Annotated in this window: 47 protein-coding genes and 2 pseudogenes (2 of these 49 running past the window's edge); 19 read left to right on the top strand and 30 right to left on the bottom strand. The window is 74.0% G+C overall.

Features of this window, described 5'->3' with window-relative positions:
- The 3 genes from ACIO5E_RS32625 to ACIO5E_RS32615 all read right to left on the bottom strand — a co-directional run.
- On the bottom strand, window positions 1–295 hold the 5' portion of the coding sequence (locus ACIO5E_RS32625; RefSeq protein ID WP_400674842.1) for a hypothetical protein. It extends 545 nt beyond the left edge of the window; only the first 295 of its 840 coding nucleotides appear in the window; it begins with the start codon at window positions 293–295; its stop codon lies beyond the left edge, outside the window.
- Entirely contained in the window at window positions 282–809 is a 528-nt protein-coding gene (locus ACIO5E_RS32620; RefSeq protein ID WP_400674840.1) for a SigE family RNA polymerase sigma factor, read from the bottom strand. The genes ACIO5E_RS32625 and ACIO5E_RS32620 overlap by 14 nt, the downstream gene beginning before the upstream one ends.
- Before the next feature lie 349 nt (window positions 810–1,158).
- Window positions 1,159–2,679, bottom strand: a complete 1,521-nt coding sequence (locus ACIO5E_RS32615) for a M1 family metallopeptidase (protein ID WP_400674837.1) — start codon at window positions 2,677–2,679, stop codon at window positions 1,159–1,161.
- A 392-nt stretch (window positions 2,680–3,071) separates the two neighbouring features.
- Between ACIO5E_RS32615 and ACIO5E_RS32610 the strand changes: the two genes are divergently transcribed.
- Window positions 3,072–3,962, top strand: a complete 891-nt coding sequence (locus ACIO5E_RS32610) for a carbohydrate kinase (protein ID WP_400674835.1) — start codon at window positions 3,072–3,074, stop codon at window positions 3,960–3,962.
- 18 nt (window positions 3,963–3,980) lie between these two features.
- Here the strand turns inward: ACIO5E_RS32610 and ACIO5E_RS32605 are convergent, their stop codons facing one another.
- Entirely contained in the window at window positions 3,981–4,502 is a 522-nt protein-coding gene (locus tag ACIO5E_RS32605) for a GNAT family N-acetyltransferase (RefSeq protein ID WP_400674832.1), read from the bottom strand.
- A 238-nt stretch (window positions 4,503–4,740) separates the two neighbouring features.
- Between ACIO5E_RS32605 and ACIO5E_RS32600 the strand changes: the two genes are divergently transcribed.
- The gene (locus tag ACIO5E_RS32600; RefSeq protein WP_400674830.1) at window positions 4,741–5,685 is read left to right on the top strand and encodes a polysaccharide deacetylase family protein; all 945 of its coding nucleotides are present in this window, start codon (window positions 4,741–4,743) and stop codon (window positions 5,683–5,685) included.
- Window positions 5,686–5,712: 27 nt separating this feature from the next.
- Here ACIO5E_RS32600 and ACIO5E_RS32595 read toward each other — a convergent pair whose 3' ends face one another.
- From ACIO5E_RS32595 to ACIO5E_RS32580, 4 genes and pseudogenes are all read right to left on the bottom strand, one after another.
- A complete protein-coding gene (locus ACIO5E_RS32595) occupies window positions 5,713–6,147 on the bottom strand; it encodes a YchJ family protein (protein ID WP_400674827.1) in 435 nt (144 codons plus the stop codon).
- Between the two features lie 177 nt (window positions 6,148–6,324).
- A complete protein-coding gene (locus ACIO5E_RS32590) occupies window positions 6,325–7,878 on the bottom strand; it encodes an FAD-dependent monooxygenase (protein ID WP_400674824.1) in 1,554 nt (517 codons plus the stop codon).
- Between the two features lie 133 nt (window positions 7,879–8,011).
- Window positions 8,012–9,020: pseudogene (locus ACIO5E_RS32585) on the bottom strand (polyprenyl synthetase family protein).
- A 68-nt stretch (window positions 9,021–9,088) separates the two neighbouring features.
- On the bottom strand, window positions 9,089–9,502 hold the full coding sequence (locus ACIO5E_RS32580) for a hypothetical protein (RefSeq protein ID WP_400674822.1): 414 nt from the start codon (window positions 9,500–9,502) through the stop codon (window positions 9,089–9,091).
- 263 nt (window positions 9,503–9,765) lie between these two features.
- Between ACIO5E_RS32580 and ACIO5E_RS32575 the strand changes: the two genes are divergently transcribed.
- Window positions 9,766–10,164 (top strand): cytochrome C oxidase subunit I, encoded by a 399-nt coding sequence (locus tag ACIO5E_RS32575; RefSeq protein ID WP_400674819.1) that lies wholly within the window; start codon window positions 9,766–9,768, stop codon window positions 10,162–10,164.
- 84 nt (window positions 10,165–10,248) lie between these two features.
- Here ACIO5E_RS32575 and ACIO5E_RS32570 read toward each other — a convergent pair whose 3' ends face one another.
- On the bottom strand, window positions 10,249–11,871 hold the full coding sequence (locus ACIO5E_RS32570; protein WP_400674980.1) for a cytochrome bc complex cytochrome b subunit: 1,623 nt from the start codon (window positions 11,869–11,871) through the stop codon (window positions 10,249–10,251).
- Window positions 11,872–12,268: 397 nt separating this feature from the next.
- Between ACIO5E_RS32570 and ACIO5E_RS32565 the strand changes: the two genes are divergently transcribed.
- The 3 genes from ACIO5E_RS32565 (at window position 12,269) to efeB (ending at window position 16,233) form a co-directional block, all read left to right on the top strand.
- Window positions 12,269–12,592, top strand: a complete 324-nt coding sequence (locus tag ACIO5E_RS32565; RefSeq protein ID WP_400674817.1) for a hypothetical protein — start codon at window positions 12,269–12,271, stop codon at window positions 12,590–12,592.
- A 237-nt stretch (window positions 12,593–12,829) separates the two neighbouring features.
- Window positions 12,830–14,905, top strand: coding sequence for an iron uptake transporter permease EfeU (gene efeU / locus ACIO5E_RS32560; protein ID WP_400674815.1), 2,076 nt, complete (start codon window positions 12,830–12,832; stop codon window positions 14,903–14,905).
- A complete protein-coding gene (gene efeB, locus ACIO5E_RS32555) occupies window positions 14,905–16,233 on the top strand; it encodes an iron uptake transporter deferrochelatase/peroxidase subunit (protein ID WP_400674813.1) in 1,329 nt (442 codons plus the stop codon). The genes efeU and efeB overlap by 1 nt, the downstream gene beginning before the upstream one ends.
- Window positions 16,234–16,310: 77 nt before the next feature.
- Here the strand turns inward: efeB and ACIO5E_RS32550 are convergent, their stop codons facing one another.
- Window positions 16,311–17,714, bottom strand: a complete 1,404-nt coding sequence (locus ACIO5E_RS32550; RefSeq protein ID WP_400674810.1) for an ATP-binding protein — start codon at window positions 17,712–17,714, stop codon at window positions 16,311–16,313.
- On the bottom strand, window positions 17,711–18,391 hold the full coding sequence (locus ACIO5E_RS32545; protein WP_400674808.1) for a response regulator transcription factor: 681 nt from the start codon (window positions 18,389–18,391) through the stop codon (window positions 17,711–17,713). Before ACIO5E_RS32545 ends, ACIO5E_RS32550 begins: the two co-directional genes overlap by 4 nt.
- Before the next feature lie 369 nt (window positions 18,392–18,760).
- Between ACIO5E_RS32545 and ACIO5E_RS32540 the strand changes: the two genes are divergently transcribed.
- Window positions 18,761–20,230 carry a glutamate synthase subunit beta gene (locus ACIO5E_RS32540; RefSeq protein WP_400674806.1) on the top strand — a complete coding sequence of 490 codons (1,470 nt, stop codon included), beginning with the start codon at window positions 18,761–18,763 and terminating at the stop codon, window positions 20,228–20,230.
- Window positions 20,231–20,414: 184 nt separating this feature from the next.
- On the opposite strand, the gene ACIO5E_RS32535 is transcribed toward ACIO5E_RS32540, so the two are convergent.
- Window positions 20,415–21,854 carry a TolB family protein gene (locus ACIO5E_RS32535; RefSeq protein WP_400674804.1) on the bottom strand — a complete coding sequence of 480 codons (1,440 nt, stop codon included), beginning with the start codon at window positions 21,852–21,854 and terminating at the stop codon, window positions 20,415–20,417.
- Between the two features lie 335 nt (window positions 21,855–22,189).
- Here ACIO5E_RS32535 and ACIO5E_RS32530 point away from each other — a divergent pair, with 335 nt between their 5' ends.
- Window positions 22,190–22,714, top strand: a complete 525-nt coding sequence (locus ACIO5E_RS32530) for a YcxB family protein (RefSeq protein WP_400674802.1) — start codon at window positions 22,190–22,192, stop codon at window positions 22,712–22,714.
- A 39-nt stretch (window positions 22,715–22,753) separates the two neighbouring features.
- Here ACIO5E_RS32530 and ACIO5E_RS32525 read toward each other — a convergent pair whose 3' ends face one another.
- From ACIO5E_RS32525 to ACIO5E_RS32515, 3 genes are all read right to left on the bottom strand, one after another.
- Entirely contained in the window at window positions 22,754–24,007 is a 1,254-nt protein-coding gene (locus tag ACIO5E_RS32525; protein WP_400674800.1) for an MFS transporter, read from the bottom strand.
- Between the two features lie 297 nt (window positions 24,008–24,304).
- Window positions 24,305–24,985 (bottom strand): DUF6445 family protein, encoded by a 681-nt coding sequence (locus ACIO5E_RS32520; protein WP_400674797.1) that lies wholly within the window; start codon window positions 24,983–24,985, stop codon window positions 24,305–24,307.
- 97 nt (window positions 24,986–25,082) lie between these two features.
- Complete coding sequence (locus tag ACIO5E_RS32515; RefSeq protein WP_400674795.1) at window positions 25,083–25,823, bottom strand: TetR/AcrR family transcriptional regulator; 741 nt, start codon at window positions 25,821–25,823, stop codon at window positions 25,083–25,085.
- 134 nt (window positions 25,824–25,957) lie between these two features.
- Between ACIO5E_RS32515 and ACIO5E_RS32510 the strand changes: the two genes are divergently transcribed.
- On the top strand, window positions 25,958–26,770 hold the full coding sequence (locus ACIO5E_RS32510; RefSeq protein WP_400674978.1) for an MFS transporter: 813 nt from the start codon (window positions 25,958–25,960) through the stop codon (window positions 26,768–26,770).
- A gap of 52 nt (window positions 26,771–26,822) precedes the next feature.
- A complete protein-coding gene (gene mca / locus ACIO5E_RS32505; RefSeq protein ID WP_400674792.1) occupies window positions 26,823–27,713 on the top strand; it encodes a mycothiol conjugate amidase Mca in 891 nt (296 codons plus the stop codon).
- Between the two features lie 23 nt (window positions 27,714–27,736).
- Here the strand turns inward: mca and ACIO5E_RS32500 are convergent, their stop codons facing one another.
- A complete protein-coding gene (locus tag ACIO5E_RS32500) occupies window positions 27,737–29,179 on the bottom strand; it encodes a PHB depolymerase family esterase (protein ID WP_400674790.1) in 1,443 nt (480 codons plus the stop codon).
- Window positions 29,180–29,380: 201 nt separating this feature from the next.
- Here ACIO5E_RS32500 and ACIO5E_RS32495 point away from each other — a divergent pair, with 201 nt between their 5' ends.
- Window positions 29,381–29,929 (top strand): PaaI family thioesterase, encoded by a 549-nt coding sequence (locus ACIO5E_RS32495; protein WP_400674788.1) that lies wholly within the window; start codon window positions 29,381–29,383, stop codon window positions 29,927–29,929.
- 153 nt (window positions 29,930–30,082) lie between these two features.
- On the opposite strand, the gene ACIO5E_RS32490 is transcribed toward ACIO5E_RS32495, so the two are convergent.
- The 3 genes from ACIO5E_RS32490 to ACIO5E_RS32480 all read right to left on the bottom strand — a co-directional run bounded on the left by ACIO5E_RS32490 (window position 30,083) and on the right by ACIO5E_RS32480 (window position 32,940).
- Window positions 30,083–31,081 carry a YdcF family protein gene (locus ACIO5E_RS32490; RefSeq protein ID WP_400674786.1) on the bottom strand — a complete coding sequence of 333 codons (999 nt, stop codon included), beginning with the start codon at window positions 31,079–31,081 and terminating at the stop codon, window positions 30,083–30,085.
- Between the two features lie 62 nt (window positions 31,082–31,143).
- Window positions 31,144–32,097: a prolyl aminopeptidase gene (gene pip, locus ACIO5E_RS32485; protein ID WP_400674784.1), complete on the bottom strand. Its 954-nt coding sequence runs from the start codon at window positions 32,095–32,097 to the stop codon at window positions 31,144–31,146.
- A 165-nt stretch (window positions 32,098–32,262) separates the two neighbouring features.
- Entirely contained in the window at window positions 32,263–32,940 is a 678-nt protein-coding gene (locus ACIO5E_RS32480) for a TetR/AcrR family transcriptional regulator (protein ID WP_400674782.1), read from the bottom strand.
- A 124-nt stretch (window positions 32,941–33,064) separates the two neighbouring features.
- Between ACIO5E_RS32480 and ACIO5E_RS32475 the strand changes: the two genes are divergently transcribed.
- A complete protein-coding gene (locus tag ACIO5E_RS32475) occupies window positions 33,065–34,678 on the top strand; it encodes an MFS transporter (RefSeq protein ID WP_400674781.1) in 1,614 nt (537 codons plus the stop codon).
- Between the two features lie 78 nt (window positions 34,679–34,756).
- Here the strand turns inward: ACIO5E_RS32475 and ACIO5E_RS32470 are convergent, their stop codons facing one another.
- From ACIO5E_RS32470 to ACIO5E_RS32430, 9 genes are all read right to left on the bottom strand, one after another.
- Entirely contained in the window at window positions 34,757–35,578 is an 822-nt protein-coding gene (locus ACIO5E_RS32470; RefSeq protein ID WP_400674779.1) for a lysophospholipid acyltransferase family protein, read from the bottom strand.
- Complete coding sequence (locus ACIO5E_RS32465; protein WP_400674777.1) at window positions 35,575–36,414, bottom strand: GNAT family N-acetyltransferase; 840 nt, start codon at window positions 36,412–36,414, stop codon at window positions 35,575–35,577. Before ACIO5E_RS32465 ends, ACIO5E_RS32470 begins: the two co-directional genes overlap by 4 nt.
- 304 nt (window positions 36,415–36,718) lie before the next feature.
- The gene (locus ACIO5E_RS32460) at window positions 36,719–38,098 is read right to left on the bottom strand and encodes a serine hydrolase domain-containing protein (RefSeq protein ID WP_400674775.1); all 1,380 of its coding nucleotides are present in this window, start codon (window positions 38,096–38,098) and stop codon (window positions 36,719–36,721) included.
- A gap of 194 nt (window positions 38,099–38,292) precedes the next feature.
- Entirely contained in the window at window positions 38,293–39,672 is a 1,380-nt protein-coding gene (locus ACIO5E_RS32455; RefSeq protein WP_400674773.1) for a M1 family metallopeptidase, read from the bottom strand.
- Window positions 39,654–43,541 (bottom strand): Pls/PosA family non-ribosomal peptide synthetase, encoded by a 3,888-nt coding sequence (locus tag ACIO5E_RS32450; protein ID WP_400674772.1) that lies wholly within the window; start codon window positions 43,539–43,541, stop codon window positions 39,654–39,656. The genes ACIO5E_RS32455 and ACIO5E_RS32450 overlap by 19 nt, the downstream gene beginning before the upstream one ends.
- A gap of 405 nt (window positions 43,542–43,946) precedes the next feature.
- On the bottom strand, window positions 43,947–44,801 hold the full coding sequence (locus ACIO5E_RS32445; protein WP_400674771.1) for an NmrA family NAD(P)-binding protein: 855 nt from the start codon (window positions 44,799–44,801) through the stop codon (window positions 43,947–43,949).
- Window positions 44,802–44,809: 8 nt separating this feature from the next.
- Complete coding sequence (locus ACIO5E_RS32440; protein ID WP_400674770.1) at window positions 44,810–45,292, bottom strand: hypothetical protein; 483 nt, start codon at window positions 45,290–45,292, stop codon at window positions 44,810–44,812.
- A 165-nt stretch (window positions 45,293–45,457) separates the two neighbouring features.
- Window positions 45,458–45,979 carry a MarR family winged helix-turn-helix transcriptional regulator gene (locus ACIO5E_RS32435; protein ID WP_400674769.1) on the bottom strand — a complete coding sequence of 174 codons (522 nt, stop codon included), beginning with the start codon at window positions 45,977–45,979 and terminating at the stop codon, window positions 45,458–45,460.
- Window positions 45,980–46,110: 131 nt separating this feature from the next.
- Window positions 46,111–47,286, bottom strand: a complete 1,176-nt coding sequence (locus ACIO5E_RS32430) for an FAD-dependent monooxygenase (protein WP_400674768.1) — start codon at window positions 47,284–47,286, stop codon at window positions 46,111–46,113.
- Between the two features lie 136 nt (window positions 47,287–47,422).
- Between ACIO5E_RS32430 and ACIO5E_RS32425 the strand changes: the two genes are divergently transcribed.
- Together ACIO5E_RS32425 and ACIO5E_RS32420 are read left to right on the top strand one after the other, a co-directional pair.
- Complete coding sequence (locus ACIO5E_RS32425; protein WP_400674767.1) at window positions 47,423–48,037, top strand: TetR/AcrR family transcriptional regulator; 615 nt, start codon at window positions 47,423–47,425, stop codon at window positions 48,035–48,037.
- 152 nt (window positions 48,038–48,189) lie between these two features.
- Window positions 48,190–48,939: an IS4 family transposase gene (locus ACIO5E_RS32420; RefSeq protein ID WP_400674766.1), complete on the top strand. Its 750-nt coding sequence runs from the start codon at window positions 48,190–48,192 to the stop codon at window positions 48,937–48,939.
- 172 nt (window positions 48,940–49,111) lie between these two features.
- On the opposite strand, the pseudogene ACIO5E_RS32415 reads toward ACIO5E_RS32420, so the two are convergent.
- A pseudogene (locus ACIO5E_RS32415) lies at window positions 49,112–49,344 on the bottom strand (IS1380 family transposase); the annotation flags it as partial.
- A 123-nt stretch (window positions 49,345–49,467) separates the two neighbouring features.
- Between ACIO5E_RS32415 and ACIO5E_RS32410 the strand changes: the two are divergent.
- The 4 genes from ACIO5E_RS32410 (at window position 49,468) to ACIO5E_RS32395 (ending at window position 53,814) form a co-directional block, all read left to right on the top strand.
- Window positions 49,468–50,349, top strand: a complete 882-nt coding sequence (locus ACIO5E_RS32410; protein WP_400674764.1) for a phenylalanine 4-monooxygenase — start codon at window positions 49,468–49,470, stop codon at window positions 50,347–50,349.
- A 640-nt stretch (window positions 50,350–50,989) separates the two neighbouring features.
- The gene (locus tag ACIO5E_RS32405) at window positions 50,990–52,612 is read left to right on the top strand and encodes an alpha/beta hydrolase (RefSeq protein ID WP_400674763.1); all 1,623 of its coding nucleotides are present in this window, start codon (window positions 50,990–50,992) and stop codon (window positions 52,610–52,612) included.
- A 396-nt stretch (window positions 52,613–53,008) separates the two neighbouring features.
- Window positions 53,009–53,374: a hypothetical protein gene (locus ACIO5E_RS32400; protein ID WP_400674762.1), complete on the top strand. Its 366-nt coding sequence runs from the start codon at window positions 53,009–53,011 to the stop codon at window positions 53,372–53,374.
- Between the two features lie 164 nt (window positions 53,375–53,538).
- Entirely contained in the window at window positions 53,539–53,814 is a 276-nt protein-coding gene (locus ACIO5E_RS32395; protein WP_400674761.1) for a hypothetical protein, read from the top strand.
- Between the two features lie 114 nt (window positions 53,815–53,928).
- On the opposite strand, the gene ACIO5E_RS32390 is transcribed toward ACIO5E_RS32395, so the two are convergent.
- Complete coding sequence (locus ACIO5E_RS32390; protein WP_400674760.1) at window positions 53,929–54,657, bottom strand: ABC transporter ATP-binding protein; 729 nt, start codon at window positions 54,655–54,657, stop codon at window positions 53,929–53,931.
- 389 nt (window positions 54,658–55,046) lie between these two features.
- Between ACIO5E_RS32390 and ACIO5E_RS32385 the strand changes: the two genes are divergently transcribed.
- Window positions 55,047–55,980, top strand: partial view of an FtsX-like permease family protein gene (locus ACIO5E_RS32385; RefSeq protein ID WP_400674757.1) — the 5' portion only. The gene runs 2,405 nt beyond the window's last position; only the first 934 of its 3,339 coding nucleotides appear in the window; its start codon is at window positions 55,047–55,049; its stop codon lies beyond the right edge, outside the window.

Below are 55,980 nucleotides of genomic sequence, written 5' to 3'. Positions count from 1 at the left end.
CCGGAACCGACGCGGCAGGCGCCGTGCCCCCCGTCGCCCCCCGCTCCGGCCCGGGGGCGATCGCGGGCGCGGCGGCCAGCGCCGCGGCGACCAGCCCGGCGGTCAGGCCGGCCCCGAGCCCGCCCGCCCGCCGCCGTCGCCGGGTGCGGGCGGCGCGGGCGCGGACCTGGGCCATCCGGTCCTCGGGCTCGGCCAGCACCGGTACGGCCTCGTGGAGCAGGATCCGTAGCTCCTCCTCGCCCTCGACGCCGTCCGGCCCCCGGTCGTCGGGGCCCAGCAGGTCAGTACCGATCACGGTGTCCCCCGTCCAGCATCAGTTCCCGGGCCGGCAAGTGGCCGCGCAGCGCGGCGATCGCGCGGTGCGTCTGGCTCTTGACCGTGCCGGTGCTGCAGCGCAGCACCTCGGCGGTCTCCTCGACGCTGAGGTCCTCGAAGAAGCGCAACACCACGACGGCCCGTTGGCGCGGTGGCAGCGCACGGACGGCCTGGGCGACCACCTGCCCGAGCACCACCTCCTCGTACGGGTCCGCGTTCGCCGCCGGCGGCGGCTCCGGCAGTTCGCCGTGCGGCAGTTCCCCGGTCCAGCGGCGGCGCCACCAGGAGACGTGGCAGTTCACCATCGTCTTGCGCAGGTAGGCCTCGGGCCGGTCGATGGAGATCCGCTCCCATTTGGGCCAGACCTTGGCGAGCGCGGTCTGCAGCAGGTCCTCGGCCTGGTGCGGGTCGCCGGTCAGCAGCCAGGCCACGCGCAGCATCTTCGGGCCGCAGGCGGAGACGAACTCCTCGAAGTCCGGTGTACCGTCGTTCATCCCGCCGTCCCCGCCATGGTGTCCGTGCCGTTCTCGTCAGCCGTGTCGGCCTGGTCGGCCGTGGTCGTGGTGTCCTTCTCACGGCAGCTGAACGCGCTGGACGGTGCTCCGGGTTGCGTGCCGGACGCGGGAATTCCGACGGACCGGCACGGAGACGTTGGACGGCCCGCGAGCCGGCCGGGACTCGGCCGGGCGGCGGGCGGGCCGTGCGCACCACGATGGCGCCCTCGGGCCCGCCCGGCCAGAGGCGCTCACGGGGCGTCCGGGCGCACGGTGCGGCGCGCCCGGGGCGTACGGAGAAGGCCCGGACGGGCGGTGCGCCGGGGACCGGCCCGGACCGGCGAGCGGGTCAGAGCGTCCCGGAGCCGTGCGGCGGCTCGGCGGGGACGCCGCGCGCGGCCGCCGCCGGGGTGGAGCCCACCGGGGCGACCGTCCAGTCCGGGTGACCCGGCATCGGCGGGGTGCGCAGCCCGTACAGCCACTCGGTGAGGAAGCCGCTGAGGTCCTGGCCGGAGACCTCGGAGGCGGTGCGCAGGTAGTCCCGGGTGCTGGCGGTGCCGTGGCGGTGTTCGCGCAGGAAGGTCCGCTCGATCCGGTCGAAGGCGTCGGCGCCGACCCGCTCGCGCAGTGCGAACAGCACCAGCGCGCCACCGGTGTAGCGCTGGCCGTCGAAGAGCGTGGCCGCGGTGGGGGCGGCGACAGGCCCGGCGTCGTGCCGCCACTGGTCGCCGAGGCCGTAGACGGAGCGCATCCGGTCGACCAGGGTGGTGGAGCCCTGGGCGTCCGGCCAGCCGCGTTCGTAGCGGTACGTCAGGGCGTAGAAGTCGGCGTGCCCCTCGTTGAGCCACAGGTCCGCCCAGGTCGCGGGGGAGACGCTGTCGCCGAACCAGGAGTGCACCAGCTCGTGCATCATGTGCGAGCCGATCGCGGGCTCGGGTTGGCGGAGGAAGTTCGGCTTGTAGAGGGTGAGGGTCTGGGTCTCCAGGCCGGTGAAGGCGAAGGCGTCCGGGTCGTCGGTGTCGGCGGGCAGGAGGCCGTAGGTCTCGAAGGGGAACGGCCCGAGGTGCTGTTCGGCCCAGGTCAGCTGGTCGGCCGTGAGTGCCAGGGCGGGTTCGAGCTCGGCGGCCCGGGCGGTCGGGACGACGTCGCGCAGTGGCAGGCCGTGCGGGCCGGTGCGCTCGCGCACGGTGTAGTCGCCGACCGAGACCTGCACGAGTTCGGTGGCCATCGGCTCGCGGGAGACGTAGCGCCGGGTGGTCCGGCCGTCGCCGATCCGCTCGGTCTCCGTCAACTCCCCGTTGGCGACGCCCTGGAGAGCGTCGGGCGCGGTGACGGCGATGGTGAAGCGGGCCTTGTCGCTCGGGTGGTCGTTGCACGGGAAGACGGTGTGCGCGGCGTCCGGCTGGCCGGCCACCGCGAAGCCGTCCGGGGTCGGCACCCAGCCGGTGTGCGGGAGCCTGGCGTGCGGGTCGGCGGTGTACTCGACCGTCAGTTGTGCGGTGGTGCCGCGGTGCAGCGGCCGGGCCGGGGTGATGCTCAGTTTCTCGTCGTGGGCGGCGAACTCCGCCGAGCGCCCGTCGACCCGGACGGCGCGCACGGTCAGGCCGAGCGCGTCCAGCTCCAGGCGCGCCAGCGTGCGGGACGGCCGGGCGGTGATCACCGCGGTCGCGTCGACCGTGCGGGTGTCGGGCCGGTAGTCGAAGGACAGGTCGTAGGCGAGCGCGTCGTACCCGGTGTTGCCGAGTGAGGGGAAGACCGGATCGCCGAGGCCTGCCGCGGCGGTCGCGACCGGGGCGCTGGCGGACAGCAGCGCCGTGCTGAGCGCGAGCGGGAGGGCGAGTCCGGCACGGGGCCTGAGCAGGGTGATCACCGCACTTCGGGAGTCGTGCCTGGGGCGTCGTGCTTGGGGCGTCGGGCTTGGGGCGTCGGGCTTGGGGGATCGGGCTTCGGGAGCCGGGCCGAGGAGCGGGGCCCGGCGGCAGCACGTGTGTGACGCACCGAGCAGGGATGCTAGTGGACCGGGGGCGGCGGCCGGGCGGCGTCTCCGGCAACGGCGCCGACACCCGGCCGTCCCCCGGACGGACCACACTGCTGGCGGGGCCGACGTGCGCTGACTAACGTTCGAAGTGCTTCGCCCCCTGACGGACGAGGCCACGGCCGTCGGAGAACCTGGCCAGGTCCGGCGGCCGTCCCTCATGCCCGCGTGCACCCCGTAGGCTGGCGGCCGAGACGACGCCCGCGTACCGGATGCCAGGAGCCGCCGTGACCAGCCCCGATTCGCACGTTCTGGTGATCGGCGAGTGCGTTGCCGACATCGTCCGCACGGATGGTGCCCCGGACACGGTCCACCCCGGTGGCAGCCCCGCGAACGTCGCGTACGGCCTGGCCCGGCTGGGGCGGCCGGCCACCTTGCTCACCCAACTCGGGGACGACGCCAACGGCCGACTGATCCGGGCGCACCTGGAGTCGGCGGGGGTGGTGGTCCGGGCCGCCGAGGTCGAACGGACGCCCTCGGCCGTGGTGCGACTCGACGGGCAGGGGCGGGCGCGGTACACCTTCGACATCGGCTGGACACTGCCGCCGACCGAGCTGCGCGCGGCGCCGGCCGCGATCCACCTCGGCTCGATCGCGGCCGTCACCGACCCGGGCGCGGCGGCGGTGCTCGACCTGGTCGAGCGCTGGCGCGGCCGGGCGCAGGTCAGCTACGACCCGAACGTGCGCCCCGCGCTGATGGGCGAGCGCGCGCAGGCCGTGCGGCGCGTCGAGCGTTGCGTGGCGCTGAGCGACGTGGTCAAGGCCAGCGACGAGGATCTGGCCTGGCTCTACCCCGGCGAGAGCGCGGAGGCGGTCGCGCGCCGCTGGCTCGCCCTCGGGCCGGCCGTGGTCGCGGTCACCCTGGGCGCCGACGGCGCGTTCGCGCTCACCGCCGAGGGCGTACGGGCGCGGGCCGAGGCGGTCCGGGTGCCGGTGGCCGACACCGTCGGTGCCGGGGACTCCTTCACGGCCGCCTTCCTGCACGCCCGTGCGGCCGGCGCCGGCCTCCCCGGCTGCCTGACCCAGGCCGTGACGGCCGCCGCGCTGACCGTCTCCCGCCCCGGCTCCAACCCGCCCTCGGCGGCGGAACTCACCGCCGCGCTGGCGCCGGCGGGTTAGCGCGCCGACGGGCGCTAGCTAGCGGCCGAGCTCCTTGCCGTACCAGATCTGGGCGTACGGGCGGCTGCTGTAGGCCGGGATCTCGCGGTAGCCGTGGCGGGTGTAGAGCGCGCGGGCCTCGACCAGGTCGAGGCGGGTGTCGAGGACGATCCGGTGGGCGCCGAGCGAGCGGGTGGCCTCGTCGACGGCGGCGAGCAGGCGGGAGCCGCCGCCGGTGCCGCGCAGGCCGGGGCGGACGAAGACCCGGGTCAGCTCGACGGTGTCGGCGTCGTGCCGCCGCAGGCCGGCACAGGACTGGGCCGCGCCGTCGTAGCGGCCGATCAGGAACAGGCCGTCCGGCTCGGCGAGGTCGTCGCTGGGGGAGTCGGCCAGGCCCGACTCCAGTTCCTCGGGGGTGCCCTCGCGGCCGAGGTGCAGGCGGTAGTAGCGGTTGGCCACGTCGTAGTAGTAGTCGCGCAGCAGCGCCAGGGCCTCGGGTGTGGTCACGTCGGCCGTGGTGACGGACCAGAGGTCGGAGGTGCGGGGCGCGGTGATCGTCATGCGCGCATGATCGGTGGTCGTGCGCTCCGGCCGCAATCGAGTTTTCGTGGCCGTGCCCGGTCAGCGGTCGGCTCGGGCGTCGGTTCAGCCGTCGGTTCGGGCGTCGGCTCGGCAAAGGAGGGGCAAGGCGCCCGGCGCGTCGTTGCACCGCGCGGGTGATGAGGGGATTGGCGGAGGTGCGCTGCAGGGGAGCAGTGCGGGTATGAACAGATCATCAAATGGTCGGATTAATGGTGGTTTGAGGGAGCGTCGGCAGGGCGGGGCCGGCCTGGGCGCGGGTGTGCGGACCGGCCTGCTGACCACCGTCTGCCTCTCCGTCGTCGCCGGCTGCGCCGGGTCGGCCGGCTCCCCCCGGCCGGATGCCGTCCCCAACAAGGTGAACGCCGCGCCCGCCGTGGCCCAGGCGCTGCCGGGCCTGGCCCGCAACGAGGAGGAGGGCCGCACCGAGGCGGTGGCCCGCCAGGAGGCGGCCGCCCTGGCGGCGGTGGAGACCGCGCGCCGTTGGGGGTTGGAGCGCCCGCCGCTGAAGACCCCGCCGCGCCCGGCGACCAGGTCGGTGCTGACCCAGTCCCAGGGTGTGAAGCTCAAGGACGGGAGGCCGCCGGTGGTGTACCGGGTGCCGACCGAAGCGAAGGTGGTCTTCCTGACCGTCGACGACGGCGACGAGAAGGACCCCGAGTTCTCCCGGATGGCCGCCGAACTCGGCATCCCGCTCAGCACCTACGTCTCCGACTACCTGGCCCGCTCGAACTACGGCTACTTCCGCGACCTGCACGACCAGGGCGTCGAGATCAACAACCACACCATCAACCACCGCAACCTGAAGGTCCTCGACTACGACACCCAGCACGACGAGATCTGCCGCCAGCAGGACCAGTTGGAGAAGGAGATCGGCGTCCGCCCCCGGCTCTTCCGGCCCCCGTACGGCGAGTACAACGACGACACGCTGCGCGCGGCGGCGTCCTGCGGCGTCGAGGCGGTGCCGTTGTGGAACGAGGAGGCCTTCCCGGACCACATGGAGTGGCGCTACGAGGACCGGAAGCTCCACCCGGGCGACATCATCCTGACCCACTTCCGGGGCACCGGCATCTGGAAGGCCTCGATGCCGGAGCTGCTCCGCAAGGTCGTCAACGACGTCACGGCGCAGGGCTTCTCCTTCGGTCGCCTGGACGACTACCTGTAGGAGACCCTCGGGGTCTCCCGAGGGGGGTCAGCCGAGCGAGAGGGCGTCGAGGTACACCCAAGCGCCCTCGTACCGGACGAACCGGCTGTGCTCGGTGAGCACGCCCTCCTCGCGGCCCTCGGTCCAGTGCGCCCGGAAGGCGACCGTGCCCTCCGCGTGGAAGGCGCCGCCCTCGGTGGTGGCGACCACCTCCAGGCCGGTCCAGCGCAGCGCCGGGTCGAAGTCCACCTCGGTGGGCCGGGTGTCCGGGTGCCAGGTGCGCAGCAGGTACGCCTCGTCCTGGGCGACGAAGGCGCTGAACCGCGAGCGCATCAGGGCCTCCGCGGTGCCGGCCGCCCCCTGGCCGCGGTGCAGCCGCCCGCAGCAGTCGCCGTAGGCGGCGGGCAGGCCGCACGGGCAGGGGGAGGAGGGCAGCAGCCGGGGCGCGGCGGCGGGGCGGGGCGTGGGGCGACGTCGGGACATGCCGTCCATTCTCCCTCCTCCACGCCGGCCGCCCCGACCGGGGCCGCCGGCCCGGCCCGGGCGAGCGCCTTCCGGCCGTCCGTCGGACGCCCCCGGAGCGCGCTCCTCGCCGGGCAAGCGGGCCCCGACCGCTGGTGATCCGGCGTCAGCTGGCGGACGTCGTCCGGGGGCGGGTGTTCAGAGGCGGTCGGATGCGGGTTCGCCGAACCAGGTGCGCAGCGCGCGCAGCAGGCCGTCCGGATCCGCCTCGCCGGGCGCGGCGGCCCAGGCGACGTAGCCGTCCGGGCGCAGCAGCAGCGCGCCGGCGGGCGGTTGCGGGCAGCCGGCCGCGAGGACGTCGACCCGGTCCTTCCAGCCGGCCGCGAGCTCGGCGAACCGCGTCGGGCCCTCCGAGAGGTCGAGCAGCAGGGCGCGGCCGCTGCGGGCGGCCTCGGCGAGCCGGGTGGGCCCGGCGGTGGTGGTGAGCGGGAGGTCCGGCACGAAGCCGCCGGCGAGCGGGTGCGGGCAGTCGGTGTCGTACCGGACGTCGCTGCCCGCCATGAGCGCGGCGATCCGGCCGAGGTTGTCCTGGTGGGACAGCAGCTCGCCGAACAGGGCACGCAGGGCGGTGACGGCCGGGCCCGGGGACATCAGGGCCATCTGGGCCTGCGAGTGCATGAAGACCCGTTCGCCGATCGGGTACCGCTCGCGGTGGTAGCTGTCCAGCAGACCGGGCGGCGCCCAGCCCTGGAGTTCGGCGGCCAGCTTCCAGCCGAGGTTGGCGGCGTCCTGGAGGCCCAGGTTGAGGCCCGGGCCGCCGGTGGCGGCGTGCACGTGCGCGGCGTCGCCGACCAGCAGGACCCGGCCCTCGCGGTAACGCTCGGCGAGCCGGGTGTTGTGGCCGACCTGGCGGCGCGGGGTGTGCGCGCCGGGCGTGCTCGCCGGGGCGAGCGCCAGGTCGGCGCCGGTCACCCGCCGGACGCTGGCGCGCAGTTCGTCCACGGTGGGCGGCACGGACTCGTCGACGGGCGGTCCGCTCCACTCCAGCGTGGCCATCATGACGAGCTCCGGGCCCATCGGGGCGAGGACGAAGACGCCGTGGTCGGTGCGGGTGTGGGTGTACGGGAGGAAGGGCGTGGGACAGCCGGGCAGCAGCACCTCGCCGGTGTCGAGGACGCGCAGCTCCGCGGGCGGGAGCACGTGCGCGATCCGCGCGACCGGGTCGGGCGAGGTGACCCCGGGGAAGCCGATCCCGGCCAGCTTGCGGACGGTGCTGCGGCCGCCGTCGGCGCCGACCAGGTAGTGGGCGCGCAACTGCTCAGCCCCGCTCGGGCCGTCGACGTCGACGGTCACCCCGGTGTCGTCCCGGGTCAGGCCGGTGACCTCGAAGCCGCGGCGTACGGTGACGCCGAGTTCGCGGGCCCGCTCCTCCAGCGCCTCCTCGATCCGGTGCTGCGGAACGGGCAGGGCGTGCAGCGGATTGCCGTCGAGCTGCCGGAGGTCGAGCGGGAAGGCGCCGAACACGAAGCGGGGTACCGGCTCCGGCGCGCCCGGGGCGCCCGTGAGCCGCTGGTACAGGCCGCGGTGGTCCAGCAGCCGGATCACCTGGCCGACCAGCCCGTTGGCCTTCTGCTCCGCGGAGCGTTCGGCCAGCCGGTCCAGCACCACCGGCCGTACTCCGGCCAGCGCGAGTTCGCAGGCCAGCATCAGCCCGTTCGGGCCGGCGCCGGTGATGATGACATCGTTGGTCATGGTAAATCCCCCTGTGCGATGGTGAGTTCACGAAGACGATGGGTCGGGCAACCCGGCCGCACTCCTCCCAGAAACCTGCGTGCCGCGCAAGGGTGCGTGGCACGCAGCTTTCCTCGGGCGTGCCCGCCGGGCGTCAGCGCCCCCGCGCGACCACGAAGCCGGGCAGCGCGAACAGGAACTCCCGTGCCTCGTCGGCCTCCTGGCCCCGGCCTTGGCCCCCGACCGGCTCCGCCCCGAGTACCTGGTCGATCTCCCGCTCGGCGGCCGCCACCAGTCCGGCCGCCGCCTGCCGTGCGCTCTCCACGCAGTCGTACGCCGCCATCCGGTCGAGCAGCCAGCGCACCTCCTCGGCGCCGCCGGGGCCTCGCTGCGCCCGGGTCGCGCTCAGGTATCCGAGCACGCGGGCGCGTTCGGCGGGCGTGCAGCGCTCGATCAGGTGGATCAGGAGCAGCGTGCGCTTGCCCTCCCAGAGGTCCCCGGCGATCTCCTTGCCGTACTCCTCCTCGGCGCCGACCAGGTTGAGCACGTCGTCCTGGATCTGGAACGCCGCGCCCAGGTACCAGCCGAACCGGTCCAGCCGGGTGGCCTCGGCGTCGGCGCCCTCGGCGACCAGCAGCGGTGCGGCACGGGTAGAGGAAGGTGTACCAGGAGGTCTTCTTGAGGCACATCCGGTAGTAGTCGCCGGGGGTCAGGCCGCAGGCGTTGTCGCGGATCCAGGCGATCTCCAGCGCCTGCCCCTCCAGCGACTGGCGGCACATCAGCTCGGTCTCCTCGAACATCCGCCAGGCCAGTTCGCCGCCCAGCTCCCGGCGGTTGGCCATCAGCCGCTGGAGGGCGAGCAGGTTGGTGGCGTTGCCGACGTTCAGTGCCACCTCGGCGCCGTAGCGGGCCGGCAGGGTCGGCTCGCCCCGGCGCAGTTCGCTGCCGTCCTGGATGTCGTCGTGGATCAGGAAGGCGTTGTGGAACAGCTCGACCGTGACGGCCGGGTTGAGCGCGCGCACCGGGTCGCCGCCGAAGGCCGCGCAGGTGGCCAGGCAGAGCGCGGCGCGCAGCCCCTTGCAGGGCCGGGCCGGGTAGTCGGCGGCCAGTTCGTAGAGGTACGGCGGGCTCTGCTGCGGGATGTGGCCCAGCAGGGCGGCCACCGTCCGCTCCCGGTAGCGGGCCAGCACCCGCTCGACCAGCGGGGCGTCGCCGGTGAGCCGTGGCGGTGTCACCCCTCCTGCCGGCCGTCGGGCTCCTGGGTGGAGGTGTGCTGCGGCCCGAAGGCGTTGGCCAGCCCCTGGTTGGCGAGGCCGGGGGCGAGGCTGCCGAGGCTGAGCAGCAGGTTGACGATGTCGTGCGCGTCGGCGGTGAGCTTCTGGGTCTGCTCGGCGGCGTCGCCGGTGGTGCTGCCGAGCACCCGGGCGCTCACCGCGTCGATCAGCTGGTGGGTGTTCTCGGAGACCCGCTGCACCAGCTTGTCGAACTCCTCCTGGTCGACCCGGTGTTCGCCGGTCACCCGCGCTCCGGCCGTCTTGGCGTCGGCGAGCCCGGCGGCGATTTCGCGCTCCAGGACGGCGGCCGCCTCCATGACCGCGCGCGAGCCCTGCTCGCCCAACTCGCTGAACCGACCGGCATCGGGCATGGCCGACCTCCAGGTTCGTGCCCCGGGCGGGCCGGGGAACAACGTCGCAATGACGACCGATGGTACAGGTCCGTGCGCGGAGCGTGTCCGGCGGGCGGGGTTGTGATGAGTCGCCGGGAGGCTCGGCGAGTCGCCCCGCGCCCCCGGTTGGTCACTGATAGTAGTGGCCTGGTCGCGGAGCGATCTCCCGCGCGCCGGTTCGGTGGGACGGCTCGACACGGGCGTCCCGACCGCACACCTCGACAGGACATTGAGGAGTGGTCATGGGTGGCAGACAGCGTCCGCCGAGAGTTCGGACCCCTCGGCAGGGCAGGGCCGCCGGCGGCGGCCGGGTGAACGCCCGGGTGGAGATCGCCCGACTGGAGGGCTATCTGGCCTGGGAGGCCGAGGTGTCGGCGGCCGAACGGGACGCTCGGGCCTTCGCCGAGCAGTTCCCGTGGCTACCCGCCGCCGAGCGGGAGAGCCTCGAACAGGCCTACGCCGCCGATCGGCTGCGCTACGCGGAGGAGGTCGTCGACCGCGCCGTCGAGCGCTGCCGCCGGCTGGCTGCCCGCTACCGCAGCGAGTGCCGCCGGATCTGCACCCGTTGGGCCGCGCTGTGCCTGTCCGTCACGCTGGCGGCGGCGCTGTTCGCCGTCGTCCCGGCGGCCCTGCGGGGCTAGTGCCGGGCCCGCGACGCCGGGCGCAACCGCGAGGGCCCGCTACGCCGGTGGCGGCGCAGCGGGCCCTCGCGGTGTCCGCAGGGGTCAGTGGTGGCCGTGGCCGCTGCTGATCTCCTGGTGCTCCTCGGCGGTGGGCTTGGCGATCTGGCTGCCCTCGCCGTAGAAGCCGCGGGACAGCTTGGCCCTGGCCCGGGTGAACAGTCCGGCCTTGCGGGCCACTCCGTTCTCGTCCACCTCGGGCGCGAGTTCCACCTGTTGCGGTTGGTCATGCGCCGTGAGGGTGTACATCCGGCCCGGCGGGAGCGGGGCGTGCACCTCGACGTACTCGCCGTGCTGGAGCCGGTTGATGACGCCGGTCTCCCGGCCGTGCAGCACCTTCTCCTTGTCGCGCCGCTGCAGGCCCAGGCACCACCGCTTGGTGATCACGAAGACGATCACCGGCAGGGCGAAGAAGCCGGTGCGCACCGCGTAGGTGATCGCGTTGATCGACAGGTGGAAGTGGGTGGCGAGCAGGTCGTTGCCGCCGCCGGCCAGCAGGATCAGGTAGAGGCTGATCCAGGCCGCGCCGAAGGCCGTGCGCACCGGCGCGTTGCGCGGGCGCTGGGCGATGTGGTGCTCGCCGCGGTCCCCGGTGACCCAGGCCTCCAGGAACGGGTAGCACCAGATGACCAGCAGCACGGTCGGGAAGACCATCAGCGGGATGAACACCCCGAGGTTCAGGGTGTGGCCGCCCCAGACGCTGATCTCCCAGCCGGGCATCACGCGGATCAGTCCCTCGGAGAAGCCCATGTACCAGTCCGGCTGGGCGTCGGTGGACACCTGGTCGGGCCGGTAGGGGCCGTACAGCCAGATCGGGTTGACGGTGGCGATCGCCGACATGAACGCGACCACGCCGAAGACCAGGAAGAAGAAGCCGCCCGCCTTGGCCGTGTAGACCGGCAGCAGCGGCATGCCGACCACGTTCTCGTTGGTCCGGCCGGGCCCCGCGAAGTGGGTGTGCTTGTGGTAGAAGACCAGGATCAGGTGCGCCGCGAGCAGGCCCAGCATGACCCCAGGGATCAGCAGGATGTGCACGGTGAACAGCCGCGGAATGATGTCCGTGCCGGGGAACTCCCCGCCGAAGATGAAGAATTGCAGGTACGTGCCGACGATCGGCACGGCCAGCACCGCGCCCTCCATGAACCGGATGCCGGTGCCGGAGAGCAGGTCGTCCGGCAGCGAGTAGCCCATGAAGCCGTCGAACATGCCGAGGAAGAGCAGCAGCGCGCCGAAGATCCAGTTGATCTCGCGGGGCTTGCGGAACGCGCCGGTGAAGAAGACGCGCATCATGTGCGTGAGCATCGCGGCGATGAAGACGATCGCCGCCCAGTGGTGGATCTGGCGCATCAGCAGGCCGCCGCGGACGTCGAAGCTGATGTTGATCGTGGAGGCGTAGGCCTGCGACATCTGGATGCCCTTGAGGGGGACGTACGCGCCGTCGTAGACGACCTCGCCCATGCTCGGATTGAAGAACAGGGTCAGCCAGACGCCGGTCAGGATGATGATGACGAAGGTGTAGAGCGCGATCTCGCCCAGCATGAAGGACCAGTGGTCCGGGAAGATCTTGCGCAGGTTGGCCTTGGCCAGGGAATAGATGCCGAGGCGGCCGTCGGCCCAGTCGGCCAGGGCCTCGGCCTTGTTCGCGGGCTTGGCGCGTGAGCTGGTCACCGGTCCCGGCTGCGACTGCTGGTCGGTTCTCACGACGGGCTCCCCGGCGTTCTCGGCGTGCCGTGCTGGAGGCCCGCCGGCGGAAACGCCGGCCGGCGAAGTGTTGTGATCATGGGACCTCTCGATACGGGCCCGCCGGCTGGACCGGCACGCGGAGGCGGTGACCCGCTGGACCCGTTGCTCAGGGTGATGGGGCGCTTACTCTGTCATGCTGTCGGCAGGGGGCCGACTGTGCACGTCCATCGGCCCGTCCGGCCGCTCGTGTCGAGCCGGACGGGGGGTTCTGACGTCCGTTCGGCCGCCCGGACGGGCGGTGGTGCTGCGGCCGGGTGCCGCTGAATCGTTTCGGCGCGCGCCGCGTCCGGAGGTCGCGTGACCCCGGCCCTACGCTGCGCCAATGGTGGATCACCCTGAACTCTTCGAGGACGTCACCGCGGCCCTCGCCCGCGCCGGGTTCGACACCGCACCGGGCCCGTCCCGACTGCGGATCGGCCGTCGCCGGGAGGGGGTGGCGGTCGGCTGGGCACCGGGGGAGGGGTCGGACGGGCCGCCCTCCCGGGGAGCGCGAGAGGCGGTCAGCGGCGCGGCCGCCGTCGTGCTGCGCGAGTGCGGCTATCGGGTCGCCGAGACGGACGACGGCGAGCTGCTGGTGACGCCCGCCGCCGAACCGGTGGCGGTGGCGGCGGAGCCGGGGGTGGCGCCCGAGCAGTGGTGGGGGTAGCTCCTTCCCCGCGGCGGAGGACCGCCGGGCCGGCGGGCCGCTTGGCAACCCTCATACCGAACCCTTACCTGAACGGGGGGTGCAGTTGACCACGGCGGCTCTAAGGTTTGCCTAAGCTAAGCCGAAGCGCCCTGGGCCACCGTGTCCGGGGCGTTCGGCTGTGCCGCTCCGCCGTCACCCGCGGCGGGCCGCAGAGACCAGGTACGACCCGGGGTGACCGGGGGAGGAGCCCGCTGCATGTGGGATGAGGCGTTTCCCAGCTTTCTGATCGGGCTACGCGAAGGCCTGGAAGCCGGACTGATCGTGTCGATCCTGGTCGCCACGCTCGTCCGGTTCGGCCAGAAGGCCCGGTTGCCGCAGGTGTGGACCGGCGTCGCGGCGGCCATCGCGCTCAGCCTGAGCTTCGGCGCGGTGCTCACCTTCACCGCCGCCAACCTCTCCGGCCACGCCCAGGAGGCGTTCGGCGGGGTGCTGAGCCTGATCGCGGTCGGCTTCGTCACCGCGATGGTGTTCTGGATGCGGCGCTCGGCGCGCACCCTCTCCGCCGAGCTGAAGGAGAAGGTCCAGGCCTCGCTGGCGATGGGCGCCGGGGCGCTGGTGCTCACCAGCTTCCTCGCCGTCGGCCGCGAAGGCCTGGAGACCTCCCTCTTCCTGTGGACCAACGTGCGCACCGCCGGGGAGTCCACCGGGCCGCTGATCGGCGCGGCCGTCGGGCTGGTGCTCTCGGTCGGACTCTGCTGGGGCCTGTACCGGCGCGCGCTGAAGATGAACCTCACCCGGTTCTTCACCATCACCGGCGCCGGCCTGATCGTGGTCGCGGCGGGTGTGCTCGGCTACGGCCTGCGCGACCTGCAGGAGTCCGGACTGGTCGGCGGCGCCGGCTCGTACGCCGTCGACCTGAGCGCCCATCTGGACGCCTCCTCCTGGTACGCCACGCTGGTGCAGGGCACTCTCAACCTGACCGTCACCATGACGGTCCTGCAGGTCGTCGGCTACCTCGTCTACCTGTGCATCGTGATGACGCTGTTCGTCGAGGGCGTCCGCGGCGGCAAGGCCGCTCCGGCCGCCGGGAAGACGGCGACGGCGGCGAAGGCGGCGACGGCGGCGACGGCGGAGCAGGCCGAGCCGGGCGGGCCGGCCGAGCCGGTCCGCTCCGGGCGGCCGCGCTGGGTCCTGCCGACCGCGCTGGTCGCGGTGCCGGTCGTGGTGGCCGGGGCCGTGATCGCGGTCAGCGGCGGCAAGCAGGACAGCGCGGCCACCGTCTCCGTCTCCGAGCAGGAGTGCGGCAAGGGCTTCAGCACCCCGGTGCCCGGCCAGCAGGTGTTCCAGATGCACAACACCGGCGACAAGGTCTCCGAGGTCTACCTGGTCAACCCGGCCAGCGGCGCCGTCTACGGCGAGATCGAGGGCCTGGCCCCCGGCACCACCCGCGCGCTGACCGCGACCATAGGCTCCGGCGACTACGCCTGGCGCTGCGTGCCCACCGGCGGCAAGTCCGTCACCTCGGCCTCCGTGCACGTCACCGGCGGCGGCGAGGTCAAGGCCGTCAAGCCGGTCGCCGAGGACGACCTCAAGGGCCCGCTCGACACCTACAAGGACTACGTCAACAAGGGCCTGGCGAACCTGCTGACCCAGACCCAGAAGCTCCAGGCCGACGTCCACGGCGGCGACCTCGCCACCGCCAGGGCCGACTGGCTCACCGCCCACCTCCAGTACGCCTCGCTCGGCGCCGCCTACGGCACCTTCGCCGACCTCGACGGCAAGATCGACGGCCGCCCCGACGGGCTCGCCGACAAGGTCCAGGACAAGGACTTCACCGGCTTCCTGCGCCTGGAGTACGGCCTCTGGCACGGCCAGTCCGCCGCCGACCTGATGCCCGTCGCCGACCAGCTGACCGCCGACGTCGCCAAGCTGGGGCAGGACTTCCCCGGCCAGGACTTCGACCCCGGCGACCTCCCGCTGCGCGCCCACGAGATCCTGGAGAACACCCTCCAGTTCGAGCTGACCGGCGACACCGACCAGGGCAGCGGCACCAACCTGGCCACCACCCAGGCCAACCTGGCCGGCACCCAGGAACTGCTGACCGTCCTGCAGCCGCTGCTCGACGAGCGTGATCCGCAGCTGCTCACCCGGGTCAACGCCGGGATGAAGCGGGTCGGCGACCTGGTCGCCGCCGCCCACGGGCCCGCGGGCTGGACCCCGCTGGAGCAGCTCCCCGCCGATGCCCGCCGCCAGCTCGACGGCGCCACCGGCGAACTGCTCGAAGACCTCGCCCCCGTCCCCGCCCTGCTCGAGATCCGGAAGGCCGCCTGATGACCGACCACACCGCTGCCACCGGAGGCTCCTGCCCGTTCCCGCACGCCGCGGCGCCCGCCCCGGCCGCCGCCGAGGGCGGCTGCCCGGCCGGCCCGGCCCGCCGCAGCTTCGTCCGGGCCGCGCTCGGCGCCGGCGCCGGTGCCGCCGTGATCGCCGGCGGGGCCTTCACCCTGGCCGCCGACCCGGCCGCCGCGGGGGACGACCACCAGGCGAAGAGCGGGGCCGTCCCGTTCCACGGTGACCACCAGGCCGGCGTCACCACCCCGGCCCCGGGCTACGCGGCCTTCATCTCCTGTCAGGTGATCGCCCAGGACCGCAAGGGGCTGGAGGACCTCCTCCGGACCCTGACCGAGCGCATCCGCTTCCTCACCGCCGGCGGCACCCCGCCCGACCTCGGCGTCGGCGCCCCGCCCGCCGACAGCGGCATCCTCGGCCCCACCGTGCCCACCGACAACCTGACCGTCACGGTCGGCGTCGGCGCCTCGCTGTTCGACGACCGGTACGGGCTGGCCAAGGCCAAGCCGACCAAGCTGGCCCCGATGAAGACCTTCCCCAACGACAACCTGCAGGCCGCCGAACTCCACGGCGACCTCTCGCTGCAGATATGCGCCGACCGGCAGGACACCGTGCTGCACGCGCTGCGCGACATCACCCGGCACACCCGCGGTGCGATGCAGATCCTCTGGCGGATCGACGGCTTCCAGAACCAGTCCCGCCCGGACGGCGCCCAGCGCAACCTGCTCGGCTTCAAGGACGGCATCGTCAATCCGGACACCACCTCCGCCCGCGAGATGGACCGGCTGATCTGGGTCACCGACGGGATCGGCGAGCCCGCCTGGGCCACCGGCGGCAGCTACCAGGTGATCCGGATCATCCGGATGCTGATCGAGTTCTGGGACCGCGTCACTCTCGCCGAGCAGGAGAAGATGTTCGGCCGCCGCCGCGACACCGGCGCCCCGCTGGACGGCCACCAGGAGACCGACGCGCCGGACTACGGCAAGGACCCGGACGGCAAGGCGATCCCGCTCAAGGCGCACATCCGGCTCGCCAACCCGCGCACCGCCGACACCGACAGCTCGCGCATCCTGCGTCGCGGCTTCAACTACGACCGGGGTGTCGACAAGGCCGGCAACCTGGAGATGGGCCTGGTGTTCTGCTGCTACCAGCAGGACGTGGTGCGGCAGTTCGAGGCCACCCAGACCCGGCTCATCGACGAGCCGCTGGTCGACTACATCTCGCCGACCGGCGGCGGCTACTTCTTCGTCCTGCCGGGCGTGCAGGACAACGCCGACTGGCTCGGACGGGGGCTGCTCGCGGCGGTGTGACGCCGGCGGGTGTGACGCCGACCGAGGTGACAGCGGGTCCCGGTGCCGGGTGCACCGGGGCCCGTCGGCGTCGCGGGTCAGGAACCGAGGGTGAAGCCGATCACCGCGCCGCCGCCGTCCCGGTTGGCGGCGAAGGCCGAGCCGCCGTGCGAGCGGGCGACCTCGTACACGATGGCCAGGCCAAGCCCCGAACCGGGCAGGCTGCGCGCGGCGGTGGCCCGGTAGAAGCGGTCGAAGACCCGGGCGAGGTCGGCCTCGTCGATCCCCGGCCCGCAGTCGCGCACCTCGACCCGGCGGCCGCGCACCACCACCTCGATCGGGGCCGTCCCGGCCGGGTCGAACTTGGCGGCGTTGTCCAGCAAGTTGCCCACCGCCCGGGCGAGTGCGTCCGGGCGGGCGGTGACCACGGTGTCGTCGGCGTCCACGGTGATCTCCCGGCCGCTGCGCCGCCGGGCCTGCGCGGCGGCCTCGCGGACCAGCTCGGCCAGCACCAGCTCGGTCGGCTGCTCGTCCGCCTTCCGCTCCGCGGCGAGGGACACCAGCTCCTCCACCAGCAGCGTCAACTCCCGGGCTTCCTCGGCCAGATCGGCCATCAGCGCGGTCTGTTCGGCGGGCGGCAGGCGGTCCAGGCTGGGCAGCACCGACAGGTTGGTGCGCAGGCTGGTCAGCGGGGTGCGCAGCTCGTGCCCGGCGTCCTGGACGAGCCGGCGCTGGTTCTCCTTGGCCGTGGCGAGCCGGCCCAGCATCCGGTCGAAGGCCCGGCCGAGCCGGCCGACCTCGTCCGTCCCGGCGGCCGGCACCGGGACGTCCAACCGCCCGCTGGCGGCGACCAGTTCGGCCGCGTCGGTGAGCCGGACCAGTCGGCCGGTGATCCGCCGGGCGAGCAGCCAGCCGGCCCCGCCCGCGAGCACCGCGACCGCCGCCACCGAGGCCGCCGTCCGGAGTCGGAGCGTCGCCAGCAAGTGTTCGGTGGGGCCGAGCTGCTGGGCGATCTGGACCGCACCGCGGCCACCGCCGAGCGCGATCACCGCCACCCGGTAGGTGTCGCCGCGCACGTGCCGCAGCCCGGTCGAGGTCCGCCCGGGGGCGTCGGAGCGGGCGAGGACGCGGTCGTCCGGGGTCGGCAGGAGGTCGATCCGGACGGTACCGGGCAGCAGCTCCCCGTCGGGGCCGAGGGCCTGCGAGGTGACCCGGATCGGGCGCAGCAGCTCCTCGCTCAGGCCGCCCGTGCCGTTGAAGTCGCCGGGGAACAGGTTCTCCCGGCCGACCTGCTGGTGCACCGCCTGGACGGCCGCGGTGAAGTCGGCGGCCTCGTCGTCCCGGATCAGCCGGGCGGCGGAGTGGTAGCCGAGCGCGCCGATCAGTACCGCGACCAGGGCGGCCATCGCGGCGAAGGCCAGCGAGACGGTGGTGCGCAGACCCGGGCGCGGCCACAACAGCCGCGGCCGCCGCAGCGGCCACAGCCGGGCCGGGCCGGTCACGACTCGCGCAGCGTGTAGCCGACGCCGCGGACGGTGTGGATCAGCGGCGTGAGGCCGGGCCGGTCCAGCTTGCGGCGCAGGTAGCCGATGAACACCGCGAGGTTCTTCGAGCCGGGGCCGAAGTCGTAGCCCCAGATCTGCTCGTAGACCGTGGCCTGGTCGAGCACCGCGCCCGCGTGCCGGGTCAGCAGCTCCAGCAGGTCGAACTCGGTGCGGGACAGTTCCAGCTCCCGCCCGGCCCGCCAGGCCCGGCGGGCGTGCGGTTCGACCCGCAGGTCGGCCACGGTGAGGACGTCCGCGGCGGGCCCGGGCGGGTTGCGGCGCAGCAGGGCGCGCAGGCGGGCGAACAGCTCGTCCACGTCGAAGGGCTTGACCAGGTAGTCGTCGGCCCCGGCGTCGAGGCCGGCGATCCGGTCCGGGACCTCGACCCGGGCGGTGAGCATCAGGACCGGGGTGCGGTCGCCCTCGGCGCGCAGGCGGCGGCAGACCTCCAGGCCGTCCGGGCCGGGCATCATCACGTCCAGGACCAGGAGGTCCGGGCGCTGCTCGCCGAGGACGGCCAGGGTCTGGGCGCCGTCCGCGGCGGTGCTCACCCGGTACCCCTCCAGCTGGAGGGCGCGGCTGAGGGAGTCGCGGATGGCCCGGTCGTCCTCGGCGATCAGCACGGTGTGGGTCATGGCTCCGATTCTCCCTGGCGTGCCCACGACGGTTTCCGGCGGGTCAGGGATTGGCCGGGGCGGGCCGGGGACGGCGTAGCGGCGGGCGGGTGTCCGGGCGGTGGGCGCGCGGGCGCGCGGCTCCGGCGGGGCGAGGAGCTGAACGCCGGCGCCGAGGAACCCGGTGTGCGCGGGGTCGGGCGACTCGGTCGGCGGCACCGCCCGGATCCGGCCGTCCGGCTCGGGGCACGGCCTGCCCCGCCCGCTCGACCAGGGCCTCTCCCGGCCGACTTCCGCCGGGTCATGCGGGGGCGTACGGTGGCCACACGGTGGCGTGTCCGCCGGGCGTGCCGCCGGGTCCATGTCGGCACGCCCCTGCCGGAGGCCGCGATGGCAGACCGGATGGCTTTCCTCACCACCGCGCGCGCGGAGCGCGAGCGGCGGGACGCGCAGGAGCGGCTGGGGGACTGGCGGGAGGTGTACCGCCCGGGGGCGCTGCTGCCGGTCGTGGGCGGGCAGGCGGGCCGGTGCATGGACTGCGGCCTGCCGTTCTGCCACAGCGCCTGCCCGCTGGGGAACCTGGTGCCGGAGTGGAACCGGCTGGTGGCGGATGCCGACTGGCGGGCCGCGGCCGCCCGGCTGCTGGCGACCAACAACTTCCCCGAGTTCACCGGGCGGCTCTGCCCGGCGCCCTGCGAGAGCGCGTGCGTGCTGGCGATCGACGGCGCGGCGGTGACGATCAAGAACGTCGAGCTGGCGATCACCGACCGGGCCTGGGAGCAGGGCTGGGACCTGCCGCAGCCGCCCGAGCGGGCCGACGGGCGGCGGGTGGCGGTGGTCGGCTCGGGCCCGGCCGGACTGGCCGCCGCGCAGCAGCTGACCCGGGCCGGGTACGCCACCACGGTCTACGAGCGGGCCGACCGGCCCGGCGGGCTGCTGCGCTACGGGATCCCGCCGTTCCGACTGGAGAAGCACCGGCTGGACCGGCGACTGGACCAGATGCGGGCCGAGGGCACCGCCTTCCGCACCGGGGTGTGCGTCGGCCGAGACGTCGCGGCCGGGGAACTGCGGGCCGGGTGCGACGCGCTGGTGGTGGCGGTCGGCGCGGCCGCCTGCCGGGAGCTGCCGGTGCCCGGGCGCGGGCTGTCCGGGGTGCACCAGGCGATCGACTACCTGACCTGGGCGAACCGGGTGGACGAGGGCGACCTCGCGGCCCCGTCGGTGTCCGCCGAGGGGCGGCACGTGGTGATCGTCGGCGGCGGGGACACCGCGGCGGACTGCCTGGGGACGGCGCTGCGCCAGGGCGCGGCGTCCGTCACCCAGCTCGACATCAACCCGCGCCCGCCCGCCGGCCGCGCGCCCGGGCAGCCCTGGCCGGTCCACCCGAAGGTGTACCGGGAGACCACCTCGCACGAGGAGGCGGGAGCCGCGGAAGCCGGGCCCCGGGTGTTCGCGGCGACCACGGTCGGCTTCCAGCCCGGCCCGGACGGCCGACTGGCCGCCGTCGGCTTCGCCGAGGCCGAACCGGCCGACCGCAGCCCCCGGGCCGGCACCGAGCGGAGCATCCCGGCGGAGCTGGTGCTGCTCGCACTGGGCTTCACCGGACCGGAGCCGGACCAGGGGCTGATCACCCAGCTCGGCCTCGCCACCGGCCCGGACGGGGCCCTGGCCAGGGACGACGGCTTCGCCACCGACGCCCCGGGCGTCTTCGTCGCCGGGGACGCCGGGCGCGGGCAGTCGCTGATCGTGTGGGCGATCGCCGAGGGGCGGGCGGCGGCCGCGGCGGTGGACCGCTACCTGCGCGGCGACACCGAACTCCCGGCGCCGATCGGGGCGTCGGCACGGGCACTCACGCTCTGAGGCGCCGGGGGCAGGCGGTCAACCCGGTGGCGTCGAGCGGGCGTGTCCGCCGCGGCGAGGGCGCTCGGGCGGGCCCGGCAGCCGTACCGCACCTCCGCACAACCCGGCGCGCCCCGCGAGCCGTTCGGTCCCGATGCGTCCCCGGAGTGGTCCCGGGTAGGGCCCGGGGCAGGCCGGCAGTGGGTCAGAGCAGCGGCAGGCGGCGGAGGAAGACGTCGGTGACGTGGTTGGTGTCGCCGCGGACGAGGGTGCCGTCCGCGGAGGTGAACAGCACCGAGGTGCCGAGGGCGTCGACGAACGGCAGGTCCGAGCTGCCCGCGGTCTGCGAGCCGTCCGGCGCCACGCTGACCCGCTCGGTGCGGCCGGTCCACAGGTCGCGCCGGAAGACGTCCTGGGCGTTGTTGGTGTCCCCGGGCACCAGGTTCTCGGCGGTGGAGCTGAAGTAGACCCAGCGGGCGTCGGCGGTGATCTGCCCGTCGTAGGAGTCGCCGGTGGTCGTGGTCCCGGGGAGCCCGACGCTGACCAGGGTCTCGGTGCCCGCCGCCAGATCGCGGACGTAGACCTCGAAGTGGTGCGCCCAGGGGCCGTCGCCGTGCGAGACCAGGGCGGAGTAGACGGCGTACCGGCCGTCGGCGCTGAGCGCGGGGGAGGCCGCCCCGCGGTAGCCACCGGCTCCGTCGGTGCTGGCCAGGACGGTCTCCCCGGCGCGCAGGTCGCGGACGTAGAAGGGGTAGAAGCGGGGCTTGAGGATCGAGGGCCGGCCGTCGTGCCGGAAGGAGTCGCGGACGAACTCCTCGTCGGAGACGCCGTCGAGCTCGGCGGCGGCCTCGGCGGCGAGGGCGCCCGGCTTACCGCTGCCGATGATGTTGGTGGCCTTGGAGATGAAGCCGACCGAGCCGCCGTCGGCGCTGATCACCGGCTCGGCGGAGGAGGCGTTCGCCTCGGTGCCGTCCGCGCCGATGCTGGCCACCCGGGTCTCGCCGGTCCAGCGGTCGGTGACGTAGATGTTGCCGCCCGTCCAGGTGACCGTGCCGGGGGCCAGGTCGGAGCGGTTGGACTGGTAGGCGACGTACCGGCCGTCCCAGCTGAGCGACGGATGGGCGGACTGCCGGCCCTCCTGCGTCCGGGCCGGATCGTGGCCGGTGGACACCAGCTCGGTGGTCCCGGTCCAGCGGTCGTGGACGTAGACGTCCTCGAAGCCGAGGTTCGCGCCGGGGGTGAGGTTGGTGGCGTAGGAACTGAACGCCACGTAGCGGCCGTTGCCGCTGATCGCGGCGTCGTAGGAGCCGTCGGCAGCCTGGGCGCCGTTCGGACCGGTGTCGACCCGTTCGGTCCGGCCGGTCCACAGGTCGCGGACGAAGACGTCGGACTTGCCGTTGGTGTCGCCGGGCACCAGGTTGGCGGCCTCCGAGGTGAGGACGGCGAAGCGGCCGGCGGCGCTCAGGCCGGCGCCCTGCGAGTGTCCGTCGGGCTGCGCCTGGTCGAGCCCGACGGACACCCGCTCGGTGCGGCCGCGCGGCACGTCCGCCTGGGCGGGCGTCGCGACCGTGGCGGCGGCCAGCGCGGCCGCCGCCAGCGCGCCGGCCGCGCGCAGCAGTCGTGGTACGGAACGTGTGCGGGTCATCCGGTCCCTCCCCTGGGTTCCGCCGGGCCGCGTCGAACTCCCCGGCGGCCGGCTCGGGGTGAGCCAACCGCCGGGAGCGGCGGGCGGTCAACGGTGGCCGCCCGGGAGCGGCGGAATCGCGTCACCGGGGGAGCGGGGGATGGATCGGGTACGGACGGCCTTTGCTAGGGTCTGTCCGGTCGATCTTGTCGAGCCCGCGACGTCGGGCATCCGCCCCCGGTCTCCGGCCGGAGGTACCCCCGGCCGGGTGCCCGACGCCGCGGGCTGATCCGACCGGATCGGCCGGACCGGCCCTGGCATCCGGCGGCAGAGGCGTTGAACGGGAGGGGTGGCAGGTGGAAGGCGGCCAGCAGACGGACGAGTCGGTCGAGGTCCGCTACACGCCGACGGCCGCGGACTTCCGGGCGGCCTTCGCGGCCCGGGCCCGGGGTACGGCGGCGGGGCGCCGGGCCCGGAAGGCGAGGTACCTGATCGCCGCCTGTGCCGCGGCCGGCGCGGTGGTGACCTCGGTCGCCGACCGGACCGTCGGGCCGCCGGCCCTGGTGATGCTCGCGGTCGCGCTGCTGCTGGTCGGACTGCCCTGGCTGCAACTGCGTCAGGTACGGCGGCTCGCGGCGGACAAGGGAGAGTTCCGGATCGTCCTCGGCGAGGCCGGGGTGACCGTCACCACCGCGCTGTCGAGCACCGAACTCGCCTGGCGGGAGCTGCCGCACTACCTGGAGACGCCCGAGCTGTTCGTCCTGCTGGGTGGGGACGAGGAGACGTACGTGCTGGCTCTGCTGCCCAAGCGGGGCACCGCCGACCCGGGCCGGCTCGGCGAGTTGATCGCCCGGCGTGCCACGGTGCCCGTCCGGTCCTGAGGCGGACGGTACCGGGTTGCATGGTGCCGGGGCGGGCGTTCACGGAGCGGGTTCCTGGGCATGCCGGTCGTAGCGCCAGAGCGCGGGCAGCGCGGCCGACAGGCCGGCGGACCCGGCGAGGCAGAGCAGGCCGCCGGTGCGCAGTGCGACGCGGACGCCCTGCCGGGCGGCGAGGCCGCCGGCCCGCAGGTCCCCGAGGGCGGGCCCGGCGGAGCCGATCAGCATTTCCAACCCGGCGGCGCGGCCCCGGAGTTCGTCCGGAATGGACTGGTTCCAGATGGCGCTGCGGAAGGTGTCGCCGATCTGGTGGGCGGCGCCCGCGACGAGCAGGCAGAGCAGGACGGTCCACAGGCCGGGGGCGACCGAGGCGGCCGCCGTCGCCGCGCTGACGACGGCCGCGGAGAGCAGCACCAGCCGCCCGTGCCGGTGCACCCGCTCGGTCCAGCCGCCGGTGGCGGCCGCGAGCAGGCCGCCCGCCGCGGCGGCCGAGTAGAGCAGGCCGAGCGCCCACTGCGCGTCCAACTCCGTGGCGAGGAACGGGAACAGCGCGGTCGGCAGGGCGCAGACGGTGGCCGCGAGATCCGCGAGGTAGGTACCGAGCAGGTCGGGTCTGCGCGCCGCGTACCGGGCGCCGTCGACGAACTCCCGCAGCCTCGGCGCCTCGGCGTCCCGTTGCGAGGGGACGGGCCGGACCCGGGTGAGCAGGGCGATCGGGAGCAGGAAGGTGCCGAGGTCGACCGGGTACGCCGCGGGGACGCCGGCCGTCGCGATGAGCACCCCGGCGGCGGCCGGTCCGGCCGGCCCGGCGATGCTCCAGCGCAGCGAGAGCAGGGCGCCCGCCGCCACCAGCTGGCCGTGCGGCACGAGCCGGGGGATCATCGCCTCCGCGGAGGGCTGCTGGAGGCCCTGCAGCGCCGCCGCGAGCCCGGCGGCGGCGTAGAGCGGCCAGAGCGGGGGGGCGAGCAGGGCGTTGGCGAGCAGCAGGGCGCTGAGCGCGGCGAGCGCGAGTTCGGTGACCAGGGCGACGGTGCGGAGGTCGACACGGTCGGCGAGGACGCCGCCGTAGAGGCCGAACAGGATGGTCGGGAGGAGTTCGACCGCGCCGACCGCGCCCACGGCCAGTGGTGAGCCGGTGAGGTCGGCGATCTGCAGCGGGATCGCCGTCATGGTGAGGACCGAGCCGACCAGGGTGACCGTGCCGGCGGTCCAGGTGAGGCGGAAGTCGCGGGAGGACCGCCGGGGCGCGGTGTTCGGCAGCAGCCGGGACCGGAAGCGGTCCGTTCCGGAGGTCATGGGGGCGTTCCTCGCCGAGGCCTTCCGGGCCGCCGGCGCCCCCGTCGTCGCGGTGCGGGGCGAACGCCCGAACGTCGCCGAACAGCCGCCCGGGAGCGACCTCCTGCCCACGGCCCGGGCGGCTTCGGCGTTGGGTGCGTGGTCGTCGATGGGGAGGCAGTCGGCCGGGCTGGTGCCCAGGGCGGCGCAGGTGGTCCCCGGTGCGACCGCAGGGGCGCGGTCCGTCCCTTCCACTGTCGACGGCGCGGGCGGGGCGGCGTCAAGAGGCCGTCCCGGCCCGTCCGCGGCGGCGGCCTGTCAGGCCATCCAGAAGAAGACGGCCGTCATCCGCCGCTCCGGCAGCTCGGCGCCGTAGTAGGTCGTCGCGCTGTGGATGAGGTTGGCGTGGTAGAGCAGCAGCTGGTTGTAGCGGTTGGGGACGCGGACGTCCTCGGTGAAGTGGTCGGCGGGCACGTGCCGGGTGCCGAGCGCCTCGACCAGGTTGTTGTGCGGCGCGTTGACCAGGTTGCCGCCGAGGCGTCCGCCGGGGAACTGCTGGCGGTAGAAGCTGGTGCCGGCGTCCTTCGGCGCGCCCGGGCTGAGGTAGAGCACGGCGGCGTAGCGGCAGAGGGCGCGGGAGTCGGTGTGCGGGCGGGAATCCGACTCCCCGGCGCCGACGACCTGGACGCAGTTGTGGTTCAGCGTGCCACCGCCCGGGGTGCTCTGGACCCAGAGCCGGGAGGCGCCGGTCGCCTTGCGGACCAGGGCCTCGACGCGGGTCAGCTCGTCGGGCTCCAGGCCGGGCATGGTGCGCAGGCCGGGCCAGGCCTCGGGACGGTACGGGTAGCCCTCGGTCCAGTCGCCGCGGGCCAGGCAGCGCTCGCGGACGGCGTCCGGGTCGGGGAGGACGTTGTCCAGGACCCAGAAGTCGCGGCCACGGGTGGGTTTGCGGTAGGGCAGGACCGGCAGGGCGGTGGACCTGATGGGCTGTGAGGGCATGGGCCGACGATAGGGGCGGCGGTCGTCAACCTTCTGCCGTGAGCAGGTCAACCTTTCGTCAAGTGCTGCCCATGGGCGGGGCGTTTCCCGCCGCAGGTCAGGGGCTTGGCCGGACGGCGTAGGTGCCCAGGGCGCCCTCCAGTCGGTCGAAGGCCCGGACGGCCGAGGGTCGGACCGCCGCCGTGATGGCGGCGGCCTCCTCGCCGGCCAGGAGGCGGCGGAACACCTCGGTGAACACCGCACGGTCGACGGCGGCGAGCAGGCCGGCGGCCACCCGGCTCTCGAAATCGACCGGCGGGTCGAGCGGCGGGCGGGTCGGCGGGTCGGTCGGCGGGTCGAGCGGCAGGTCGGCGGGCAGGTCGTCCTCGGGGCCGGTCGAGGCGGTGACCGGTGCGCCGGCTTCGGCGAGGGCCTCGGCGAGGGCGGTCTCGCTCTGCTCGTGCAGTTCGCGCAGCCGGGCGACCAGGGCGGGGCTGTCGGCGACGGTGCGGGCGAAGGCCTGGTCGGAGAATCCGAGCCGCGGGTCGTGCCGGTCGAGGCCGGCCAGGCAGTCGCGGCGGAGTGCGGTGAGGGCGGATTCGCCGGCCGCGCGCTCGGTGACTGCCCGGGCGAGCCTGCCGACGATCTCCTCGTGCAGGTCGAGGAGGAGGTCCTCCTTGCGCGGGAAGTGGTTGGTGACGGTCATCTTGGCGACCCCGGCGGCGGCCGCGACCTCGGCGATGGTGGTGCGGTCGAAGCCCTGCTCGATGAAGAGCCTGGTCGCGGCGTGCGAGATCGCCTCGCGGGTGCGGCGCTTGTTGAGCTCGCGCAGGTTCGGAGTGGTCCCGGTTTCCGTCATGGGGGCAGCGTAGCGCAGTTCGGTGGGTCGGTCACAGAAAATAGGCTTGACCTAATCTCTGGGTTCGTCCTAAGTTTCTTCCGGGTGGTCGGGGCGGCCGCCGAAGGGACGACCAGGGGAGGGCGCATGACCACATCGGTCACCGGAAAGCGCAGGGTGACGACGGCTCGGGCAGCCGGGGCGGGGCGTACGGGCTCTCCACGATCGGTGCAGGCGGCTCGGCCGGCGCGGGCGGACTCGTGGCGGTGGTGGTGGGAGCGGCGCTGCTGGCGGCGTACGTCGGGCACGCGCTGCGGGTCGGCCGGGGCGGTCGCCGGGCCCCGCTGATCGAGCTGGGGCTGTTCGCCCGGCGCGGCTTCGCGGTCGCCACGGCCAACTCCTTCCTGCAGGGCGCCACCCTCTACGGCTCGATGTTCCTGGTGCCGCTCTACTACCAGCAGGTCGAACACGCCGGGGCGGTCGAGGCCGGGCTGTTGCTCGCGCCGCAGGCGCTCGGCACGGCCGTCACCTCGCTGCTGGGCAGCCGAATAGCCGACCGGGTCGCGCCGCGCCCGCTGATCCTGCTCGGCATCGCCTGCTCGCTGGTCGGAACGCTCGCCTTCACCAGGTGCGGCACGGCCGGAGGCCCGGCGGACTGGCTGCTCGTCGCCTCGCTGGCGCTGCGCGGCGCGGGCATGGGGATCGTCCTGATCCCCGGCATGGCGGCGGTGTACGGGAGCGTCGAGAGGGCGCAGGTGCCGGCCGCCGCCAGCGCGGTCAACGTCCTCAACCGGCTCGGCGGGGCGCTCGGCACGGCCGTGCTGACGCTGGCGCTCCAGCAGGCGCAGGCCGGTCGGCCGGGCCACCCTGCCGCGGCCTTCGGGGAGACGTTCTGGTGGGTGCTCGCCCTGTCCGCGCTCGCCATCGCACCGGCCCTGCTCTGCCCGGGCTCCCGTAAGCCCGCCTGACCAGTAACCCTTACCGACCGGTCATCAACCGACCACCATCCACGGAGGAACCATGTTCACCCAGCACCCCGGCGGACTCCGCCTGCTCAGCGTCCACGCCCACCCCGACGATGAGTCCAGCAAGGGCGCGGCCACGCTGGCCCGGTACGCCGCCGAAGGGGTGGACGTCCTGGTTGCCACCTGCACCGGCGGCGAGCGCGGCTCGGTACTCAACCCGGCGCTGGACCGGCCCGAGGTGCGGGCGGACCTCACCCGGATCCGGCGCGAGGAGATGGCAGCGGCCCGCGACATCCTGGGCGTGCGCCAGCAGTTCCTCGGCTTCGTCGACTCCGGAATGCCGGGGCCGGAGGAGCCGCTGCCGGAGGGCTGCTTCGCCGCCCAGCCGGTGGCGGTCGCCGCGGCGCCGCTGGTCGCCCTGATCCGGCAGTTCCGCCCGCAGGTGGTGGTCACCTACGACGAGACCGGCGGGTACCCGCACCCGGATCATGTGATGACCCACCAGGTCACGGTCGAGGCCGTCGAGGCCGCGGCCGACCCGGACCGCCACGCCGAGGCGGGGGAGCCCTGGCAGGTGGCGAAGCTCTACTACCACCTGGCGCTCTCCCGGGCCTGGTTCCAGACCCTGCACGATGCGATGACGGAGCGGGGCGTCGCCTCGGGCATGGGCGAGCTGCTCGCGGGCTGGCCGGACACCCGGCCCGCCCTCGCCACCACCACCCGGGTGGCCTGCGCCGAACAGTTCGCCGTACGGGACGCGGCGATGCTGGCGCACGCCACCCAGGTCGAGCCCGGCGTCGCGTTCATGGCCCACCCGAGGGACATCGAGCGCGAGGTCTGGCCGACCGAGGACTACCACCTCGCCCGGAGCCGGGTGCCGGGTGCGGGCGAGTGGCCCGAGACCGACCTGTTCGCGGGGCTGCGCTCAGGAGAGGAGGACGAATGAACCGTAGGTGGGCCTCCGTCGGCTCAGCACTGGCCGTCGGCGAGCACGAAGTAGCCCGGGCCGGTCTGCTTCAGGGTGTGGGTCACGAAGGTGTTCCAGAGCCCCATGTCCTGGCCTGAGCCGAGGGCGTAGGTCAGGCCGCCGCTCTGGGTGGCCCGACCGGCCCGGACCTGGTTGTAGTTGCTGTCGGTGAAGCACTGCGGAGCGCTGCCGCCGGTGGTCGCCGTCACCGCTGCCGACCGGGCGCCCACCGTGCCCGCCGTGTCGACCGCCGCCACGGTGTAGCCGTACGCGGTGCCGGAGGCGAGCCCGGTGTCGGTGAAGGTCGCGCCGGTCGGGCTGCCGGCCAGGGCGCCGTCCCGGTAGACCCGGTACGAGGTGGCGCCGCTGACGGCCTGCCAGGAGAGCGCGATCGAGCCCTGGTCGACCGGGGTCGCGGTCAGTCCGGCCGGGGCGGGCAGGCCGGGGGTGGTGGGCCCGGTGCCGCCGTCCAGGCCCCAGAACCGCGCGGTGTAGTAGCTGGAGCAGATCGTGTTGAGGAAGTAGCTGCCGGTGGCCCCGCACTGGTCGGTCCCGGTGCCGGGGTTGACCGCCAGCCCGTGGCCCATCCCGGAGATGGTGAACAGCGCCACGACGGGCTGCCCGCCTGCGTCGACGTAGTCCTCCTCGGTGGTGCCGCCCGGCAGGCTCCGGGTACCGGTCGGGCGCTGGCCGACGCCCTGGACGTTCGTCCACTGGTCGCGCAGCTCCGTCGCGTTCACCGGCTTGACCACGGTGTCCGCGCTGCCCTGCCAGATCGCCACCCGGGGCCAGGGTCCGGCGTAACCCGGGTACGCGGCCCGGACCTTGTCGCCCCACTGCGCCGGGGTGAGTCCCTGATCGGCGTTCTGGCAGCCGGAGGCGGCGCCCTGGGCGGTGGCGCAGTGGGCCGGGAGGCCGGAGTCGATCGCCCCGCCGGCGAACACGTCCGGGTAGTCGGCCAGCAGGTCGGCCGCCATCCCGCCGCCGGCCGACAGCCCGGCGACGAACACCCGGTGGCCGTCCGAGCCGTACAGGGCCTTGGCCTTGGCGACCATCTCGACCACCGACTCCGCCTCGCCGGCGCCCCGGGCGTCCTTGGCCGCGTCGAACCAGCTGAAGCAGGAGAGGCTGTTGTTGGTACTGCTGGTCTGGGGGAAGACCACCGCGAAGCCGTACCGGTCGGCGAAGGTGGTCCAACCGGAGTTGCGGTAGTAGTCGTTGGCGCTCTGTAGGCAGCCGTGCAGCGCGACCACCAGCGGCGCGCCGGCCGGCAGTCCGGCGGGGGTGTAGGAGTACATCGCGAGGTTGCCCGGGTTGGCGCCGAACCCGGAGACCTGCTGGAAGGTCCCGCTCACGGTGTCGGCCACCGCCGGGGCGGGCGTGGCGGTGCCGATCGCGAGGGCAGCGGCCGTCAGCAGCGCGGCGACGGCAGGGCGGAGGGGCATGGGGGCTCCTGGGTGGGGGAGGAGTGGGGGCGGCTGCCGAGCAGCGTGGCGCGCGCCACGCCCCGGTGCCATGTGGCGGTCACCCGCGGTCCACCGTCCCGCCATGGCGCGGACCGCCATGGCCCGGTACTGCGGAACGCCGTGCCGGCCTTAGGCCGACCGGCACTTGAGGGACGTGCGCGAACAGGGCAGGTTGGTCCCATGACGACTCATGGGGTAGCCCCCGACGCGACGACCCCGCTGGACGGCCAGGAGCCGCGCACCCGGACTCACACCTGGACGGCCGGCCCGCCGATCTCCGCCTTCCCGCACCTGACCGGAGAGGAGATCCTGCACGAGATCCTCGCCGGGCGGATCCAGGAGCCCGCGATCTGCAGCACCCTGGGCTTTCACCTGACCGAGGTGAAGCCGGGCACGGCGGTCTTCGAGGGCGAACTCGGCGACCATCTCTACAACCCGATGAACACCGTGCACGGCGGCTACCTCGCCACCCTGCTCGACTCGGCGCTCGGCTGCGCCGTGTTGAGCCGGCTGCCCGCCGGGATCGGCTACACCACCACGCAGTTGAACGTCCACATGCTGCGCCCGCTGTTCGCCGACTCGGGGCTGCTGCGTTGCGAGGGCCTGGTGCTGCACCTCGGGCGGACGATGGCGACGGCCGAGGCCAGGGTGGTAGGGGTGGAGAACGACAAGCTCTACGCGCACGCCACCACCACCTGCGCGATCCTGGCGCCCCGCCCGGCGGCCTGACCGGCGACTCAAGCGACGGCCTGACCGGCGGCCCAAGCGGCGGCCTTGGTGTGGGCCCTGGTGGGGCCTTGTCGGGGAACCCTGACCGTGAACGAGCGGGCCCCGGCCGCAGTGGCGACCGGGGCGTGCTCGAAGTGTCGGGGCCGGCGGGGGTCAGAGGGCCGCGAGCAGGCCGCAGAGCGCGAGGAGGCCGCAGATCCCGAAGTTGATCAGCTTGTGCGAGAGGAACACGGCGGCGAACTCGCGGATCGTCGCGCTCGGCCAGTAGTACGCGGCGGTCGGGGAGCCGAACACGTGCCCGTTGACGCCGGTCCGGCGGGCGGTGAGCGCCGCCCGGAAGGCGTGGAAGTTGTTGGTGACCACGACGCAGCGGTAGTCGGGCTTGGCCTGCTCCATGATGGCCTTGCTGAAGAGCAGGTTCTCCTCGGTGGTGCGCGAGCGGTCCTCGCGCTCGATGTGTTCGGCCGGGAAGCCGCGCCCGGTCAGGTAGTCGGCCATCGCGTGGGACTCCGGCAGCTTCTCGTCGGGGCCCTGGCCGCCCGAGGTGATCAGCATCGGCGGGTTGCCACGGGCGGCCTGCCGGTCGTACACCTCCCGGCCCCGGTCGAGCCGGCTGGCGAGCAGCGGCGGGACGCGCTCGCCGCCGATCAACCCGGAGCCGAGGACGACCACGAAGTCCACGTCCCGGCGGGGCCGGTGGCGGCCGTACAGGAACGCGTAGCCGACGAAGCAGACGAACAGGAAGGAGATGTAGCCGACCACCAGGACGGCGGTGCCCGCGAGGACGCCGAGTTGGCGCGAGCGGGTGGCCAGGGCGACGAACAGCAGCGCGATGACGGCGAGAATGCCCAGTCCGGCGAGCAGCGACAGCAGGTTGGCGGGCCGTCTACCCTCCTTTCGGATCATGGTCAGGCCGTTGGAGATCAGGAACCAGACCAGGGCCATCGTGCCCACGGCCGGCAGCAGGATGATCGCGACCGCCACGAGCTCCGCCACCAGCGTGGGCGCCTTGCGGAGTTCGGCGAGCAGGGCGAGGGCCAGCAGGGAGACGGAGATACCGAGCAGGACGGCGTTGCTGAACTGGCGGCGGTCCCGTAGTACCCCTATTCCGAACAACAGGAAGAACAGGGCGGCTGGGGCATAGACGATCATGCCTCGTATCGTAGGCGTAGGCCGTTCGCGCGAATCGACCGTCCGCCCCCGGAGCCGGTCTCTCAGGCGAACCGCTCGATCGCCGCGAGGACCGCCTCCGTCATCGTCGGGCTCCCGGTGTGCCCGGACTCGTCGATGACGGTCAGTCGGGCCTCCGGCCAGGCCCGGGCCAGCCGCCATGCGGTGTCGAGCGGCGAGCCGAGGTCCAGCCGGCCGTGGATCAGTTCGCCCGGGATGCCGGCCAGTCGCCCGGCGTCGCGCAGCAGTTGGTCGTCCGCCAGGAAGGCGCGGTGCGCGAAGTAGTGCGCGGTGATCCGGGTGAACGCCATCAGCGCGTCGGAGGGGCGGTCGCTGTACGCGTTCGGCTTGCCCAGCACCTCGTGCGCGATGACGGCGTCCTCCCAGCGGGCCCAGGCGTTCGCGGCGGCCCGCCGGACGGTCTCGTCCGGGCTGTTGAGCAGTCGGCTGTAGGCGGCCACCAGGTCGCCGTCCCGGTCGGCGGCCGGCAGGAAGTCCCGGAACTCCGCCCACGGGCCGGGCAGGAAGCGGGCGACGCCCCGGTAGAGCCAGTCGGTCTCCTCGGGGCGGGTCGTGGTGACCCCGCAGATCACGATCCCGGAGACCCGCTCGGGGTGGGCCTGGGTGTAGGCGAGGATCAGCGTGGAGCCCCAGGAGCCGCCGTGCAGCAGCCACTTCTCGATGCCGAGGTGTTCGCGCAGCCGCTCCATGTCCGCGATCAGCCGGTCGGTGGTGTTGTGCTCCAGCCCGGTCGCCGGGTCGGCGGCGTGCGGCAGGCTCTGCCCGCAGCCGCGCTGGTCGAACTGGACCACCTGGTACCGCTCGGGGTCGAAGTACCGGCGGACGCCCGGCTGGTGGCCGGACCCGGGCCCGCCGTGCACGACAGCGGCGGGTTTGCCCGCCGGGTTGCCGGAGGCGTTCCAGTGGATCCGCTGCCCGTCGCCGACGTCCAGCAGGCCTTGGGCGTACGGCTCGTAGAGGGGGTACAGCTCGGGCATCGCGGAACTCCTCCGTGGACGTGTGGTCGGATCGCCTGGCGGGACCAGGGCCGGTCGCACCGACCCTAGCCGGTGCTCGGAGGCCGAACCGCAGATTATCGGCGCCCCGGACTCGGCCCGCCCGACGCGGAAGGCGGCCGGCCGTCGTACGTGCCACGGGTCGGGTCACCGCCGGTCGACCGGCAGCAGGGCCGCGAGCCCGTCGAGGATGCGCTGCACGCAGAACTCGAAGCGGGCGTCCATGTCGGGTTCGGTGAGGTCGCCGGCCAGGGCGACCAGGTTGGGGAAGGTGTCCGCCGGCAGGGAGCGGAAGCGGTCGCCGGCGGCGTCGGCGATGTCCCGGCGGCTGGTGCCGAGGACTTCGGCGGCCGAGATCGGCGACTGCTCCTGGAGGACGAATCCCTGGACGAAGGCGCCCAGCAGGTAGGTGGCCATGGCGGCGTCGGCGTCGGAGAAGCCGGCCGCGCGGAGGCGGTCGAGTTGGTCCTCCATCACGGCGAGCAGGTGGGGTCCGGGGGCGAGACGGCCCGCGACGACCTTGGCGGCGTCGCGGTTGTCGAGCAGCAGCCGGCGGTAGCGCGAGCAGTAGGCGTGGAACTGCTCGCGCCAGCCGCCCTCACGCGGCGGGGGTTCGGCCGAGGCCATCACCGCGTCGGTGAGCAGGTCCAGCAGTTCCTGTTTGTTGCGGACGTGCCAGTACAGCGAGGCCGCCTTGACGCCGACCTCGGCGGCGACCTTGCGCATCGACAGCCCGGCGAGGCCGTCCCGTTCCAGGACCCGCAGCGCGGCCTGGGTCAGTGCCTCCCTGGTCAGCGGAGGTGTCGTGTCGTCGTTCTCCGGCATGGCTGTGCGGACGCCTCCCGTGGTCTCGCGAATCCCGCTTGCAATCTAACACCGTTAGGGGCACTCTGTGCGTGCCGCATCACTCCCTAACGCTGTTAGGGGCCACGGATCGGGAGGGTTCCCCATGCAGGAGTCGAGTGCCCGGCGCAAACGGCTCGCGCTACTGACGCTCTGCGTCACCATGTTCATGTCCATGCTGGACAACGTCATCGTCAACAACGCCCTGCCCCGCATCGGGCAGGACCTGGACACCGGGATCAGCGGCCTCCGATGGGTCGCCGAGGGCTACAGCCTCGTCTACGCCGCGCTCGTGCTGACCGGTGGTGCGCTCGGCGACCGCCACGGCCGCACCCGGACGTTCCGGCTCGGCCTCGCGCTGTTCACGGTCGGCTCCGCGCTCGCCGCGCTCGCCGGCACGATCGGCCTGCTGGTCGGCGCCCGGATGCTCCAGGGCGTCGGGGCCGCACTGCTCACCCCGGGCAGCCTCGCCCTGCTGCGCCACGTCTTCACCGACGAGCGCGAGCGCGCCAAGGCCATCGGCCTGTGGTCCGGGGTCTCCGCGCTGGGGCTGTCCATCGGCCCGGTGGTCGGCGGGCCGATGGTCGAACACCTCGGCTGGGCCAGCGTGTTCTGGATCAACGTGCCGATCGGCGTGGCCGGCCTGGTGCTCGCCGCCCGCGTCCTCCCGGACATCCCGCCGCGCGCCCGGCGGATCGACCTCGGCGGCCTCGCCCTCTCCGCCGCGGGTCTCGGCCTGCTGGTCTACGCGCTGATCGAGGGTCCGTCCCGCGGCTGGACGGACACCCGGGTGCTGCTCTGCGGTGTCGCGGCGATCGTGCTGCTGGCCGCCTTCCTGGTACTCGAACTGCGCCTCGCCGAACCGATGCTGGAGCTGAGGCTGTTCCGCGACGGCGTCCTCGGGGGTGCGCTGCTCAGTGGCTTCATGGTCAGCTTCGGGATCTTCGGAGCGCTGTTCTTCCTACCGCTGCTGATGCAGGGCCCGCTCGGCTGGTCCCCGTCCGACGCCGGCTACGCCGGGCTGCCGATGACCGGGATGATCGTCATCGCCGCCCCGGTCTCCGGCCGGCTGACCTCGCGGTACGGCCCCCGGCTTCCGTTGGTGCTCGGCCTCGCCCTGTGCGCGGCGGGCCTCGGCGGGCTGTCCCTCTACGGCGAGCACGCCCACTACGTCGAATACCTGTGGACCCTGTTCGCGATGGGCCTCGGGATGGGGATGACCTTCACCCCGATGTCGATCGCGGTGCTCCAGCGGGTCGCCCCGGCGCAGACCGGGATGGCCTCGGCGACCATCAACACCCTGCGTGAACTGGGCGGTGTCCTCGGGATCGCGGTCCTCGGCGCCGTGCTGACGAACCGGATGACCGGCACCCTGACCGCCGCCCTGCACCGGCTCGGCGTGCCACCGGGCGCCGTCGGCCCGATCGCGGACGCGCCCGCCGGGGCGGGGCACGGCGGTGGCGGTGCGGCCGCCGCGCTGCCCGGCCCGGTCCGGGAGGCGGTGGACGGCGCCTTCATCGACGGCATCCACCTCGCGACGCGCTGCGGTGCGGCCGCGCTCGCCGTCACCGCCGTCGTGGTCGCCGTCCTGCTGAGCCGGGCCCGCCCGGCGGGGCCCGGCGGCACCGAGCTCCTTGAGACCGACCCGGATCCGGAGGTGAGCCAGGACTCGGAGTCGAGCCAGGAGCCCGAGCCGCTGGCCGAGGCCCGGCCGGCCTGACCCGGTGCGCCCGGTGCGCCCGGTGCGCCCGGTGCGCCCGGTGCACCCGATGTCTCCGGTGCGCCCGGTGACAGCACGTCAGCGGATGCCCTCGACCGCCGCCTGCGCCGTGCGGGCCAGTTCCCGCCGTGCCCCCGCCCGGGTGGCCTGCGGCGCGGGCGGCGGAATCGGTGGCAGGAACGTCACATCGGCGACCAGCCCGCGCACCGCGACCACCCGGGCGAGCGAGGTGAGCAGCCCGTCGTCGCCGACGAAGGCGGGAACACTCGTCGGGCGACCGTCCGACAGCCGGTAGCGGATCGTCACCGGCTGGACGAAGGCACCCGCCTCCACCGCGGCCTGGAACAGCGCGGGCCGGAACCGGCCGCTCTCCCGCCCGCACCAGGTCGACCCCTCCGGGAAGACGATCACCGGGTGCCCGGCACGCAGCACCTCGGCCACCGCCGCCACGGTGCCCGGCAGCGCGCGCAGCCGGTCGCGGTCCAGGAACACGGTGCCGCCCCAGGCGATCAGCGGCCCGACCACCGGCCAGTGCCGGACCTCGGTCTTGGCCAGCGAGCGGCCCGGGCGGCCCGCCGCGATCAGCGGGATGTCCAGCCAGGACACGTGGTTGGCCACCACGAGCGTCCCGCCGCCGACCCCGCCGACCCCGCCGCCGGGCGTTCCGAGGTGGACGGTGACCCCGAGGGTGCGCAGCAGGACGCGCGCCCAGAGGCGGATCAGTCGCTCCCGGGTGCCGTACGGGAGGAAGCGGAGCGGCAGGCTGAGCAGCACGCCCACCGCCACGGCCGCCAGGCAGGCCGCCAGCCGCAGCGCCCGTCGGGGGTGCGAGACGGCGGGCGCCGGGTCGTCCAGGCAGGTCTCGGGCCGGCAGGGGGCCGTCGGCAGCCAGCCGCTCATGAGGTGGCGCCGAGGGGTTGGGCGGGCAGTCCGGACAGGAAGTGCCGCAGGTAGCGCGGGTCGGTGCGCTCCAGCGACAGCAGCACGTACAGGTCGACGCAGTCGAAGTCCGGGTCGTACGCGGGCTCGCCGCAGACCCAGGCGCCGAGCCGCAGGTAGCCGCGGAGCAGGGCCGGCAGCGCGCCCCGCTCGGCGCGCGGTACCCCGGTGGCGTCCCAGCGACGGCGCGGGGCGACCCGGTACTGCTCGGGGGCCAGGTACTTGGCGCTGACGGTGTCCCAGACCCGGGCCGCGGTGGCGCCGCCGTCGTCCAGGGCGATCGAGCAGCAGCCGCCGACCCAGGTGTTGCCGGTGTCGGCGAGGTAGCGGGCGATGCCGCCCCACATCAGGTTGATGACGGCGCCGTTGCCCCGGTGGTCGGGGTGGATGCAGGAGCGGCCGAGTTCGACCAGGCCCGGGCGGACGGGGGCGAGGGCGGAGAGCTCGAACTCGCCGTCGGAGTAGAGTCGGCCGGCCCGTCGGGCGGCTTCGGGACGCAGCAGCCGGTAGGTGCCGACGACGGCGCCGTGCTCGCCCTCGCGGACCAGGAGGTGGTCGCAGTACTCGTCGAAGGGGTCGACGTCCAGACCGGCGACCGGGCTGTGCAGGACGGCACCGAGCTCGGTGGCGAACACCTGGTGGCGCAGCCGTTGGGCGGCGCGCACGTCGTCGCCGTCGCGGGCGAGCGAGACGGTGTACCCGGCGGCCGGGGTCTGCTGCTGGCGGGGGGCGGGAACGGCCGGGGCATCGTGGGTGGGGGCGACTGCGGTCGGAGCGTACGTGGGGACGGTGGTCATGGCGGACCCTCCAGGGCAGCACGATCGGCGGCGCCCAGGATCACCAGGGCACCGGCCCGGCCCGCGGGCGTTGAGCCTGCACGCGAACCGGTCTCCGTATGTCTCTCCGAGCCGGTTGGCGTTTATGTTGCGGCGCGGCGGAGCGCAGATGTGCAACTGCTGAATGGGACCACCCGTTGCCTCCCGGTCATCTGCCGGGCACCGGGCGCTCGCCCGCGGAGGGTGGACAAGAGCGCGGACAGCCCGGGAGCCCACGCGCCCCCGGGCCGGTTCTCACGCCCTCGAACGAGCCGGAGGGTAGGCCCTAGAACGCCTGCCAGCCGTCCGGGTCGACGCCGCCCGGGACGGCGGCCGCCGGGCCGTACGGTTCGCGGGTGAGGACGAAGGAGCCGAGGTCCAGGTGGCTGACCGTGCCGTCGGCGGCCCGGACCACCCGCAGGGTCTCGCCCGCGTAGTAGTTGTCCAGCCCGGTCCAGGTGCCGTCCGGCTCGGCGCGGAAGCGGGAGCTGCGGGCGCCGCCGGAGAGCGGGGTCAGTTCCAGGGCGCGGTCGGCGCGCAGCCGCAGGGCCTGCGCCGAAGTGCCCCAGTACCAGGGGCCGGTGAGTGCCAGCAGCTCCTCGTCGACCTCGGGCAGCGGGCGCCAGGGCTCGGGCAGCCGGGGTTCGTGCTCGGCGGTCAGGGCGATCAACTCGGCGGCCAGCAGCGAGGTGTTGGCGCCGGTGGTGGCGTTGGAGAGGGCGACCGCGGCCAGCCCGTCCTGCTCGCTGACCCACAGTCCGGCGGTGAAACCGGGCATCGAGCCGGTGTGGCCGTACAGCACCCGGCCCTCGTCGCGGCGCAGTTGCAGGCCGAGGCCGTAGGCGGAGGTCCAGTTCGCGTCCTCGGGGCCGGTGGCGGGCCGGCGCATCTCGGCGAGCGTGTCGGCGGCGAGCACCTTGTCGTCCCCGGCGGCGAGGAAGGCCGCCCAGCGGGCGAGGTCGGCGACGGTGGACCAGAGTTGGCCGGCCGGGCCCATCAGCCCGGTGTCGGTGAGCGGCTCCGGCAGCATGACGTCGGCCCACGGGTGGACGGCGAAGCCTCCGGCGTGCGGGTGCTCGGGCAGCACGGTGGTGCGGTCCATGCCGAGCGGCGCCAGGACCTCGCGCCGCAGCACCTCGCCCCAGGGCTCGCCGCGCAGCCGTTCGACCAGCGCGCCGAGCAGCGCGTAGCCGGGGTTGGAGTAGTGGTGGAGGCGCCCGGCCGGGTGCTTGACGGCGGCGCCGGGCTCCAGCAGGTCGTCGAGGCCGGGCCGCAGGGAGCCGTCGGTCCGCTCCCACCAGGGCCCGGGGGTCTCGGCGGCGAGCCCGGCGGTGTGGGCGAGCAGCTGCGCGATGGTCGCGTCGTCGGCCGGGGTGCCGGGCAGGTGGCGGGCCAGCTGGTCGGCGAGGTCGAGCAGGCCCTCGTCACGCAGCCGCAGCACCAGCACGGCGACGAAGGTCTTGGTGAGCGAGCCGATCCGGTACTGGACGTCCGGGGTCGGCGCGTGCCCGTCGACCATGCTGCGGGCGCCGCTCCAGACCAGCTGACCGTCCCGGACCACGCCGGCGGCCAGTGAGGGCGTGCGGCCTTCGGCCTGGGCGACGGCGATCCGGTGCAGCAGGGCGCGGCGGGTGGTCGGCAGCAGTTCGTCGGGCTGATCGGTCATCTGATCCTCTGAATCCTTCGGCGAGGTCCGTCGACGGGGCCGGTCGGCGAACGCGGGCGGCAAACGAACTCAACCTAGTCACGCCGCTTCGGAGGATCCACCCGTTATTTCCGCGAGTGCCCGGCTATGTCGCCCAGGGTCCGGACCCCCGTGCCCGGTGTGCCCGGTGAGCCCGGTGAGCCCGGTGTGCCCGGTCAGCCCGGCAGCGGCGGCAGTTCGGGCCGGTCCAGCCAGGCCTCGAAGAGCGGGCCGAGCGGGGCGGCGGCGTACCGGGAGGCGTGTCCGAGCAGGTCGGCGGTGCCGACGACACCGTGCCGGTGGACGCTCGTCCAGTCCCGCAGCATCGCGAAGAAGGCGTCCTCGCCCAGGGCCCGCCGCAGCGCGTGCACGGCCAGGCCGCCGCGCTGGTACAGCCGGTCGTCGAACATCAGCTTCCGGCCCGGGTCGGCGAGCCTGAGGTCCTGCGGGAGCCCGGTCAGCAGACCGTGCGCGGCGGCGGCGTGGGTGGCCGCGGCGGGGCCGCCGGCGTGCTCGGACCACAGCCACTCGGCGTACTTGGCGAAGCCCTCGTTCAGCCAGATGTGCCGCCAGTCGGCGATCGTCACGCTGTTGCCGAACCACTGGTGGGACAGCTCGTGGGCGATCAGCCGCTCGCGTTCCCAACCGCCGCCGAGGTGGTTCGTCCCGAAGGTGGCGACGCCCTGCGCCTCCACCGGGACGTCCAACTCCTCGTCCGCGACGACCACCGCGTACTCGCCGAACGGGTACGGCCCGAAGACCTCGGTGAAGTACGCCATCATCTCCGGCTGCCGGCCGAAGTCCCGGGTGAACTCGGGGACCAGCCGCTCCGGGACGTAGCCGGTCTGCGGCACGGCCGGACGCGTCGCCAGCGGCACCGGCCGGTAGTGGCCGATCGACACCGTCACCAGGTACGGCGAGGTCGGCGCACCCTGCTCGTACACCCAGGTGGTGCTGGAGGCCCGGGTGGTGCGGGTGAGCAGCCGGCCGCTCGCCACCACGGTGAACGGGGACGGGGTGGTGACCGCTATCTGGTACGTCGCCTTGTCGGCGGGCCGGTCGTTGCACGGGAACCAGGACGGCGCGCCGATCGGCTGGCTGGCGACCAGCGAGCCCTCGGCCAGCTCCTCCCAGCCCAGGCCGCCCCACGGGCTGCGCACCGGGCGGGGGTTGCCGGTGTAGTGCACCTCGACGGTGAACGCCGCGCCCGCCGCCAGGGCCTTGGCCGGGCGGATCCGCAGCTTGCCGCCGCGGTGGGTGTAGCGGGCGGCCTTGCCGTCGACCAGCACCCGCCCGAGCCGGAACTCGGCCAGGTCCAGTGCGAACTCGGCCAGCGCCGCGTCCGCCACGGCGCTCAGGCGGGCCGAGGCCGCCAGCCGGTTCGGTCCGGGCCGGTAGTCCAGTGCGAGTTCGTAACGGTGGACCCGGTAGCGGTGGTCGCCGCTGGTCGGGAAGTACGGGTCCGGAGTGGCGGCGGCCGCCGGGGCGTGCTTGGGCTTCACGGGGACGTGCGCTTCCTGCGGGCCGGGACGGGTGGTCATGACGTGGGCTGCCACGCCTCGATGGGGTTGCCCAGCCACCGCGTGTCGGCGGGGACGGACTCGGCGCGCATCACCAGCGAGGCCGGGCCCAGCGTGCTGCGCGCGCCCACCGTGCTGCCGGGCAGCACGATGCCGCCCGGGCCCAGGGTGGCGCCCTCGCGGAGGACCACAGTATCCATCCGCATGATCCGGTCGTGGAAGAGGTGCGTCTGCACCACACAGCCCCGGTTGATGGTGACGCCGTCCCCGAGGGTGACCAGGTCCGCCTCCGGCAGCCAGTAGCTCTCGCACCAGACGCCGCGCCCGACGTGCGCACCGAGCGCCCGTAGCCAGAGGTTCAGCACCGGCGTGCCCGGCACCGCGCCGACCAGCCACGGCACCGCCAGCACCTCGACGAAGGTGTCCGCGAGCTCGTTGCGCCACACGAAGCCGCTCCACAGCGGGTGCTCCACCGCCCGGAACCGGCCCACCAGCAGCCACTTGGCCGCCACCGCGACCGTGCAGGCCGCCGCGCCGGCCGCCAGCAGCACCAGGCCCGACAGCAGTGCGGCCACGCCCGCCGACCAGGAGGAGGCCAGCCGCGACAGCGCCGCGACGGTCAGCACGCCGAGCGCCCCCGAGGCCAGCACCGGCAGCAACCGGGCCAGCTCGACCAGCCCGCGCGCCCAGAGCAGCCGGGCCGGCGGCTCGTAGGTCAGGCTCTGGTCGGACTCGTCCGCCGCGCGCGGCAGCCGCATCGGCGGCATGCCCAGGTACGAGCCGCCCTTCTTGGCCTTCGCCGGTGTCGCCGACAGCACGCCCACCAGACCCCGCTTGGGCACCGCCCGTCCCGGCGCGGTCATCCCCGAGTTCCCGAGGAACGCCCGCTCGCCGACCTTCGCCTCTCCGAGCCGCACCCAGCCGCCGCCCAGCTCGTACGGCGCGATCAGGGTGTCGTCGGCCAGGAACGCGCCGTCGCCGACGGTGGTCAGGCTGGGCAACGCCAGCACCGTGGACACCTCCGCGCCCCGGCCGACCCGCATCCCGAGCGCCCGCAGCCACAGCGGCGTGACCAGCCCCGCGTACAGCGGGAACAGCACCTCCCGGGCCTGGTCCATCAGCTGGGTGACGGTCCACGCCTGCCAGCCGACCCGGCCGTGCAGCGGGTGCACCCCGGGGACGAGGCCTCGGCTCAGCAGCCGGACGGCGGCCACCAGCTGCGCCGCGTACACCGCGCCGTAGGCCAGGGTGGCGGGCAGCAGGCCGAGCAGCGCGCCGCCGAGCGCCGTGCCGAGGCCGTCGCCCTGGTGGACGAAGCCGGTGAGCACCGCGAGCGCGGCCAGCGCGGGCGGCACCGGCAGCAGGCCGAGCGCCGTGCCGCTGGCGCCGTACAGCGCGGCCCAGAAGGTCCGGTGCGGCGGGCGCTCCTTGGGCCAGGCCCGCTCGGCGCGGCCCAGCTTGACGGCCGGCGCCCCGCCCCAGCGCTGGCCGGTCGGCACCTGGCCGGTGACGCTGGAGCCGGCCACCACCTGGGCGCGTTTGCCGACCCGGGCGCCGGGCAGCAGGGTCGAACGGGTGCCGACCACGGCGCCGGAGCCGACCTTGACCTGGCCGACCTCCAGCTGGTCGCCGTCCAGCCAGTAGCCGCACAGGTCCACCTCGGCCTCGACGGCGCAGCCGCGGCCCAGCTTCAGCATCCCGGTGACCGGCGGCAGCGAGTGCAGGTCCACCTCGGGCGCGACCTTGGCGCCCAGGGCACGGGCGTAGCGGACCAGCCAGGCGCCGGACAGCGAGGTGGCGCCGCTGATCTCGGCGAGCCGCTCGGCGGCCCAGAGCCGCAGGTGGGTGGCGCCGCCGCGCGGGTAGCTGCCCGGGCGCAGGCCGCGCAGCAGCAGCCGGGCACCGCCGGCCGCGATGGCCAGCCGGCCCGCCGGGGTGTAGAGCGCCAGGGCGCCCGCGCCGACCGCCCACCAGGAGGCGGTGGGCGCCCACGGGTAGTCGCCGAGGTGGGAGAGCAGGTTGCCGGCGGCCAGCAGGGCGACCGTCCAGCGCAGGCCGACCACCGTGAACAGCGGGATCAGCAGGAGCAGCTGGAGCAGCTTGGCCCTGGTCGGCACCAGGGTGATGGTGCGGGTCTCGCCGCCCTGCGCGGCGGAGCGCTCCAGGTGCCGGGCGAGCTTGCGCAGCGTCGGGTGCTGGTAGACGTCCAGCACGGCGGCGTTCGGGTAACGGGTGCGCAGCAGGGTGGTGAGCCGGGCAGCGGCCAGGCTGCCGCCGCCGATGGCGAAGAAGTCGTCGCGCGGGCCGCTCACCGTCACGCCGAGGATCTCGGCCCACTGCTCGGCCAGCCAGGCCTCGGTGCCGTACAGCTGCTCGCTCGGCCCGGCGCTCTCCAGCTCGGGCAGCGGCCAGGGCAGGGCGTTGCGGTCGACCTTGCCGGAGGTGCGGGTGGGCAGGGTGTCGACCGGCGCGAGCAAGGGCACCAGGGCGGCCGGCAGCTCGGCGCGCAGCCGCTCGACGGCCTGCTCGCGGTCGTAGCCGTCCTGGACGACCAGGTAGCCGACCAGCAGTTGGTTGCCGCCGCGCGCGGTGCGGACGGCGGCGGCCGCACCGGCCACGCCGGGCAGGGCCTGCAGCGCCGCGTCGACCTCACCGAGCTCGATCCGGCGGCCGCCGAGCTTGATCTGCTCGTCGGTGCGGCCGAGGAACAGCAGACCCGCCGGGTCGGCCTGAACCAGGTCGCCGCTGCGGTACGCGCGCTCCCAGCCGAGCGAGGGCAGCGGCGCGTACTTCTCGGCGTCCTTCTCCGGGTCGAGGTAGCGGGCCAGGCCGACGCCGCCGATCACCAGCTGGCCGGTGCCGCCGGCCGCGACCGGCGCGCCGGCCTCGTCGACCACGGCCAGGTCCCAGCCGTCCAGCGGCAGGCCGATCCGGACCGGGCCGTCGCCGGTCAGCAGCGCGGCGCAGGCGACCACGGTGGCCTCGGTGGGCCCGTAGGTGTTCCAGACCTCGCGACCCTCGGTGACCAGGCGCTGGACCAGCTCGGGCGGGCAGGCCTCGCCGCCGAAGATCAGCAGCCGCACCTCGTTGAGCGCCTCGGCCGGCCAGAGCGCGGCCAGTGTCGGGACGGTGGAGACCACGGTGATCTCCTGCTCCGCCAGCCAGGGGCCGAGGTCGGCGCCGCTGCGGACCTGGGAGCGGGGTACGGGCACCAGGCAGGCGCCGTGCCGCCAGGCCAGCCACATCTCCTCGCAGGATGCGTCGAAGGCGACGGACAGCCCGGCCATCACCCGGTCGCCGGGGCCGATCGGCTCGTCCTGGAGGAAGAGCGCGGCCTCGGCGTCGACGAAGGCGGCGGCGTTGCGGTGGGTGACGGCCACGCCCTTGGGGCGGCCGGTGGAGCCGGAGGTGAAGATGATCCAGGCGTCGTCGGCGGGGGCTGGGCGGATGGTCGGGTGATCGGGCTGGGCGGCCTCGCGCTCGCGGTGGACGGTCAGGGTGCGCTCGGCGCCGAGCACCGCGGCGACGTCGGCCTCCCCGAAGACCAGCTGGGCGCGCTCGTCCGGGTCCTCGGCGTCGACCGGGACGTAGGCGGCGCCGGCGGCGAGCACGGCGAGGATCGAGACGTACAGGTCGTTGGTGCCCGACGGCACCCGCACGCCTACCCGGTCGCCCAGGCCGATCCCGGCGGTGGCCAGTCGGCGGCGCAGCTGCTCGATCTCGGCGGCCAGGGCGCGGTAGCTGAGGACGGTGTGCCCGTCGTCCAGGGCCGGCTCGTTCGGGTGGGCACGGACGGTGGCGTCCAGGACGTCGACCAGGGTGCGCGGTGCGGCGGCCGGGCGCCCCGGGAACAGGGCTTGCGGCGGTGTGGCGGACTGCTCCGGCTGGCTCGGTTCAGCTGTCATGGCAGCCCGTACGCTCCTCGTCCTCGCCCCGTTCCGACCAATGCCCGGCCCTTGGGGGCGGTGGGAGCACTCGCCTGACCGGGTGACCCCACTCCGGGGCCGGAGCGGACAACCCGACCGATGGTAGCCCCGGGCGTGAGGCACCGTACGGCCCGACACCCGACCCAACTCGGCCGTGAATGGCCGGATCTGACGTTTCATCAGTCAACAACTGAGCAGGCTCGGCAGTGATGTGACTGGATGTCAGTCGAATTGACGGATCGTCAGGTCGAAATCCCCGCCGTGATCCATGCCACAGCGAATGCTGCTCCGTTCGGGTGGTGGGCCCGGCGTGCGGCCCGGTTCCGGCCTGTTCGCCGGGCCGGCGCCGGCCAGTTCACCAGGCCCACCACGGTGTCGGAGGGGTCAGCGGAAGCGGTGCAGGTGCTCGCGGAGGAACGCCTCCAGCGTGCGTGGGGCGCGCCCGGTGAGGCGGGTCAGGGTGTCGTCGGGAGTCTCCCTGCGGACCACCGCGAGCTGCTGGATCTCCACCACGTGGGCGGCCAGCCACGGCGGCATCCCGGCCCGTTCGACCAGGTGGGCGTGCAGCCCGGCCGGTGGCAGATCGAGGTAGCGGACCGGGCGGCCGAGCAGCTCGCCGAGCAGCCCGGTGAGCTCCGGGTGGCTGTATGCCCGGCCGCCGGTGAGCGGATACGTCCCGCCGGCGAGCTCCGGGCGGGTGAGCACCTCGGCCGCGGCATCGCCGATGTCCCGGGCGTCGACGTAGTTGCACCGGGCCTGCCCCAGGGCGCCGTGCACCACCCCGGCGGCGGCGACACCGGGCGCCAGGGGCAGCAGCTTCTGCATGAACGCGTACGGCCGCAGCACCGTCGCGGTGAGGCCGGAGGTGCGCAGGCGCTCCTCGATCAGGTGGTGGCCGCGGGAGACGGCCACGGGGGAGTCCGGTTCGGCGGCGGGTGCGGAGACCTTGACGATGTGCTCCACGCCGCCCTCGACGGCCGCGTCGATCGCGGCCAGCTCGTGCTCGACCTGGCGCGGGCCGTTGGCCATGGTGAGGAAGAGCTGGTGCGCGCCGCGGAAGGCCGCGCGCAGCGAGTCGGGGTCGGCGGCGTCGGCCGGGAGCGTCTCGGTCAGCGCGAGGGTCCGGTCGTCGAGTCCGGCGGCGAGGCGGGCGGGGTCGCGGCTGAGCGCGCGGCTCGGTGCGCCGAGGGCGGCGAGGCTGCGCAGGGTGGCACCGCCGGTGGCGCCTGCGGCACCCATGATGACGATCACGTTGTCTGCCTTTCCGGTTGGACGGAGAGTCGGTGCTGCGGGGAGCGGGCCGGGCGGCTGCCGCGCCACCGCCAGGCGATCACGGTGGCCGCGATCGCGGACGAGACCGGCAGGTCGACCGGGAGGCGGCCGGGCCACGGGTTGGCGGCGAGCCCGGGGAGCTGTGGCAGCCAGTGCGCGGCCGTGAGGCCGACGGCGAGTGCGACCGCCGCGGCGGCCAGGCCGAGGGTGGGGGCCAGCAGGGCGCGCGGTGCCCGGCCGGTCAGGGATCGGGCGGGACGGCGACGCAGTGCGGAGCCGACCAGGGCGGCGACGACGGCCGAGGTGCCGCCGATCGTGGTGGCCGCGGCGATCATCAGCTGCGGCTGGCGGGTGACGGCTCCGCCGATGCCGGCCATCACGGCGGGCATCGCGTAGGCGGCCAGGACCTCCCGCCACAGGGTGAAGGGCGGCGGTGCGCCGGGTGTTTTCTTGCTCACGGGTTCCTTCTCGGCATAGTGGTTAGGTACCTAACTATTTGTACTTAGGTGGCTAACTATTGGGTCGTAAGGTGGCGGGCCGCCGATGGGGTGGCCCGCCGTTGTCGCTCGGGTCGGGGGTCGGTCTGCGCTCGGCCCGCGGTCAGTCCGCGGGTCAGGGGGTGGTCAGTCCGCGGTCAGGGCGTCGGCGCCCGCGACCACCCTGGCCAGGAGGTCGAGGAAGGTGGTGCGCTCCTCGACCGAGAGCCCACCGACCAGCGCCTGCATCCGGGCGAAGTGTTCGGGCGCCAGATCGCGCAGCCGCTGCGCGCCGCGTGCGGTGAGGACCACCACGTTGGCGCGGCCGTCCTCGGCGGACGGGCGGCGGAGCACCAGGCCTTCCCGTTCCAGGCCGTCCACCAGGCCGGTCACGGTCGCCCGCGACACGCCGAGGCCGGCCGCGAGCTGGGAGGGCGACTTCTCGCCGCCGTGGTCCTCCAGGTCGGCCAGCAGTCGGTAGCGGCCGGTGGAGAGGCCGAAGCGGGCGAAGTGCACCTCCCCGGCCTGGCCGATCCGGGCGCCCGCCGCCATCAGCCGGGCCGCGACCAGGACCGCCTGCGGGTCGGCCGTGAGGCCGTACCGGGCGATCTGGCGCCGCGCCTGATCGAGGGTGGGGGCGCCACTGCCGGCGTCGGGGTGTTGCGTCATGAAAGTAATATGGCGCCTCATCAGTTTCCCGGTCAAGTCGACCGGTCGGCGTGTGTCCGGGTGCGCGGGAGCGCGGGGTGCGTGGGTGTGGGGTTTGTGGGTGCGTGGGTCTGGGCGTGGCCGGGGCCGGTCTATGCCGCTCGGGGGGTGATCCGGGGCGGCGTCCAGTCGGCGTGCTTCAGGACGGTCCGGACCATCGCGCCGGGCGGGGTGAGGCGGATCGCGGCGTTGCGCAGGCCGACCGCCAGTGGGTTGGCCAGTTGCTGCCCCATCCGGCCGGCCCGGCGCGCGTCCCGGGCCACCGTCTGGCTGCGCGGCCGCCGCTGCGCGTCGTAGCGGGCGAGCGCCGCCTCGACGCTCCGGGCCTCGGCCACGGCGGCCGCGAGGGTCACCGCGTCCTCCAGGGCCTGGCAGGCACCCTGCCCGAGGTGCGGGGCCATGGCGTGCGCCGCGTCGCCGAGCAGGGCGACCCGGCCCGCGACGTACGAGGGCAGCGGGGTGGCCAGCTCGTTGACGTCGTGGTGCAGCACGGCCTCCGGCCGGGTCGCGGCCAGCAGTGCCGGGATCGGCTCGTGCCAGTGCGCGAAGCGGCGGCGCACCTCGGCCAGCGGGTCCTGGTAGCGGACCCCGGCCGGGGCGTTGAGGACGGCGTGCCACTCGGCCCGCCCGTCCGGGAAGGCGATGTGACCGAACTCGGCGCCGTGCCCCCAGGTCAGTTCGAAGTCGGCGGTCAGGCCGTCGACGGGGCGCTCGGTGATCGCCCGCAGCACCGTCGAGCCGTTGTACGCCGGCCCGGGGTGGGCGGGAAAGAGGCGGCGCCGGATGCGGCTGTGGATGCCGTCGGCCGCTACCACCAGGTCCGCGTCCAGGGTGGTGTCCCCGTGCGTCACCCGGACCCGGGAGGGGTGTGCGGTGTCCACATCGGTCACCTCCGCGCCGATCACCAGCGACTCCGCGGGCAGCGCCTCGCGCAGGATCCGGTGCAGTGCGGCGCGGGGGATGCCCACGATCGGGGCGCCCAGCTCGCGCTCCAGTGCGGCGCCGTCCATCAGGGCCAGCCGGCGGCCGTCCGGCGTGCGGGTTCCGCCGGTGTACTGGCGTCGCGCGGCCGCCTCGATGGCCTCGCCGACCCCGAGGGTGGTGAGCGCGCGCATCCCGTTGGCGGCCAGCGAGATGCCCGCGCCCGCGTCGTCGAGGACGGCCGCCCGCTCGACCACGGTCACGTCCCACCCCGCCAGCCGGAGACCGATGGCGCTCGCCAGCCCGCCGATCCCGCCCCCGACCACCACCGCGCTGTTGCTGCTCATGCCCGGTCCTTCCCGTGTCACCGCACGTTTCTACAGATGTAGAAGGAGCGTACTACGGGCTCACGCGCAGCCGTCGGGGCCGGGGGTGGTGGCAGGGCGTGCGGGCCGGGGGCCGGGGTGCAGGTAGAAAGGGGGGATGAGGCGAGATGGGGACCAGAGGCAGGGCGACGCGCGCGGCGAGGGGCGGGCGGACCGGAGGACCGTGCTCGCGGACGCGGCGATCGGCGTACTGGCGGACGCGGGCGTGCGCGGCCTCACTCACCGGGCCGTCGACGCGGCGGCCGGACTGCCGGTCGGGACCACCTCGGCCTACCTGCGAACCAGGCAGGCGCTGCTCACCGCGCTGGTGCGGCGGCTGGTCGAGCTGGACCAGGGTGAGCTGCAGGCGATGGGGGAGCGGGCGACGGTCCAGTCGGCCGATGAACTGATCCAGGGTATAGAGGAGTTGACGCGACGGCGGCTGACCGGTGAGGGGCGGCGGCGCTCGCTCGCACGGTACGCCTGCGCGGTGGAGAGCGTGCGCGACCCCGAACTTCGCGAGATCCTCGTCCCCCGCGAGAACGCCGCGCGCGCCGCCGTCCGGACCTTCCTGTCCGGCCGGGGCGTGCCTGACCCCGACGGGCGGACCACCGCACTGCTGGCCTGCATCGACGGGCTGGTCTTCGACCGGCTGGTGGGCGGCGGAGAAGTCCGGACGGACGAGATCCAGGGCCTGGTGGCGGCCGCGCTGCGCGGAGCGGGCGGAGCCTAGCCTCCGCGTTTCATCTGGGGTGGGCTGAGCCGCGCTGATCGTCGCGGGGGTGGTGCTCAGGCGGCCGGGCATGGCGGAGTTCCGGCGCGTGGCCGGGCGCCCCTAGGGGCAATGCTGGTGACTTTGTGGTCCGTGTACTCGTTGGTTGTGGTGTGGCGAGGGCGGGGCAGGTCCAGTCGCCTGCGGGTGAGCGGATATCGGACCGGATCGCGATCGGGGTGCTGACCCAGGCGTTTCCGCCGGGGCTGGTCGACGAGGTGATCGCCGAGACCGGGCGGGGTGGGAAACGCAGCCGTCTGCCGCCGGCACGGGTGGTCGTGTACTTCGTCCTGGCGATGTGCCTGTTCTTCGGGCAGGGCTATGAGGAGGTCGCCCGGCTGCTGGGTGAGGGGCTTGGGGACGGGCGGCGGTCGTGGCGGGTGCCCACGACCGCCGCGATCGGCCGGGCCCGCCGCCGGCTGGGGGGCGAGCCGCTGAAGGTGCTGTTCGCGCGGGTGTGCCGCCCGCTGGCCGTGCCCGAGACGACGGGTGCCCGGCACCGGCGCTGGCACCTGGTCGCCGTGGACGGCACGACCCTGGACCTGGCGGACACCGAGGCCAACGACGCGCACTTCGGCCGCCCGGGCACGGGATGCGGCATCGGCGCGTTCCCGCAGGCCAGGGTGGTGGCACCGACCGAATGCGGCACGCACGCCGTGTTCGGCGCGGAGGTCGGTGCGCTGTCGGTCGGCGAGCAGGCGCTGTCGCGCCAGCCGTTCGCCCACCTGCGGGAGGGCATGCTGCTGCTGGCCGATCGCGGCTTCTACGGGTTCGAGCTGTGGCAGGCCGCCAGGGCGAGCGGCGCGGACCCCTGCTGTGGCGGGTCCGCGCGAACGCCGCCCTGCCGGTCATGCGGGTCCTGAAAGACGGTTCCTACCTCAGTACCGTCCACGTCGAACCAGACCGCAGGAGCCGCCGCAACCCGGTGACCGTGCGGGTCGTCGAGTACACCCTGGCCCGCACCGGCGATGCGACCGTCTACCGGCTGGTCAGCACCATCCTCGACCCCGAGCAGGCGCCCGCTCGCGAACCGGTCAGGTCGCCGATGGCTTCGCCGCCATCGGCGAGCATCACCGCCAGGTCCACGGCGACGCGGCCGGGGTCGTGTCCGGTGCCGCGCGGGCGCAGTCGGCGCAGGGCGTTGCTGAACGCGCCGGTGAGGCCGGTGGCGTCGGCCAGGTCGGCGAGCAGGCGCGAGCCGGCGTGACGACCACCCCACGGCCGTCGGAGGTGACGACGAGCTTGGGACGTGCCCCGGCGGTGTGCACGCAGAAAGCTCCTTCCCGCTGGTACGACGCAGACCTTGGGCAAGCCTCATCGTTCCAGCCCAGCCGGGGTGCCGTGGAGTCGTTGATGGTGATTCACGGTCCCACCGGGGAACGGTAGAAGCCATGAGCGATGCATCGGAGCTGGTCCCGGTCACGTCAGACGGCAGGCTCGCTCCTGTCGCTCTGCACCCCGGTCTGCGTGACCCCCGCTATCTGGCGCGGCGAGGCGCGCTCGTCGCGTTGGCGCGCAGCCACTGGGTCGGCGACCCTTCGCCGTCGGTCGCGTACCGCACTGCGGAGCACGCGACGTGGCGCACGGTCCACGCGGCGCTGGAGCCCGCCTTGCGGGCCCACGCGTGCCGGGCGGTGCTGGCCGCCCGCGAGGACGCGCGCATCCCCGCGGACCGCATCCCGCAGCACGGCGAGGTCGGGGCGCACCTGCGGGCCCGGACCGGATTCGACTTCACCCTGGCCGGTGGCTTCGTGCCGAACCGGAGGTTCCTGGGGGCGCTGCGGCACGGCTACTTCCACGCGGTGCAGTTCGTCCGGCACCCCGCAGCTCCGCTGTACACGCCCGAACCTGACGTGATCCACGACGTGTTCGGCCACGGCGTCCACCTGGCCTCGACCCGGTTCGCCGAGCTGTACCGCCTGGTCGGCCGGGCAGCCGCACAAGTGCGGACCGAGGAAGCCCTCAGCCTGCTCAGCCGGGTGTACTGGTACACCCTCGAATGCGGCGTGGTCACCGAGGCCGGGGCGGTCAAGGCGTACGGCGCGGCCCTGCTCTCCTCGCCCGGCGAGCTGCGCCGGTTGCCCTGGTGCGAGATCCGCGACTGGGACCTGCGCGCGATGGCAGGCACCTCGTACCGGGTCGAGGGGTACCAGCCCGTCCTGTTCGCCGCACGCTCGATGGATCACCTCACCGATGCCCTCGCCGCGTTCTGCGAGGACTTCGACGACGACACCGGGGCCCGACTGGGGACCGCTAGGAGTGTCCGCCGGTAGGGGGCTTCCACCGGGCGCAGCGCGCCCGACTCCGCCTTCCGCTGGCGGGCTCCGGAGCTGGCCGACCAGTTGCTCAGCACTGCCTGCGTGTGACCGAGGGGACCGGAAGCCGCACGAGGGCGTTGGGCCCGGTCATCGGGGGGCGTGCGCCGACACCCCGGCTTGGCAGCGACCCATGACCGGGCTCCACGGCGTCTTCTCGTGGCGCCTGCTGATCACGGCCGCCGGAACCGACCGGGGCCTCGAATCGCACGTCCCATGCACCCATGCCGATGGGGCGTGGCAGAACCCTCCCCGCCAGCACGCAGAACGTGCACCCGCCTGGGTCGAGCGAGCCCTTCACAAGGCACATCGCCCCAGGCCAGGAGCCTCCTGCACACTTCTGCCCGCAAGTAACCGCACCCCAGATGAAGCCGCCAGGCTAGGGCATTGGAGCCCGTCGAGGGTCGCGCCGACGCGGCTGGTGGGGACTCGTAATGACCAATCGTTAGGTCAATCAACCGTCAAGTTGGTTCATTCACAGAATAATCCGGTCGAGAACGGGATCGCATCGAAACATTTACGGTGCTTCCAGGTCTTCACATGGAGATCTCGGACTGACAGGCTGGGGCCGCCCTTTCAGAGGTACGGAGGAGGTTCCTTGTCCCGTATATCCACGCTGGCCGGAGCGGTCAGCTGCGCACTCGCCCTCGTTACCGGCAGTGCCGTCGCGGCATCGGCGGCGCCGATAGACCAGGTGCCGGGTGCGGCTGCGGCCGAGGCGAAGGTCGACCCTGTCAACTGGACCCCGTGCAACCCCGATCCGACCAAGCCGGACCCCGGAATCTACGACTGTGCCGTGTACCCGGTGCCGTTGGACTACGACAACCCGTCGGGCGAGAAGGTCGGCATCGCCATGATGCGCCGGCGGGCGAGCGACCCGTCGAAGCGGATCGGCTCGCTGTTCCTCAACCCGGGCGGCCCGGGCGGTAGTGGCTACATGTGGGCGACGACCACCCGCTTCGGCGCCGAGGTGCAGTCGAAGTTCGACCTGATCGGCTTCGACCCCCGTGGCGTGGCCCGCAGCAATCCGCTCAAGTGCTTCAAGACCCAGGAGGACGCCGACGCCGTCAACGGCCGCATGGTCGGCGTGCCGGTCACCAAGGCCGAGATCGACGAGACGCTGGACGCGGACCAGGACTACACCGACGCGTGCAGCAAGAACGCCGGCCCGCTGATCGAGCACATGTCGACCATCAACGTCGTCCGTGACCTCGACCGGATGCGCCGCGCCGTCGGTGACTCCCAGCTCACCTTCGCCGGCTTCTCCTACGGCACCCTGATCGGCGCGACCTACGCCGGCATGTACCCGAACAAGGTGCGCGCGGTCATCGTCGACGGCAACGTCGACCCGAACCTGCGTCTGCACAACGGCCTGGAGTACGACCGCCAGCGGGCGGGCGGCTTCGAGCTGGCCCTGGACGAGTTCCTGAAGCGCTGCCAGACCGCCGGAGCCCCGCGCTGCGCCTTCGGCGAGGGTGACACCCGGGCCAAGTTCGACCAGCTCCGCGACCACCTGCGGACCAGCCCGGTCACCCTGCCGAACGGCTCCCAGGTGACGCTGAGCACCTTCACCAGCGAGGTGGCCAGCGCGCTGTACTCGCAGGCCAAGCTGGCGCCGCTGGCCAAGTCGCTGCAGGCGACGTACCAGCTGATCCAGAAGCCGGCCGCGGCCACCCTGCTCGCGCCGAAGGCGGCCGTCTCGGACGAGGACGCCAACATCCTCGCGGTGAACGCCCCGCGGGCGCTGCGGGAGGCTCCGGCCGACTCCGAGTACACCGGTGACGACTCCTACATGGGTGTCAACTGCCAGGACAAGCCGTACCCGTCGAACGACCGGGTCTTCGCGAACGCGGCCAAGGCGTGGGAGAAGGAGTCGCCGACCTTCGGCCGCTACCAGGCCTTCGACGCGCCCGCCTGCGCGAGCTGGCCGGCCCCGGCCCGTGACGCCGAGCGCTTCAGCGGTCCGTGGAACAAGAAGACCTCGAACACCGTCATGGTGATCGGCAACCTCTACGACCCGGCCACCCAGTACAAGTTCGCCCAGCGGATGCAGCAGCAGCTGGGCAACGCCGTGCTGGTCAGCGTCGACTCGATCGAGCACTGCGCCGTCGGCCGCAGCACGGCGCTGAACACGCTGGTCACCCGCTACCTGGTGGACGGCACCGCGCCGAAGCCGGGCCAGCTGCTGAAGCCGGACGCGGAGATCTTCCCGGCGGTCTGAAGGGGCTGAGGGGCTGGTCGGCCCCGGCCGGCACGGCTGGTCCGACCGATCGGCCCTCGGACGCCTGAGGTGTGCGTGAACGGATGTGGTGGTCGGCGGCGCCGGCCACCACATCCGCGTATTCCGGGCATTCCGGCGGAGGCCTCGGATGGCGGCGTCGATAAGGCGGGAGATCGTCATCGAACCTCCTCGGAACGGGATTTCCTCAGTTGTCGGTGACCATATCCGACGCCACTGACAACCGGCTGTCGGGGCCCGGATCAGCACGGAACCTGCTGATGTTCGAGGGAAGTGACGTACTGTCACACTAATTCGTTAACAGATTCACAAACGTGAATACCCGTGCCAGCGTGCCGCCGCCAGCTTCTCTCCTCGCCGAGCAAGTGCGGTCGGGTCATGCAGCGCGAATTCTCCGAACCGGGATTCCCGGGTGACGCCGGGGCGCTCCGGGAGCTGCCGAGGGGGCAGTCGATCCGGCCGGGAGACCCCCGCCGCCAGACGCTCGGCCAGGGCTTCAAGCAGCGCGGGCGCAGCAGCCCCGCCTACATCCGCCTGATGGGCAACGAGGCCGACGCGGTGGTCGAGTTGAACCGGGCGCTGGATCGGCGGGTTGCGGCCGACCGTCCACGGCGGCGGGTGCGGCCTGCTCTCCCGGCGGCGCCAGCGGCTCTGCTGCAAGGGGGACTGCCTGCGGCTGCAGCGGACGAAGGCGTACGGGGACGCGGAGGAGACGTCCAGTCGATCACTCTGCCCGGGGCCTGACCGGCTCCGCGCCCACGACAGCCGCCACGACAGCCGCCACGACTGGCCCCGCGCCTGGCCCCGCGCCTGGCCCCGCGCCTGCGTCGGCGTCCGGGCCACCCGGACCGGCGCCGGTCCGGGCCCCACCGGATGCGCGAGCCGTCGGCGGGGCGCAGGGTCGAGGTATGAGCGGAGTGATCGTGCTGGTCGAGCTGGAGCCGTCCACGGAGGTGCTGGACGCGGGCGAGGTCGACGTGAGCGCGCGGGTGCGCTGGGTGCACGCGGCCCCGCCCGATCCGGACGTGCCGGAGGATCCGGGGCCGCTCACCTTCTGCGGCATCGACACCGCGGGCCTCGAACGGGAGCCCTACCGCCCGGCCGGGCCCGGCGAGCCGTGGTATCCGCCGTCCCAGCGCACCCGGCGGTGCCGCGCCTGCGAGGCGGCCCTCAAGGGACTCTGAGCCGGGCCGGCGGATGCGCCGACCCGGCTCGGAGCGCTCCCAAGCACCTCACACGGCCGGTCCGGCGCGGGACGGCCCGGTCCGCCGCCGGGCGCCCCGGTCCGTCGGTGTGCGCTAGGCGGCCTGCCCGGTGGCCTCCTCCTCGACGATCCGTCCGTCGCGGAGTTCGATCACCCGGTCGGCGAGCTCCATCAGCGTCGGGTCGTGGGTGGCGACCAGCACGGTGACGCCCTCGCTGCGGACCACGGCGCGCAGCAGCTGCATGATCGAGCGGCCGGTCTCCGAGTCCAGCTGTCCGGTCGGCTCGTCGGCGATGATCAGGCCGGGGTCGTTGGCGAGCGCGCGGGCGATGGCGACCCGCTGCTGCTGGCCGCCGGAGAGCTCGCCGGGCCGCTGGTTGGCGTGGTCGGCGAGGCCCACCAGGGCCAGCAGGGTGTGCGCGCGCTCCTCGCGCTCGGCCGCCGAGACCTTGCGCAGCCGCATCGGCACGCCGACGTTCTCGGCGGCGGTGAGCATCGGGATCAGCCCGAAGGACTGGAAGACGAAGCCGATCCGCTCCCGGCGCAGGGCGAGCCGGCCGTCCTCGTTCAGTCCGGCGAGGTCGGTGCCGTCCAGGGCGATGCTGCCACCGGTCGGGGCGTCCAGGCCGCCGACCAGGTTGAGCAGGGTGGTCTTGCCGGAGCCCGACCGCCCCTTGAGCGCGGTGAGTTCGCCGCGGCCGATGGAGAAGGAGACACCGCGCAGCGCGTGCACGGTCCGCTCGCCGGTGCCGAAACTGCGCCGGAGGTCGGTCACGGCCACCATGGGCGCGGTGGTGGTGGCGGTGGCCTGATGCTGCGTCATTGTGGCTTCCCCCTATGTGTGTCTACCCGGTGTCAACGGATTCGCGGCGCCACGGGTTCACGGTTTCGGGTTGCGATTCCGACGAGCGATCCGCGCTCCCAAAGGCGGGCCGTAGGGCCTGAGTTATGAAATGTGCATGGCGTTTTGGCGCGCATCCCGAGTGTGGGTGCTGCCAATGCAAGGAATTTGCTCATTACTTACTTGATTCGCGCAAGTCCCTTCCGTTCCTGGATCGGATCTGACAGAGTCGTCCGCTATCCGGTGATCAAATGCCGGTGATCATTGCATCGATGTGCCCGACATGTGTCGATCCGTGGCGGAAGTGTGCCGAGAACGGGCCGACGGGTGGGCCGGGATGCTACCGGGGACGTGACCGGGGGAGGAACTTGATGCTCGGCTTCGTCGTGCGCAGACTGCGCGGGCGACTGCCGCTGGCTGCTGCCGTGCTGCTCGCAGTACTGATCACCACGGCGGTGCTGACCGCGTTGGTGGCGTTCAACCGCAGCGTCGGAGAGGCCGGCCTGCGGCAGACGCTCCAAGGGGCCGGCCATGCCCGGACCACGGTCACGGTGATCGCCGGGCACGGGCTCGACCAGCGGGCGAAGGACGAGGCGGAGATCGCCGCCTACCGCGGTCACCTCTTCGGCGACCTGCCCGTACGCACCGACAGCCTGCTGCGCAGCCGCTCCTACGGCCTGCCGGCCGGCACCGCCGGCGCGGGTGAGCCGGCGCCCTCCGGTGCGACCTCGGCACCGGGTTCGACCTCGGGTCGGGGCGCCGCGCCCCAGCCCGACCTGACGGTCCTCGCGGACGTCGACCGCGGCCGGGCCCGACTGGTCGCCGGAGCCTGGCCCGCCGCCGCCTCCGGCCCGGTCCAGAGCACCGCCCCACAGGCCGCCGTCCCGCAGACCATGCTGACCCGGCTCGGCCTGACCGCCCAAGCACTGCCCGCCGACGTCCAGTTGACCGACCGCCTCGACGGCAAGCCGCTGACCGTCCGCATCACCGGTGTCTACCGCGCCGCGGACCCGACCGACGCGTACTGGCACATCGACCCGGTCGGCGGCCACGAGGTCGAGGTCGGCGGCTTCACCACCTACGGTCCGATGCTGGTCGACCAGAGTGTCTTCACCACCGCCGGATTGCTGCAGAGCAGCCGCAGCTGGCTGCTCGACGCCGACTTCGCGGGCGTCAACCAGTCCACGGCCGAGGCCATGGGCAACCGCGCCCAGCCCCTCGCCGACGACCTGCAGTCGCGCGCCGGGCTCAGCGCGCGGACCGAGCTGCCCGACATCATGCGCGAGTTGTCCTCCAGCATGATGG

The sequence above is a fragment of the Kitasatospora sp. NPDC087314 genome, from assembly GCF_044744365.1.
Lineage (GTDB): Bacteria > Actinomycetota > Actinomycetes > Streptomycetales > Streptomycetaceae > Kitasatospora.
Note: the sequence above shows the minus strand (reverse complement) of the source record. Positions and strands in the feature narration are given on the sequence as shown.

Bases quoted from the DNA above. Each gene is read 5' to 3' on its own strand.
- efeU (WP_400674815.1), top strand. From the start codon at position 12,830: ATGTGGGATGAGGCGTTTCCCAGCTTTCTGATCGGGCTACGCGAAGGC.
- mca (WP_400674792.1), top strand. From the start codon at position 26,823: ATGTTCACCCAGCACCCCGGCGGACTCCGCCTGCTCAGCGTCCACGCC.
- pip (WP_400674784.1), bottom strand. From the start codon at position 32,097: ATGCCCGAGCTGTACCCCCTCTACGAGCCGTACGCCCAAGGCCTGCTG.
- ACIO5E_RS32465 (WP_400674777.1), bottom strand. From the start codon at position 36,414: ATGACCACCGTCCCCACGTACGCTCCGACCGCAGTCGCCCCCACCCAC.
- ACIO5E_RS32450 (WP_400674772.1), bottom strand. From the start codon at position 43,541: ATGACAGCTGAACCGAGCCAGCCGGAGCAGTCCGCCACACCGCCGCAA.
- ACIO5E_RS32435 (WP_400674769.1), bottom strand. From the start codon at position 45,979: ATGACGCAACACCCCGACGCCGGCAGTGGCGCCCCCACCCTCGATCAG.
- efeB (WP_400674813.1), top strand. From the start codon at position 14,905: ATGACCGACCACACCGCTGCCACCGGAGGCTCCTGCCCGTTCCCGCAC.
- ACIO5E_RS32565 (WP_400674817.1), top strand. From the start codon at position 12,269: ATGGTGGATCACCCTGAACTCTTCGAGGACGTCACCGCGGCCCTCGCC.
- ACIO5E_RS32445 (WP_400674771.1), bottom strand. From the start codon at position 44,801: ATGGGTGCCGCAGGCGCCACCGGCGGTGCCACCCTGCGCAGCCTCGCC.
- ACIO5E_RS32620 (WP_400674840.1), bottom strand. From the start codon at position 809: ATGAACGACGGTACACCGGACTTCGAGGAGTTCGTCTCCGCCTGCGGC.
- ACIO5E_RS32525 (WP_400674800.1), bottom strand. From the start codon at position 24,007: ATGACCTCCGGAACGGACCGCTTCCGGTCCCGGCTGCTGCCGAACACC.
- ACIO5E_RS32390 (WP_400674760.1), bottom strand. From the start codon at position 54,657: ATGACGCAGCATCAGGCCACCGCCACCACCACCGCGCCCATGGTGGCC.
- ACIO5E_RS32495 (WP_400674788.1), top strand. From the start codon at position 29,381: ATGACGACTCATGGGGTAGCCCCCGACGCGACGACCCCGCTGGACGGC.
- ACIO5E_RS32580 (WP_400674822.1), bottom strand. From the start codon at position 9,502: ATGCCCGATGCCGGTCGGTTCAGCGAGTTGGGCGAGCAGGGCTCGCGC.
- ACIO5E_RS32540 (WP_400674806.1), top strand. From the start codon at position 18,761: ATGGCAGACCGGATGGCTTTCCTCACCACCGCGCGCGCGGAGCGCGAG.
- ACIO5E_RS32545 (WP_400674808.1), bottom strand. From the start codon at position 18,391: ATGACCCACACCGTGCTGATCGCCGAGGACGACCGGGCCATCCGCGAC.
- ACIO5E_RS32470 (WP_400674779.1), bottom strand. From the start codon at position 35,578: ATGAGCGGCTGGCTGCCGACGGCCCCCTGCCGGCCCGAGACCTGCCTG.
- ACIO5E_RS32400 (WP_400674762.1), top strand. From the start codon at position 53,009: ATGCAGCGCGAATTCTCCGAACCGGGATTCCCGGGTGACGCCGGGGCG.
- ACIO5E_RS32430 (WP_400674768.1), bottom strand. From the start codon at position 47,286: ATGAGCAGCAACAGCGCGGTGGTGGTCGGGGGCGGGATCGGCGGGCTG.
- ACIO5E_RS32595 (WP_400674827.1), bottom strand. From the start codon at position 6,147: ATGTCCCGACGTCGCCCCACGCCCCGCCCCGCCGCCGCGCCCCGGCTG.
- ACIO5E_RS32515 (WP_400674795.1), bottom strand. From the start codon at position 25,823: ATGACGGAAACCGGGACCACTCCGAACCTGCGCGAGCTCAACAAGCGC.
- ACIO5E_RS32520 (WP_400674797.1), bottom strand. From the start codon at position 24,985: ATGCCCTCACAGCCCATCAGGTCCACCGCCCTGCCGGTCCTGCCCTAC.
- ACIO5E_RS32490 (WP_400674786.1), bottom strand. From the start codon at position 31,081: ATGATCGTCTATGCCCCAGCCGCCCTGTTCTTCCTGTTGTTCGGAATA.
- ACIO5E_RS32605 (WP_400674832.1), bottom strand. From the start codon at position 4,502: ATGACGATCACCGCGCCCCGCACCTCCGACCTCTGGTCCGTCACCACG.
- ACIO5E_RS32575 (WP_400674819.1), top strand. From the start codon at position 9,766: ATGGGTGGCAGACAGCGTCCGCCGAGAGTTCGGACCCCTCGGCAGGGC.
- ACIO5E_RS32475 (WP_400674781.1), top strand. From the start codon at position 33,065: ATGCAGGAGTCGAGTGCCCGGCGCAAACGGCTCGCGCTACTGACGCTC.
- ACIO5E_RS32500 (WP_400674790.1), bottom strand. From the start codon at position 29,179: ATGCCCCTCCGCCCTGCCGTCGCCGCGCTGCTGACGGCCGCTGCCCTC.
- ACIO5E_RS32480 (WP_400674782.1), bottom strand. From the start codon at position 32,940: ATGCCGGAGAACGACGACACGACACCTCCGCTGACCAGGGAGGCACTG.
- ACIO5E_RS32460 (WP_400674775.1), bottom strand. From the start codon at position 38,098: ATGACCGATCAGCCCGACGAACTGCTGCCGACCACCCGCCGCGCCCTG.
- ACIO5E_RS32425 (WP_400674767.1), top strand. From the start codon at position 47,423: ATGAGGCGAGATGGGGACCAGAGGCAGGGCGACGCGCGCGGCGAGGGG.
- ACIO5E_RS32590 (WP_400674824.1), bottom strand. From the start codon at position 7,878: ATGACCAACGATGTCATCATCACCGGCGCCGGCCCGAACGGGCTGATG.
- ACIO5E_RS32535 (WP_400674804.1), bottom strand. From the start codon at position 21,854: ATGACCCGCACACGTTCCGTACCACGACTGCTGCGCGCGGCCGGCGCG.
- ACIO5E_RS32395 (WP_400674761.1), top strand. From the start codon at position 53,539: ATGAGCGGAGTGATCGTGCTGGTCGAGCTGGAGCCGTCCACGGAGGTG.
- ACIO5E_RS32410 (WP_400674764.1), top strand. From the start codon at position 49,468: ATGAGCGATGCATCGGAGCTGGTCCCGGTCACGTCAGACGGCAGGCTC.